This is a genomic window from Bifidobacterium thermophilum (assembly GCF_037482445.1).
Taxonomy (GTDB): Bacteria; Actinomycetota; Actinomycetes; order Actinomycetales; family Bifidobacteriaceae; genus Bifidobacterium; species Bifidobacterium thermophilum_B.
In genome coordinates, this window is sequence record NZ_JBBHLY010000007.1 from 1 (window position 1) to 57671 (window position 57671).

General features: G+C 62.8%; 46 protein-coding genes and 1 pseudogene (1 of these 47 running past the window's edge). 10 read left to right on the forward strand and 37 right to left on the reverse strand.

The genetic code is table 11. From position 1 onward, the window contains the following. Nucleotides 1-103 precede the first annotated feature (103 nt). The 19 genes from WD012_RS05300 to WD012_RS05390 all read right to left on the reverse strand — a co-directional run bounded on the left by WD012_RS05300 (nt 104) and on the right by WD012_RS05390 (nt 27814). The gene (locus tag WD012_RS05300) at nt 104-2032 is read right to left on the reverse strand and encodes a hypothetical protein (RefSeq protein WP_339562736.1); all 1929 of its coding nucleotides are present in this window, start codon (nt 2030-2032) and stop codon (nt 104-106) included. 157 nt (nt 2033-2189) lie between these two features. After that, nucleotides 2190-4298 (reverse strand): GmrSD restriction endonuclease domain-containing protein, encoded by a 2109-nt coding sequence (locus tag WD012_RS05305; RefSeq protein WP_339562737.1) that lies wholly within the window; start codon nt 4296-4298, stop codon nt 2190-2192. Between the two features lie 136 nt (nt 4299-4434). Then, on the reverse strand, nt 4435-7152 hold the full coding sequence (gene acnA / locus WD012_RS05310) for an aconitate hydratase AcnA (protein WP_339562738.1): 2718 nt from the start codon (nt 7150-7152) through the stop codon (nt 4435-4437). 87 nt (nt 7153-7239) lie between these two features. Further along, nucleotides 7240-9789, reverse strand: a complete 2550-nt coding sequence (locus tag WD012_RS05315) for an HAD-IC family P-type ATPase (protein ID WP_339562739.1) — start codon at nt 9787-9789, stop codon at nt 7240-7242. Between the two features lie 96 nt (nt 9790-9885). After that, a complete protein-coding gene (locus WD012_RS05320; RefSeq protein WP_339562740.1) occupies nt 9886-10746 on the reverse strand; it encodes a LysR family transcriptional regulator in 861 nt (286 codons plus the stop codon). Between the two features lie 160 nt (nt 10747-10906). Next, nucleotides 10907-12685, reverse strand: coding sequence for an oleate hydratase (locus WD012_RS05325; protein ID WP_339562741.1), 1779 nt, complete (start codon nt 12683-12685; stop codon nt 10907-10909). 221 nt (nt 12686-12906) lie between these two features. Then, on the reverse strand, nt 12907-13971 hold the full coding sequence (locus WD012_RS05330) for a YeiH family protein (RefSeq protein ID WP_339562742.1): 1065 nt from the start codon (nt 13969-13971) through the stop codon (nt 12907-12909). 147 nt (nt 13972-14118) lie between these two features. Next, on the reverse strand, nt 14119-14721 hold the full coding sequence (locus WD012_RS05335; protein ID WP_339562743.1) for a type 1 periplasmic-binding domain-containing protein: 603 nt from the start codon (nt 14719-14721) through the stop codon (nt 14119-14121). A gap of 134 nt (nt 14722-14855) precedes the next feature. After that, a complete protein-coding gene (locus WD012_RS05340) occupies nt 14856-15242 on the reverse strand; it encodes a VOC family protein (protein ID WP_339562744.1) in 387 nt (128 codons plus the stop codon). Between the two features lie 152 nt (nt 15243-15394). Next, entirely contained in the window at nt 15395-15922 is a 528-nt protein-coding gene (locus tag WD012_RS05345; RefSeq protein WP_339562745.1) for a GNAT family N-acetyltransferase, read from the reverse strand. 267 nt (nt 15923-16189) lie between these two features. Beyond that, nucleotides 16190-17488: a class I SAM-dependent RNA methyltransferase gene (locus WD012_RS05350; RefSeq protein WP_339562746.1), complete on the reverse strand. Its 1299-nt coding sequence runs from the start codon at nt 17486-17488 to the stop codon at nt 16190-16192. Between the two features lie 243 nt (nt 17489-17731). Then, nucleotides 17732-18484, reverse strand: coding sequence for a DUF3159 domain-containing protein (locus WD012_RS05355; RefSeq protein WP_339562747.1), 753 nt, complete (start codon nt 18482-18484; stop codon nt 17732-17734). Nucleotides 18485-18492: 8 nt separating this feature from the next. Beyond that, nucleotides 18493-19389: a DUF3710 domain-containing protein gene (locus WD012_RS05360; protein WP_339562748.1), complete on the reverse strand. Its 897-nt coding sequence runs from the start codon at nt 19387-19389 to the stop codon at nt 18493-18495. A gap of 137 nt (nt 19390-19526) precedes the next feature. Beyond that, the gene (locus WD012_RS05365) at nt 19527-20387 is read right to left on the reverse strand and encodes an exodeoxyribonuclease III (protein WP_339562749.1); all 861 of its coding nucleotides are present in this window, start codon (nt 20385-20387) and stop codon (nt 19527-19529) included. A gap of 160 nt (nt 20388-20547) precedes the next feature. Further along, on the reverse strand, nt 20548-22581 hold the full coding sequence (locus tag WD012_RS05370; RefSeq protein WP_339562750.1) for a dipeptide ABC transporter ATP-binding protein: 2034 nt from the start codon (nt 22579-22581) through the stop codon (nt 20548-20550). 13 nt (nt 22582-22594) lie between these two features. Next, nucleotides 22595-23563, reverse strand: coding sequence for an ABC transporter permease (locus tag WD012_RS05375; protein WP_033505221.1), 969 nt, complete (start codon nt 23561-23563; stop codon nt 22595-22597). A 19-nt stretch (nt 23564-23582) separates the two neighbouring features. Further along, nucleotides 23583-24509 carry an ABC transporter permease gene (locus WD012_RS05380; protein ID WP_339562751.1) on the reverse strand — a complete coding sequence of 309 codons (927 nt, stop codon included), beginning with the start codon at nt 24507-24509 and terminating at the stop codon, nt 23583-23585. A 312-nt stretch (nt 24510-24821) separates the two neighbouring features. After that, complete coding sequence (locus WD012_RS05385; RefSeq protein WP_339562752.1) at nt 24822-26459, reverse strand: peptide ABC transporter substrate-binding protein; 1638 nt, start codon at nt 26457-26459, stop codon at nt 24822-24824. A 353-nt stretch (nt 26460-26812) separates the two neighbouring features. Continuing rightward, nucleotides 26813-27814, reverse strand: coding sequence for a tyrosine recombinase XerC (locus WD012_RS05390; RefSeq protein ID WP_339562787.1), 1002 nt, complete (start codon nt 27812-27814; stop codon nt 26813-26815). A gap of 387 nt (nt 27815-28201) precedes the next feature. Between WD012_RS05390 and WD012_RS05395 the strand changes: the two genes are divergently transcribed. Further along, entirely contained in the window at nt 28202-28441 is a 240-nt protein-coding gene (locus WD012_RS05395; RefSeq protein ID WP_339562788.1) for a DUF6725 family protein, read from the forward strand. A gap of 66 nt (nt 28442-28507) precedes the next feature. Here the strand turns inward: WD012_RS05395 and WD012_RS05400 are convergent, their stop codons facing one another. The 11 genes from WD012_RS05400 to infC all read right to left on the reverse strand — a co-directional run bounded on the left by WD012_RS05400 (nt 28508) and on the right by infC (nt 38783). Beyond that, nucleotides 28508-29596, reverse strand: a complete 1089-nt coding sequence (locus tag WD012_RS05400; RefSeq protein WP_339562789.1) for a prephenate dehydrogenase — start codon at nt 29594-29596, stop codon at nt 28508-28510. Nucleotides 29597-29697: 101 nt separating this feature from the next. Next, on the reverse strand, nt 29698-30747 hold the full coding sequence (locus WD012_RS05405) for a prephenate dehydratase (protein WP_339562753.1): 1050 nt from the start codon (nt 30745-30747) through the stop codon (nt 29698-29700). Continuing rightward, on the reverse strand, nt 30744-31274 hold the full coding sequence (locus tag WD012_RS05410) for an alcohol dehydrogenase (protein WP_339562754.1): 531 nt from the start codon (nt 31272-31274) through the stop codon (nt 30744-30746). The genes WD012_RS05405 and WD012_RS05410 overlap by 4 nt, the downstream gene beginning before the upstream one ends. 197 nt (nt 31275-31471) lie before the next feature. Next, nucleotides 31472-33400 (reverse strand): translational GTPase TypA, encoded by a 1929-nt coding sequence (gene typA, locus WD012_RS05415; protein ID WP_015450206.1) that lies wholly within the window; start codon nt 33398-33400, stop codon nt 31472-31474. Nucleotides 33401-33547: 147 nt separating this feature from the next. Beyond that, the gene (scpB, locus tag WD012_RS05420; RefSeq protein ID WP_339562790.1) at nt 33548-34195 is read right to left on the reverse strand and encodes an SMC-Scp complex subunit ScpB; all 648 of its coding nucleotides are present in this window, start codon (nt 34193-34195) and stop codon (nt 33548-33550) included. Between the two features lie 50 nt (nt 34196-34245). Continuing rightward, complete coding sequence (locus WD012_RS05425) at nt 34246-34971, reverse strand: segregation and condensation protein A (protein ID WP_422614369.1); 726 nt, start codon at nt 34969-34971, stop codon at nt 34246-34248. A gap of 155 nt (nt 34972-35126) precedes the next feature. Continuing rightward, complete coding sequence (locus WD012_RS05430) at nt 35127-35966, reverse strand: ParA family protein (protein WP_339562756.1); 840 nt, start codon at nt 35964-35966, stop codon at nt 35127-35129. A gap of 83 nt (nt 35967-36049) precedes the next feature. Continuing rightward, nucleotides 36050-36979, reverse strand: coding sequence for a site-specific tyrosine recombinase XerD (gene xerD / locus WD012_RS05435; protein ID WP_422614370.1), 930 nt, complete (start codon nt 36977-36979; stop codon nt 36050-36052). 390 nt (nt 36980-37369) lie between these two features. Further along, on the reverse strand, nt 37370-37753 hold the full coding sequence (gene rplT, locus WD012_RS05440; protein ID WP_339562758.1) for a 50S ribosomal protein L20: 384 nt from the start codon (nt 37751-37753) through the stop codon (nt 37370-37372). 49 nt (nt 37754-37802) lie between these two features. After that, entirely contained in the window at nt 37803-37997 is a 195-nt protein-coding gene (gene rpmI, locus WD012_RS05445; RefSeq protein WP_015450200.1) for a 50S ribosomal protein L35, read from the reverse strand. A gap of 84 nt (nt 37998-38081) precedes the next feature. Continuing rightward, complete coding sequence (infC, locus tag WD012_RS05450; protein WP_339562759.1) at nt 38082-38783, reverse strand: translation initiation factor IF-3; 702 nt, start codon at nt 38781-38783, stop codon at nt 38082-38084. Between the two features lie 319 nt (nt 38784-39102). Between infC and WD012_RS05455 the strand changes: the two genes are divergently transcribed. From WD012_RS05455 to ybaK, 3 genes are all read left to right on the forward strand, one after another. Then, a complete protein-coding gene (locus WD012_RS05455) occupies nt 39103-39882 on the forward strand; it encodes a thiamine diphosphokinase (protein WP_339562760.1) in 780 nt (259 codons plus the stop codon). Between the two features lie 280 nt (nt 39883-40162). Next, nucleotides 40163-41218 (forward strand): type I glyceraldehyde-3-phosphate dehydrogenase, encoded by a 1056-nt coding sequence (gene gap / locus WD012_RS05460; RefSeq protein ID WP_044092200.1) that lies wholly within the window; start codon nt 40163-40165, stop codon nt 41216-41218. Between the two features lie 111 nt (nt 41219-41329). Continuing rightward, on the forward strand, nt 41330-41839 hold the full coding sequence (gene ybaK / locus WD012_RS05465) for a Cys-tRNA(Pro) deacylase (RefSeq protein WP_168983884.1): 510 nt from the start codon (nt 41330-41332) through the stop codon (nt 41837-41839). An 81-nt stretch (nt 41840-41920) separates the two neighbouring features. On the opposite strand, the gene WD012_RS05470 is transcribed toward ybaK, so the two are convergent. Further along, nucleotides 41921-42901: a 4-hydroxy-3-methylbut-2-enyl diphosphate reductase gene (locus tag WD012_RS05470; protein ID WP_339562761.1), complete on the reverse strand. Its 981-nt coding sequence runs from the start codon at nt 42899-42901 to the stop codon at nt 41921-41923. A gap of 262 nt (nt 42902-43163) precedes the next feature. Between WD012_RS05470 and WD012_RS05475 the strand changes: the two genes are divergently transcribed. Together WD012_RS05475 and WD012_RS08475 are read left to right on the forward strand one after the other, a co-directional pair. Continuing rightward, the gene (locus WD012_RS05475; protein ID WP_339562762.1) at nt 43164-44105 is read left to right on the forward strand and encodes an aldose 1-epimerase family protein; all 942 of its coding nucleotides are present in this window, start codon (nt 43164-43166) and stop codon (nt 44103-44105) included. 102 nt (nt 44106-44207) lie between these two features. Beyond that, complete coding sequence (locus WD012_RS08475; RefSeq protein WP_369803150.1) at nt 44208-44282, forward strand: 50S ribosomal protein bL37; 75 nt, start codon at nt 44208-44210, stop codon at nt 44280-44282. A 518-nt stretch (nt 44283-44800) separates the two neighbouring features. Here the strand turns inward: WD012_RS08475 and WD012_RS05480 are convergent. After that, nucleotides 44801-45100, reverse strand: a pseudogene (locus WD012_RS05480) (hypothetical protein); the annotation flags it as partial. A 37-nt stretch (nt 45101-45137) separates the two neighbouring features. Beyond that, on the reverse strand, nt 45138-45797 hold the full coding sequence (locus WD012_RS05485) for a sigma-70 family RNA polymerase sigma factor (protein WP_339562791.1): 660 nt from the start codon (nt 45795-45797) through the stop codon (nt 45138-45140). A 168-nt stretch (nt 45798-45965) separates the two neighbouring features. Between WD012_RS05485 and WD012_RS05490 the strand changes: the two genes are divergently transcribed. The 3 genes from WD012_RS05490 (at nt 45966) to WD012_RS05500 (ending at nt 49443) form a co-directional block, all read left to right on the forward strand. Continuing rightward, nucleotides 45966-46736, forward strand: a complete 771-nt coding sequence (locus WD012_RS05490; protein ID WP_339562763.1) for an exonuclease domain-containing protein — start codon at nt 45966-45968, stop codon at nt 46734-46736. A gap of 110 nt (nt 46737-46846) precedes the next feature. Next, nucleotides 46847-48394 carry a UDP-N-acetylmuramoyl-L-alanyl-D-glutamate--2,6-diaminopimelate ligase gene (locus WD012_RS05495; RefSeq protein ID WP_339562764.1) on the forward strand — a complete coding sequence of 516 codons (1548 nt, stop codon included), beginning with the start codon at nt 46847-46849 and terminating at the stop codon, nt 48392-48394. A 62-nt stretch (nt 48395-48456) separates the two neighbouring features. After that, complete coding sequence (locus tag WD012_RS05500; protein WP_339562765.1) at nt 48457-49443, forward strand: lipid II:glycine glycyltransferase FemX; 987 nt, start codon at nt 48457-48459, stop codon at nt 49441-49443. A gap of 49 nt (nt 49444-49492) precedes the next feature. Here the strand turns inward: WD012_RS05500 and WD012_RS05505 are convergent, their stop codons facing one another. Next, entirely contained in the window at nt 49493-50722 is a 1230-nt protein-coding gene (locus WD012_RS05505; protein ID WP_339562766.1) for a DegT/DnrJ/EryC1/StrS family aminotransferase, read from the reverse strand. A gap of 145 nt (nt 50723-50867) precedes the next feature. Here WD012_RS05505 and WD012_RS05510 point away from each other — a divergent pair, with 145 nt between their 5' ends. After that, on the forward strand, nt 50868-52118 hold the full coding sequence (locus WD012_RS05510; RefSeq protein WP_339562767.1) for a carboxylate--amine ligase: 1251 nt from the start codon (nt 50868-50870) through the stop codon (nt 52116-52118). Here WD012_RS05510 and WD012_RS05515 read toward each other — a convergent pair. The 3 genes from WD012_RS05515 to WD012_RS05525 all read right to left on the reverse strand — a co-directional run. After that, a complete protein-coding gene (locus tag WD012_RS05515) occupies nt 52115-55828 on the reverse strand; it encodes an AAA family ATPase (protein WP_339562768.1) in 3714 nt (1237 codons plus the stop codon). The two genes, WD012_RS05510 and WD012_RS05515, sit on opposite strands and share 4 nt — an antisense overlap. A gap of 23 nt (nt 55829-55851) precedes the next feature. Further along, nucleotides 55852-57483, reverse strand: a complete 1632-nt coding sequence (locus tag WD012_RS05520; RefSeq protein ID WP_339562769.1) for a bifunctional folylpolyglutamate synthase/dihydrofolate synthase — start codon at nt 57481-57483, stop codon at nt 55852-55854. Between the two features lie 161 nt (nt 57484-57644). After that, nucleotides 57645-57671 carry the 3' end of an NUDIX hydrolase gene (locus WD012_RS05525; protein ID WP_339562770.1) on the reverse strand. 486 nt of this gene lie beyond the right edge of the window, so 27 of the gene's 513 nt are visible here — the last part of the coding sequence; its start codon lies off the right edge, out of view — the gene reads right to left on this strand; its stop codon occupies nt 57645-57647.

Below are 57671 nucleotides of genomic sequence, written 5' to 3' on the forward strand. Positions count from 1 at the left end.
CACAGTATACGGATGGGCCTGGCCCCTGTTGTGGGGAGCCGGGCCCATCCGTATACTGTGCCTGGTGCTGCGCCTGCGAAGACGATGGTTCGAAGGCGACGGCTCACTGGGTGGATACGAAGCTGGGGAACACCTGGTCGATCACCGATGAACCGTTGGTCTTGGCGGACTGGGGGTAGTCGAAGCGCAGGGTGAGGATCCTGGATCGGGTCACGATTTCCTTGATATAGGTGATGGTGCCGTTCTGCGCATAGCTGCACACCATGATGTCACCTGACAGCAGATGGTAGGACACCGCGTGCCCGGAGGCGCATGCGGCATATTCGCTGGAAACCGTGGCCCCCGAGGCGTTGGCCTTGCCGGATACCGCGATGGTCATGCCGATGGAGTCGTCGGTGAATGTGCGGGACGCTCCGTTATCGGTCTCGTCATGCCAGACATACCCGTCGGGGATGGAGACCTGATATCCCATGGCACTGTTGGTGTAGACGCCTGCCGCGGAAGGGGTGGCTGTTGCAGACGGTGACGTGGTGGTGGGCGATGAGGATGCCGACGGGCTTGCCGGCGTGGCCGTCGTACCCGTGGCCGCGGACGTGGTCGCCTGCGCGGTGGATGCCGGCGAGGCATGGCGTCTGGCCGCGGAAATCCCTAGGCCGACGCAGACGCATAATACCGCTGCGACACCCACGGCGACAATCGGTTTCCACCGTTTCGCCGACGCCGATGATGTCCTGGGGGCAGCGGGCGTACCAGTCTCGGCGGAAGTGGCGGCATGAGCCTGTGGCATCACCTGCGTGCCGGCCTCATCGGGGATTGCGCCCTGTTGCACGGCCACGGTGGCCATATCAGTATCAGGTTCATCCGGGATATCGATTGCCGGCATGCCCGATGTCGTGGTTGCTGGAGTGTAAGCCGCCGCCGTGCGCCCGGTCATTTCCGCGGACGGGATGTTGTATGGCAGCGGGCCGGTGTCCGCGGGAACGTCGGCACGTGCGATGACTTGCGTGGGGACGTCGGCATCATTGGCCGGCCCGGCCTGTCGGCGGTCTGATGTATCGGCATCAACGTCAGCGGCCTGGGGCGCCGCTTGCGGGATGCTCCCGGTTTGGGCGGCGGCGGGAGCCTCCTGTGCGGGCTCGCTGGCGGGTTCGGCGGACTCGATCTCAGGTTCGGGATCGGCGGACTCGATCTCAGGTTCGGGTTCAGCGGGCTCGATCTGCTGCTGTGGCTCGATTGCCGGCAATTGCCCTGTCGCGGCTTCGTCTTCAGCAGCGGCTTGCTGTCCGGCTGCCGCGTCGACGGATTCCCCGGTAGTGTCCGGCACGGCGGGCTCGGCAGGCCTTTCAGGTTCCGGGGTGTTCTCGGGGTGCGTGTCTGCCGCCGGTAGGCCACCCAGTGTGTCGGCGTTCGGCTCGCCGCCGGTTACGGTGTCCGGCTTGCCGGCAGCGTCTAACGAGGAATCCAGTGACCAGATACCCTCCGGAAGCGATGGGATGCCCCACGTGTCCGAGGCCCAGTCAAGTGCAAAATCAATATCGGGGTGCCCGTCCGGCTGATCGGCTTGGTGCTCGGCCCGATCCTGCGTGGGAGTGGAAACATCCTCGCCTGTACCGCTGGAGGAAGAACGCGCGGCAGAACCCTCGGCGCGGGCGGTTTCGCCTGGAGTCGGCGCATCCTGTGGTGCAGTCGCCGGCTGTGGACCATCCGCCGCGGACGCCGGATCATGGCGCACCCCGCCTTGGGCGAGGAAGGAGCTGGTCGACGCGGCGAGCGCCGCCAGGTCGGCGGAACCGTTCACGGATTCCATTTGCGCGTTCTGGATGAATTCGCGGCGGGACATCCGGCGGGTCGGATGCCCGGCACCGGATGTGAATGCCGGCGGCATCAGCGTGGAACGCTGCGGGATCGCCTGGGTCGGAGTGTCCGAGGCACGAGGATCGGGACCTTCGAGCGTGCCGCCGCAGTTGACGCAGAAATCCCCGTCATAGAAGACTTCCGAACCGCAATGCGGGCAATATCGTACCGTGCTCATATGCTTCCTATCCCTTCACACGCCGCGGAACGTCCAAATCCCACCTTAGTGTACAGCGCAGGCGTCGTCTGGGCATGCCTGCAAGTCGGCACAGTTTCACCGCAGCCCGAAGCGTGGATGCCGGTTCGGCGGATGCGGCCTGATTCCCGGCACCCAGTCACTTGCGCGACCGGTATTGCTTCCAGATATCCGCGAGGCTCGTACCGTCACTGCGTTTCCAGACGTTCAATCCCGCACTGGCGCCGCCTACGGCACGCGCTGCGGCGGTCGGCGTGGTGTACTCCTTGCCGTCTTCCATGCGCAGCCGCCCTTGCGGGGTGACCTCGGCCACCCACAGTTCGCCCTTGCGCGGCCGCTGCCAGGTCAGCCGCTCCCCCGGCGTCAACAGGCCTGCGCGCAGGACCGCGGAGATGGTCACGCGGCGCGAGTTCCTGGCAGGCGGCTCGTTGCCGATCCGCTCTGCGGGTGTGTGGTCGGCGGCGGCCGGTATGGCCTGATCGGCGTCCCCGTCGAAAGGAAGCCGCCAATATCGGGCGATCAGCGCGATGGTATCGCGCTGACGGGCGGCCAATGTCTGCGGCGTGCAGGTGCCGATATCCTCAAGTTCCCGGGTGAGCGGGAACTGCTGTGAAATGGTGAGCGCGAGCATGCTGGCGCGCCGCTGTGCGAATGTGGTGAATCCGGACATCCGTTCGTCGCTGGACTGGCTCAGCGCCATATTGCCCAGGCGTTCCGCCCAGTATTCAAGATCGGCTTGCGTCCACGATGCTTCGAGGTCGTCCTTGCCGGTGGGTTCGGGCATGATGTGCACGGCGCTCAGGCTACGGGGCCGGGAGATGGCATACCCGCTTTTCTGTTCGTTCGCCCGGATCAGCAGCAGCCTGGGCAGTGCCGGGTCATTCGGCATTTCGCCGCGCATGCGGATGAGCGCAAGACGCGCCGCGGCCTGGTCCACGCGCAGCCCGGCGATAGCATTGGGCGCGATGCCTTTCTCGAGGTCGCGCACGGTGGTCGCCGCGCGGGTGCGGCGCTGCACGGATGCGACGCGGTTGAGGCAGTCCACGCCCCAGGCACGGTCGGTGGCGTGCAGGACCTGCATCAACCTGTCCAGATCATGCGCGTCAGGTGCCATGCCGTCATGGTCGGCGTTGGCGAAACGCGCGTGTCCTGCCGACGACCGGAACACGGCCACATCCCGATCACCGAGGTTGCGGATGGAATGGACCAGGGCCCACATGGCGATGGGCTTCCAATCGTCGTTGGGATAGTCGCGCAGCGCGACGAGCGCCGACACGACCTGCGGAGGCAGATTCGTGCCGGTGGGCTGTTCCACGATCCGCCAGGCGCACGCGTATGCCGCCAGTATGTCGTCGATGAACGGTTCGATCTTGCCGGTGCCGATTCGGGGGTTGAGGACGTCACCGACGAACTGGTCGATCAGACGCGAGCACTCCACCTTGTGCGAGACCACCAGATGAAGATCGCGGAAGAACGCCTCGCATGATGCCGGGTCGTCGCCGAGCGGGTCCATGATATCGTCCCAGCGGGCCGCGTACTGGTCCTGTTGTGTGGGCTCGATCGCGCTGACAGCCTTGGATTTGAATACGTCGGAGACGGTCAATGGCATGCCGCGCATGTTCATCACGTCGAACACCCGGTGGGCGCCTTGCAGGTCGTCGGTGGTCACGATGACGAGCGTCACCTTGTTGACCAGATAGGAGGCGAGACGGCGACGCTCCTGTGCGTCCATCCCGGCGAGATTGTCGTAAGCCGCTTGCGCGTTGTCGTGGATATTGCGCTGCGCGTTCGTCTCCATGTCCATATCGCGCAGGTCGAACAGGGATTCGAGGTTGCCTTCCTGTACGTAGGAGGTGAAGAAGTCGGCGTCCCGTTCACGTAACGTGAGTCTGGGAGCCGCCTCGATATGCCGCAGCCGGTCGCCGGGCTCAAGGATGAGGTTGGTCAGGTCGTGGACCAGCGCCGGATCGTCTTCCAGCTCGCGCAACGCCGCGATGATGATGGTCAGGGATACCAGACGCTGCTGGCCGTCGATCACCTCATAGTCACGGCCCTCATCGTGGACGAGGATCAGCGATCCCAGGAAATACGGTGTTTCCTGGGTTTGGGATGCGGAACGCACGTCGTCGAGCAGTTGCAGCACGTTTCCCGGACGCCAGGAATACGCACGCTGGAATGATGGGATCGACAGCTGGTAATCCGATGTGAACACTTTGCCCAGCGGCAGTTCGAACGCGCTGATAGCCATATGCCCTCCCTGAAATGATGTACTCCGGCGTCCCGTCTCTCCCAGCGATTGTACGCCAGTGGCAGGCGAAGCAGAAACGCGACGGGCCGCGCCCGATGCCACCAATCGGACGCGGCCCGTCATGGAACCGTACGGCTCAGGCCTGCCTGCCGGCCATGAGGTTGCGCAGCACGTATTGCAGGATGCCGCCGTTGCGGTAGTAATCCGCTTCACCGGGAGTGTCGATGCGTACGGTCGCGTCGAACTCGATCCTGGTGCCGTCGCCCTTGGTGGCGGTCACGTGGACGGTGTGTGGGATTTCACCGGTGTTGAGCTGGTCGATGCCTTCGATGTCGAAGGTTTCGGTGCCGTCCAAGCCCAGTGATTCCGCGGATTCGCCTTCAGGGAACTGCAGCGGGAGCACGCCCATGCCGATCAGGTTGGAGCGGTGGATGCGCTCGAAGCTGCGGGTGATGACCGCACGTACACCGAGCATGACCGTACCCTTGGCTGCCCAGTCGCGGGACGAACCGGTGCCGTATTCCTTGCCTGCGAGCACGACGAGCGGCACGCCCGCCTTGCGGTAGTCGAGCGAGGCGTCGAAGATCGTGGACGGCTTGCCGGTCAGGAAATCATACGTGTATCCGCCGGGGGTGACCTCTTCGCCGACGGAGGCGAGCAGCTGGTTGCGCAGGCGGATGTTGCCGAAGGTGCCGCGCACCATGACCTCATGGTTGCCGCGGCGGGAACCGTAGGAGTTGAAGTTCTTCGGTTCGACGCCATGCTCGACCAGATACTTGCCTGCCGGGCTGGACGCCTTGAACGCACCCGCCGGGGAGATGTGGTCGGTGGTCACCGAGTCGCCGAGCAACGCCAGCACGCGGGCGCCGTGGATGTCCTCCACCGGGGCGGGCGTGGCACCCATGCCGTCGAAGAAGGTCTGCCGGCGCACATACGTAGAGTCCGGGTCCCAGGCGAACAGTTCGCCCTTCGGTACGTCGAGGCCCTGCCAGCGGGAGTCCCCGTCGAAGACGCTTGCATAGTCCTTGACGAACATCTCACGCGAGACGGTCTCGTCGACCACGCGCTGCACGTCCTCGTTGCTCGGCCAGATGTCACGCAGGAACACGTCGTTGCCGTCCGCGTCTTGGCCCAGCGGCTGGGTTTCGAAGTCGAAGTCCATGGTGCCGGCGAGCGCGTAGGCGATTACAAGCGGCGGGGAGGCGAGGTAGTTCATCTTGACGTCCGGGCTGATGCGGCCTTCGAAGTTGCGGTTGCCGGACAGCACGGCGGTGACGGTCAGGTCGTTATCGTTGATGGCCTTGGAGATTTCGGGCAGCAGGGGGCCGGAGTTGCCGATGCAGGTGGCGCAACCGAAGCCGACGAGCTGGTAGCCCAGAGCATCGAGATCGTCCTGGAGGCCGGCTTTCTTGAGGTAGTCGGCCACGACTTGGGAACCTGGGGCGAGGGAGGTCTTGACCCATGGCTTGGGCTTGAGACCTTTGGCGTGGGCGTTGCGCGCGATCAGGCCGGCGGCGATCATGACCGACGGGTTCGAGGTGTTGGTGCAGCTGGTGATGGAGGCGATGGCGACGTCACCGTTCTTCACGTCGAAATCACCGCGGAAGTCGGTGCTCACCGGTACCGGCTGCTGTTCGGTCTTGTCGGTTTCGTACGCGGGCAGCGTCTCTTCGAAGGTCTGCTTCGCGGTGGCGAGGGTGATGCGGTCCTGCGGGCGCTTCGGGCCGGCGATGCTCGGCACAACAGTACCGAGGTCGAGCTCCATGTATTCCGAATACTGCGGTTCGACGTACTGCGGGTCCTTGGTGTCGCCCCACAGGCGGTTCGCCTTCGCGTAGGCCTTGACGAGTTCGACCTGTTCCTCGCTGCGGCCGGTGAGGCGCAGATAGTCGAGTGTCACGTCATCGATCGGGAAGATGCCGCAGGTGGAGCCGAATTCGGGGCTCATGTTGCCGATGGTCGCACGGTTGGCGAGCGGGACGGAGGCGACGCCCTCACCGTAGAATTCGACGAACTTGCCGACCACGCCGTGCTGGCGGAGCATGTCGGTGATGGTGAGCACCACGTCGGTCGCGGTGACGCCCTCGGGGATGGAACCGGTGAGTTTGAACCCGACCACGCGCGGCACGAGCATGGAAATCGGCTGACCGAGCATCGCGGCTTCGGCTTCGATGCCGCCGACGCCCCAGCCGAGCACGCCGAGGCCGTTGACGGTGGTGGTATGCGAATCCGTGCCTACACAGGAGTCGAGATAGGCAAGCTTGCGGCCGTCACCAAGACCGGAATCCTTGCTCATGACGACTTTGGCTAAGTATTCGATGTTTACCTGGTGGATGATGCCGGTCCCCGGCGGCACCACACGGAAGTTCCTGAACGCCTGCTGGCCCCAGCGCAGGAACTGGTAGCGTTCCCCGTTGCGCTGGTATTCGATGTCCATGTTCTGCTGCAGCGCGTCGGCGACGCCGTACTTGTCGATCTGCACGGAGTGGTCGATGATCATGTCGGCGGGCACCTGCGGGTTGATGACCTCGGGGTCGCCGCCAAGCTCCTTGACCGCGTCACGCATGGTGGCCAGATCGACGATGCAGGGTACGCCGGTGAAGTCCTGCATGACCACGCGCGACGGGGTGAACTGGATCTCATGGCTCGGTTCGGCCTGCGGATCCCAGTCGAGCAGCGCCTTGACATGCTCGTCGGTGATGTTCTTGCCGTCGATGTTGCGCACGAGGTTCTCGACGAGCACCTTGAGCGAGTACGGCAGATGCTCGATGCCGGGCAGATCCGCGATGTTGACATAGTCGAATGTGGTGTCGCCCACGGTCAGCGTGGACAGTTGACTGTCTTTGAATGACATGCTACCTCCGAGCCGGCGAATGCCAGATGGTTGAGTTCGGTATGGATGCCGATTGATGTTATTTCTGTATTGTATCGTGATGCCGTTTCAGCTCTGGCGTGTCTGCCTGTTATGTGAGACAATGCGCGCGAGCAGACGGCTTGTCAGCTGGCAGAGCACGAATATCGCAGCCGAGGCGACCAACGCGACGACCAGTGCGACCAGTGCGCTCCCCTGTGGCAGATGCAACGCGAAGAAGTCGGCGACCGGCGGGATGAACAGGCCGATGACCCCCGCGGCCGCGAACACGGCGACCAGGATGCCTCGCCACGAGGCCAGGGGCCTCGCCACAAGGGCGAGAACCAGCACTCCGAGCGTGAAGACGATCATCGCGCAGCAGGAGCGTTGCGCCGCGAGATCAGCCGGCACCGACAGGTTCCACCCGAGTACGCCCGGCATGGCGGCTTCGGCGATGAGGACCGACAACCCCACCGCGATACCGCCCGGCAGCGCGAAGCGCACGACACGCCCCAGGAAACCGGGAATATAGCGTCGCGTATTGGGGGCGAGCGCGAGAATGAACGCGGGCATGCCGATGGTCAGGGCGCCGATATACGAGATATGCCGAGGCAGGTACGGGAACGGCATCGCCAGTAGGACGACGCCGAGGGAAATAAGCGCGGAGTAGACGGTCTTGGTCAGGAACAGGCTCGCGACCCGCTCCATATTGGCCATGACCTGGCGGCCGCGTGCCACGACGTCAGGCAGATGGGAGAATTTCGAGTCGACGAGCACGAGTTCGGCGACCGCTTTCGTGGCGGGCGCGGCATTGCCCATCGCGACCCCGAGATCGGCCTCCTTGAGCGCCAGTGTATCGTTGACGCCGTCGCCGGTCATCGCGACCACATGACGTGAGGCGTGCAGAGCCTTGACGATGGCCTGTTTCTGCTCGGGCAGCACACGGCCGACCACGTCGATGCCTTCCAACGCACGGGACAGTTCGTCGATGTCCTGGGGCAGGTCGTGGGCGTCAACGGCGACCGGCTCACGCTCACCGGTCAGTTTTACCTTCGCGGCAATCGCACGCACCGTAGTCGGGTTGTCGCCGGAGATGACGCGGCAACGCACCCCCTGGTCGCGGAACCAGCGCAAGGTCGCCTCGGCGTCTTGCCTGATCCGTTCACTGCACAGCAGCAGGGCAGCCGGCCGAGCATCAGGCGGCAGAGCCGGGTTGTCCGCGAACATGGTGGGACTCTGGCCTTGCACAAGTTGCGCGCGGACGATCAGGAGTACACGATGGCCTTGCGCCGCTTCGGTTTGGACGCGCTGGAGCACCGGGGTGAACAGCGCTTCTGTTGCCGACGCATCCCGCCCCGCCTGCCGTGCGGCGTCAGCGAAGCCGCGCGCGAGGACTTCAGGCGCGCCCATAATCCAGATGCTGCCGTCGTCACGCACGATGGCGCTCCATTTGCGGGCCGACGAGAAGGGGACGCGTGCGGCGACCGTACCCGGGTGCACGCCTTGTGAGGCGAACAGCTCCATGGCCGCCCGGCCGGTGGCGTTCGGATTCTCCTCCTTGCACAGGTCATAGGTGGCTTGCATGGATTCGTCATGGCCCAGACCCGCATGCCCCCAATCGTCGGCCGCTGCGGGAACCAGCGCGTCGGCCTCGATGCCACCGTCGGTAATGGTTCCGGTCTTGTCCAGATTCAGGCAATCCACGCGGGCGAGCGTTTCCACGGATTCAAGATCCTGTACGAGCGTGTTGTGCCGTGCCAGACGCATGGCTGCGATGGCGAAGTTGAGCGAAGTGAGCAATACCAGGCCTTCGGGGATCATGCCGACGACGCCGGCCACCGCCGAGACGACCGCCTGACGCCATGCCCCGGTCGCGATCGCGTTGCCAAGCCCGCCGACCGTATGCAGCTGCGACCAGATCAGCAGGATGCACAACGGCACCACCACGAAGGACATGACCCGCAGAATCGTATTGATACCGCGGCTCAAATCGGACAGATTGCGTTTGTAGACTTTCGCCTGCGCGGTGAGCCCCGCCGCATAGCTATGCTCCCCGACCGCCTCCACTTGGGCGAGCGCCATGCCGGAGACCGCTGTGGACCCGGAATAGACGGCATCGCCTTCCTTCTTGCGTACCGTCCGGGATTCGCCGGTGAGCATGGACTCGTCAAGCTCAAGCCCCCACGTGTGCAGAATCTTGGCATCGGCCGGCACCTGCTCCCCCGCACGGACCCATACCAAGTCCCCCAGCACGATATCCGCCGGTGCGACTTCAATATCCTTGCCGTTGCGGCGCACCAACACCGGCGAGGCGACCAGGATCGACAGGCGGTCGAGCGTCACCTTCGCCCGCAATTCGGTGACGATGCCAATACCGGTGTTGATGATGATGACCAACCCGAACACCGCGTCCTTCCACGACCCGGTGAGCAGCACGACCACCATCGCGGTGAGGATGATCGCGTTGAACAGAGTGAACACGTTCGCGCGGATGATCGAGCCCACCGAACGGGACGTGCTCTCGTCCGTACGGTTGGTCTGGCCTTGTTCCACACGGGTTTGCACGGCCTCATCATCAAGGCCGCGCTCGTCCACAAGCGGCATGCCCGCGCTTGCAATCCTCCCCTGAGTCGCCGCCATACCGGCCTCCTTCGTATCCGCCGAGTCCGCATCCCACGTCTCGGCACCACCGCGTTCATCCCACGATAGCAGCGCGACACGCCGCATATCACCAGTTCAGCTTCCGGGATGGAGCCGCGTGGCGAACAGCGACGTAATCAGCCCGCAGACCTGTCGTTGCACTCCGGTCAGTCCGGAACGCGGCGTCACGCCCGAGAACCGTCTGGAGAAGTCCATGCCGAGCTCCGCGGTCGGCACACCAGCCGGCACCACGCCTTGCGAAACAAGCGACGTGCCGAAACCCGCGGCGAGACACGCGCAAATCGACGCGTTGCCGGATATCTCGATGCGATGCGCCGGCTGGATTGCACGCTGGGTGAAGAACAGGTCCGTGTAGTAGCGCACGCCGGACCCGTGTTCGCGCAGCAGCCACACCGTCTGCGGGTTATCCGGGTCATGCGCGTGCTCCCCCGCCAGCACCAGCCGGTCATCGCACAGGGCGGTACGGACGATGCCTTCCGCCGCCACCGGTTTCTCCACGATTCCCATGTGTGCCCGGTGCAGTTCCACCGCTTTGACGATGTCATCGGAATTCGCTGTCCTGACATGCATGTCGATGCGTTCGAGCACACCCGCAGAGCGCAGTCCGTCCAGGATCTTCGGCAGCAGCGCCACCGCCGCGGTGTTCGACATCATGAGCAGGAACGGGTCACGCGCCTGCCCCGCCCGGCTGACATCCTCCTGCGTCTGCCGCCATTGCGCAAGAAGTTCCACAGCGGAGCGGTAGAGCGTCTCTCCCGCACGTGTCGCGGTCACATCGGCGCGCGCATGCCGCTCGAACAGCGGCGTCCCCATCCGTTGCTCCAGCTGCGCTATCCGCGCCGACACCGTCGACTGTGAGACACGCAGCTCGTCAGCCGCAATCGAGAACTGCCCGGTCTCATACACCGCCGCAAACGTCTCAAGCAAAGGGAACACACAGGTATTATCCCACTGAGCACTACCCCATTGAATACTATCCCGTTGGATAAAGGAGCCGCATCCCGGAAAAACCGGAACACGGCTCCATATCAATCAATGACGTCAATCAATGACGCCTAATTCACACCATCGGCAGGCAAACACATCTGCCAATCGATCACAACGCCCCGCACGCCTTGAGCAGCTTCTCGACCTCGGTGCCCTGCACCTTCTTGAGCAGTTCACGCAGGGCGAGACGGTCCTTGAGCGGCAGGTCCATTTCGGTGAGTTTCTTGCCGTCGGCGAGTTTGACCGTCGCGGTCAGCAGGTCACGCACGTCGAAGACGCTGCCCCATACTTCCGGCACGCCACGGTCGACATTGCACAGCGTGTACACCGCTTCCATGCCGGTGCGGATCGAATACTCCGTGGTGAACACGGTGTCGCGCGGCGTTTCGGCGTACTGGCCGACGAAGGCGAGATTCACGGAGCCGTCGGGCACGACTTTCGGCCGGTCCCCGTCGCGGCGCGGTTCGAAGAAGCTCGTCACATACGGCATCATCGCAGCGGTCGTGTTGCATGCCTCGCTCGCCAGCTGCTTGATCCTGTCCTGCGGGATGCCGATATGGTACAGCCATTCCTCGCACAGCTCCTCGCCGGTGCATTGCGCCATCGGCTTCTTGACGAAATCGCCGTTGTCATGCCAGCAGTTGAGGCCGTACACCCAGATCAGGCAATGGTCGGACGGCTGGTCGGGGAACTGGCCTTGCCGGTTGATGGTCCACGACAACAGCCAGCTCGAATCCCTGGCGGTCACGATGCCGCCGGTCACAATCTTGCCGGACAGCGGGTCGCGGTGGCAGATCGCTTCGATTGCGTCGAGCACCTCCTTGTTGGACGTGTCAACCGTCCACGACTCCCAGCTGGTTTCCTCGATGTCCTTGAAGAACTTCTCAGGGTGCCCGAAATCCGGGGATTGGGCGGCGATCCTCTTCCACAGTTCGACCGACGGCCCTTCGCCGTTCTTGATGGACACGACCGGCGCATGCGTCTGGTCGCCGTACGCGGTGCAATCGCCCTGCGAGCCGTTGGTGACGAACACGAGGTCGTTGTCGGTCAGGTCGATGCTCTTGGCCTCGCCGCCCTGCGTGTATTCGATACGGCGGGCCGCTTTGCGGCTGCGCGTCACCTCGCACACCACATTGGTCACATTAGTGTCGTACAAAATCTTCGCCCCGGCGTCCGTGATGTACTTGACCATCGGGCGGATCATGGAGTCATACTGGTTGTAGCGGGTGAAGCGCAGTGCTGACAAATCGGGCAATCCGTCGATGTGATGGATGTAACGCTGCATATAGCGCTTCATCTCGATGGCGCTGTGCCATTTCTCGAACGCAAACATCGTTTGCCAGTACACCCAGAAGTTCGTCTTGTAGAAATCGTCGTCGAATACGTCATCGATGGTCTTGTCGGCGAGCTCCTCGTCCGTGGCCATGAACAGGTGCAGCAGTTCCTGCGTGGCCTTCGGGTTCATCCCGTACTTCTTGTCAGTGTGCGCGTCCTGACCTTGCTTTTCGGTGACGCGGCACAGGGAGAAGTTCGGGTCGTGCTTGTTGAGCTTGTAGTATTCGGAGAAGATTGTCTCACCGGGGTTTTGGATGGACGGGATGGAACGGAACAGGTCCCACATGACCTCGAAATGGTTGTCCATCTCGCGGCCGCCGCGCATGATGTAGCCGCGTGTCGCATCGTAGATGCCGTCGCAAGAGCCACCCGCCACCGGCAGGGATTCGAAGACCGTGATATGGTCACCGGGCATCTGGGCGTCGCGGATCAGGTAGCATGCCGCAGACAGGCCGGCAAGACCGGACCCAACGATATACGCGTACTTGTCGTCGATGCCTTCAGGCTTCTCCGGGGTCGCGAAGGCTTCATAGTTTCCAGCCGAGTAGTACATGATGACTCCTTTGCCGTCATTACGTCCGCCGGTCTTGTGGAGGCTTGGCGCCTTCGCAACACCGGGCCTCAACGTCGAGGCGAACACCATTATAGGATCGGTTCGAGGGAAGAACCATCGACAATCGGCTGAAACATGTCCAATTGCACACCCCCTTAGGACAGCACGTCACATAGGAATCGCGCGGGATATGCGTGTGGTGCACATCCCGCGCTTCTCAATCAGAACAGTAGCTTCGCCGCGAGGAACGCGCCGCCCGCGAGCAGGATCGAGGCGAGGAAGCTGGCAAGCACCGCCATGCGGCCACGGCTCGCAATCGCCTTGAAATCGACGTTCATGCCGAGGGCCGCCATTGCCATACCAAGCACCAGATAGGCGGCTTTGACGAGGATATCCGTGAACTGCGCGACGAACGGCAGGTAAGTACCGGCGACCGATGCGATCAGGAAGCCGAGCATGAACCACGGAATCGGCACCTTGCGCGGGCCATCACCAGGTTGGGCATGCCTGCGGGTCCACCATGCGCCGATGATCAGGGCTGCCGGGGCGAGCATCAGCACCCGGGAGAGTTTCATGATAATCGCCGCATTCATACCGGCATCACCCGCCGAACCGCCGACCGCGACCGCGTGGGCAATCTCGTGGAGCGAGGCGCCGCCCATCGTGCCGAATTGCACGTCGGTCAACCCAAGGACCGGGCGCAACGCGATTTCCGTGAGCGCGAATACCGTACCCATGATGGCGACAGTCGCCACCGCCATGACCTCGTCATCCCGTCCGCGCTGTTCCTCGTCCTTCGGCATGGTGATGGATCCGGACAGGCCCATGACCGCAGCGGCACCGCAAATACCAGTCCCGCCTGCTGTGAGAATCGCGAGATGCTCGTCGACGCCGAGTTTTCTGGCGATGACGTATGTAACGGTGATGGTGAACGTGACAATAATCGCCGCGATGACAATGGTTTTGACGCCGGTGGCGAACAGCACGTCGAGATTGAGTTTGAAGCCGAGCAGGATAATGCCCAACCGCAGCAGCTTGTTGGCGATCAGCCCCGCAGCGCCGCCGATGCCTTGCGCATGCCGGGCGCCGGAGCCGGCGAACCATGCGCGCATCGGGATTTGCAGAAGCATGCCAATGATCAGTGCGATGATGAGTGCCCCGAACAGGCTCAACGCCGGCAGGCCGGCCAGCAGGGACCCGACGACGGATGCCGCGCAGGTCACGAGCGCGACAAGCAGCATATCGGTGGTGCAGATGGCTTTGAGGAATGTCTTGATTCGTATCATGAAGCCATCTTGTCTGACGGCGATATATCAATCAAATGCGTGTCTTCAATGTCTGGTATCGGATTTTCCGATACTAATGCGCGGACCTCACACCTCGTGACACTCAGATAGCGCTCCCCGCGCCCGCTCCGTGACCCCCTGCGTGAATCAGCTGATACGCATGGTGGCGGGATGGGGATTGTCATTGATGATCAGCGATAGCGCGGCACCCAGCTTGTATGTCGATGCACCGACGTTACGATCGCTGTCTGCAGAATCAGTGCCCATGCGCAGCACCGCAGCATACAACGTGGTGTCCTGTGGCGGATTCTCAGGGTCAAGCAGGGCGACGGGCACTCCGGCGTCACGCGCGGAACCCAAGGCATCAGACCACGATTGTGCAGTGGCGTCCGTGACGTCGAGCGCGTTGATCACGATTACCGAAACCCGCTGCGAAGCCCAATCCCGGACCGCTTGCTGCGCCGCCTGCGTCGCGTCGGCGTTGTCGGTCGTGGAAGCGAAGAACGCGCGCAACCCCGCCTTGTCAAGATCGTTCATGACCGTGGCATCGGACACCGGCGGATTGCCCAACGCCCCGACCACACCGACCGTGACATCCTGCCGATCGATGCTGTCGTGTGCCACGTTCTGCGTGTCGTCATGCGACGCCCCCACGGCGACGCCTTTCGGTGTGCACCCGGCGAGCGCGACGCCCATCGCCATCGCGCATACTGCGGCCACACACGCCGCCGCGACCCTGTTCCTAGCCATACGGCCCATCCTAGCCGTTAGCCGGCAATGAGGGGCACAATTTGTTGTTCTCGTTGATTTCACGCAGCACACAGATGTCGGCCGATATCCGTCGCGCGGTCATCAGCGCATGCTCCGACGCGACTCGCCCGATGTCAGCGGCGGTCCCGGTAGCTGCACAGCTCGACCAGATTGCCATCCGGATCGCGCAGATACACACTCTCCATGTCACCCAGCGCGCCGTGACGAGCGACCGGCCCCTCCTCGATGGGGTAGCCTTTTCCTTCGATCTCGCGTTTCACGGAGTCGATATCACCATCGACCACAAGGCACAAATCGAGGCTCCCGTAGGTCGGATGAGCGGCGGCCGGCAGAAACTCCGCCTTCTTCGTGTGGATGTTGAACTTCTGGTTCCCGAAACGTACGGCATACCTCCCGTTGCTCCGATCGCACGCCATACCAAGGACATCGACATAGAAATGAAAGCAGGAATCGAGGTTCCGCGTCGTAATGACCAGATGGTCAAGATTCTTGATGTTCATGACTGTCAGCCTCCCTGCTTTATATCACATCGGCCTTACGCCAGGTGTTCATCGGCGAACCACCCACGTGTCCTGTTTTGCGGAAACATATCTAAATCCGTTCACCTTCTGTGGAAACTTATCCATCAAAAGCCAAGACATCAAACTGGAATTTATCGATCTGACCTTAATAATGCGTATATTCTAAGATCACAGAGTCCTTGATTATTAACGCCTGCGCTTCTCATGGTGCCTTCATACTTCATCCCGCACTTCTTCATAACCATTCCTGAATGGGGATTATTTACATCATGCTTCGCCTGAATACGGTTTACGCCAACCTGGTCGAACATGAAATCTATTACTGCGCGCAGTGCTTCAGAGGCAATCCCCCGATTCCACCACGACCGACCAATGCAATAACCAATTTCTGCCACCTCTATTTTTTCATCAATGGCTACAACAGAAATAGATCCAATCGGTTCATTGATATCTTTCATCACGATTGCCCACTGATAAAAGTCAGGTTTTTTATAAGACGTATCCCATTCGCCCAACACCTGCATTGCGGTCTCCGAACCTGTATAAGCAGGCCATGTAAGGAATTTCGTGACTTCTTTGTCGGATGCCCAATTCCGAAACATAGCATCTGCATCTTCTATTACAAATTTTCTTAACAATAATCTTTTCGTTTCTATCATGCAGGTTCCACAATGGTGCATGCCTTAACCTCCAAATTCCGTTTTGTCTTTCTGACATCCATCCCCTACACTCAGCGCCCGTTATCCAATCTCAAGTCTCGACCCCTGACATCCAGATGCGAGTTTCGACCCTGTCACAATTTGTTCACATTTTATTTTTCAGGCCATCCTGGATATGTTTGCGCAGAGCGTTTCCGATTCTCTCCGGCAGAAAATCCCGAATGACCGGGAAACTCCCTGAAGTCAAGGGCTTTCACCGCACGGGTCTCACTCCCGCGTGAACAACGCCACCGTCTCCACATGGTGGGTCATCGGGTAGATGTCGTAGGCGTGGATGTCGGCGAGACGATAGCCGAGTTCGCCCACCATCGTCGCGGTATCGCGGGCGAGGCTTGTCGGGTCGCATGCGATGTAGATGACCGATTTCGCGCCGCTTTCGGCGATTTGACGGCATACCGCGGCTCTCGCCCCCGCACGCGGCGGGTCCAGGACGACGACATCCGGCTGAGCCAGGTCGCTGGGAACGTGTTGCAGTGTGCGGCGGACATCGCCCACCCGGGCGTCCACGGAACTGATCCGGCAACGCCTCAAGTTGTATTGGGCGTTACGCACAGCGGTACGCCCGCCCTCAACGCTGAGCATGCGCGTACGCTCGGCGGCAAGCATGCTCAACGGCAGCGTGAACAGGCCCGAGCCTGAGTACAAGTCCCACAATACGGCCTGCTTGCGGCCGTCAAGCGCCTTGCGTACCAAATCCATCACATGGTTGGCGAGCATCACCGGGGCCATGCGGTGTACCTGCCAGAAACCGTTGGCATCCACGCGATAGTCGAAGGTTCCGCCGGCAACGCTTACAGATTCGCGCAGATGCTTGGAACCGGAGCGCAACTCGCCGTCGACCAGTACCGCGTAATTGTTGCCGACCGCCTTGAGCAACGCCTGCGAATCGGCATGCGTGGTATCGATGCCACGCGGTTCGGGCACCGACAGCCTGATTTGCGAACCGGGTTGAAAACCGCCGTCCCACACGTGTTCCGCGTCCGCGACCGCGAGCAATGCCCGCGAGGCGAGCGGCATGGTATCGATCGGAACCCGCGCATGCGAACCACGCCGGCGCATGGACGGCATGCCATTCTCATCCGCGATCATCTCAATGCGCGTACGCCAGTTCAACCCGCCAAGTTCCGCATCACCGTCAGCGCGCTCGACGGAAACCGGATCGCACTCGATATGTCCCATCCGATGCATCTGGTCGGTGATGACGGCGGACTTCCACGCGAGCTGGCCAGCCAGACTCACATGCACCAGATCCGCTCCCCCGACGCCACCGCCCTGCGCCAGCGGCCCGGCCAACGGCCACACGGGTTCGACACGGTCAGGACTGGCCTCGATCACTTCCACGACTTCGCCCGTCCAGAACCGGTCGTCACGATCATACGGCTCGTCAAGCTCGATGCGCACGAGCTCACCGGGGAGCGCGAACCTGACGAAGACCACACGACCATCAATATGGCCGACGCAGCGTCCCTGATCGGCATACCGTTCGATGCGCACTTGTGCCTGCATATTCCGTCACTTTCCTGCCTGCCAACGGCCGAATGCTCACGCGCGCCGGCCCGTCAAGCGGCCAAGGCATCGGCATGCCGGCCGCGACTCACTGGTGCAACAAGGTAGCACAACCCATTGGCCGAACAACGACAATGGCGGATGATGCGCACTGTCTGCACACCATCCGCCATGTGGAGTTCCTGCCCGGCAGGTCTTGCCCGACGATACCGTCCGTACAGCACGATGCGGGCAACGACACCATCAGCGATCAGCCGCGTCCTTCTGCCGGGAATCCCCGTCTGCGGCATCCTGTTGCGCCGCACGTTCCAGCTCGCGATGCCGGTGCATCGGCGTGGCGACGATCAAATACGACACCCAGATCGCCAACGCCCAGAACGGGATGCCCATGAGCAGACGCGCCGTGCCCAGCCATGCCACTCGGTCAGACAGGTACATCGGAACCTGGACGAGCAACCGGAGAGCAAACACGCCCACCCATAGCGCGGTGATGATCATGTAGGCACGTTTGAGCGGCTTGTCGTCCATCCACCCGCGGAACCAGTCACGGAAATGCTCGGTGGGCAGCGACCGGATGAATTCGACCACGAGCCCGAGCCCCGGCACCCGCGCAATCAGCGAGACGGCCAGCAGTACGATATACACCGCATTCGTGATGAAGCCGAACATGTAGTAGTTGCGCGCCTCATGGCTGTGCCACGCCCACACCAGGCAGATGGCGACCGACACCAGACCGCTCAGTGCGCCCATGACCGACTGCCGCTGGACCAGCCGGACCAGCACCTGCACCACGGCAAGTATCGCGGATACCATCACCGTCAGGCGCAAATCGGAGGTGACGACGAACATCACGACGAATACGAAGCCGGGCAGCATCGATTCGACGACACCACGCGGGCCGCCAATCGCCTCGATGACGGAGAAATCGCCGTCCCCAGCTTGGGTGAGCGCGGCGACACCGGTACGCGGCTTGCGATTGAGGGCGGAATCAGGCATCACGCCGCTCAACGCACTTCGGAGAACATCGGGCCACGGGACAGGGTGGTCTTCTGCTCTACCTGCTGGTCGGAGTCGAACGGGCCCTTCGGACGCTGCGGAATCTCGGCGTCCGCTTGCTCGGCCTGTTCCGCCGCGGCCTTGCGCTCCCCCGGGGTGACCGGCGGGTGCATAGGGATAAGGTCGCGTGGGGCAAGCGGCTCTTCGCCGCGTTCCACCACGATCTGCGAGAAGAAGCGGTTCAGTGCCTGCGTCTCCTCGTTATCCGGGTCGGTGGCGGCCTTACCGGAGAAGATGCCCCGCAGCATCCAGCGCGGGCCGTCCACGCCCACGATGCGGGTGGTCACCATCTTGCCTTCCTTGATCGGGACCGGCAAGATCAGCTCCATGCCGAACACGCCCGGCACTTCCTTGGCGATATCGCTCTTGGAATCCAGCAGGTCGGCACGCACGTCGTCCCACAATCCCAGCGTCTTCGGCGCGGCGAACGCCTCGACTTCAAGGCTTGACGAACCGTAGGTAATGGTCGCGCCGAGCACCGCGTTGGTGGCGCGGCTCGCCTTGATCCGCAGTTCGATGCCCTTCATGAACGGGATGTAATAGGCGCCGAGGTCAAGATACTCGTCATAATCCGGAACGTATTCGTCGTCGACATCCCACGGACCCCAGTCCTCGCCGCGGCCTTCATACTCTTCGCTTACGTCGGTGGGATAGTCGTCCCCCGTGTCCTCGGCATCCGCATCCTGCTGCGCCACGGGTGTTTCCGTGTTCGTATCCGTACCATCGCCGACGGCGATATCCTGTCCCTGCAGCGACTCCTTGCCGTCGTCATCCCCGCGCTGTCCGTCGTGTTCCTCGACGACGGCGTCGCGATGCTTCTTCTTCCCGAATCCGAACAATCCCATGGCTCCTCGTTTCTTTGGATATGGCTATCATAAGCGTAACACCGCAGATGAAAGCCGGCTGAAAGCGTGATGTCATCCGCAGGTCGCCAATGTTGGCGGCTTGCAGACAACACATGCGGCTCGTCACACGCCGCTGGTCACACGTCGTAGGTGATGCTCAGTGGCGCATGGTCGGACCAACGGGCGTCGTAGGTGGGCGCTTTGTCGATGGTGAATCCGCGTGCCGTCTGCGCAAGCTCCGGCGTGGCGAACTGGTAGTCCAGGCGCCAACCGGTGTTGTTGTCGAACGCCCTGCCGCGCTGGCTCCACCACGTATACGGGCCTTGGATATCGCCTGCGAGTTCACGCATCACATCGATGAACTCGTACTCGCCTAGCCACTTGTCAATATACGCGCGCTCCTCGGGCAGGAAGCCGGAATGGGTGACGTTCGCTTTGGCGTTCTTGATATCGAGCGGGGTGTGGGCGATATTGAAATCGCCGCACAGCACCGCCTGCCTGCCGCCGTGGGCCGCTTCGTCGCGCAGCTGGCCCATGCGGGTGAGCATGGTGTCGAGGAAACGGAACTTCTGGTGCATCTTGTTCGGATCGTCGACATCGCCGGAATGCACGTACACGCATACGACCGTGATCTCGTAGCCTTGCGGGGTACGCACATTGGCCTCGATCCAACGCCCGGAATCTACGTCTTCCTCGAGTCCCGGCAGTCCATACCGGGTAGACACGACCGGCAGCGCGGACAACAGCCCGACGCCGGCGCGCCCCTTGATGCGGCAGACCTCATCCATGGTGTGCAGATCAGCTGGGTCGGCGACTTTGCCGCGATCCGCATAGGTGTCCGCGATCTTGCTGAAAATCGGGTCGATTTCCGTCTGCGGGGCACGTACCTCCTGCATGCACCACACGTCTGGCGTATGCTCTTGCACCCAATGCATGATGCCCTTGCGGTTCGCCGCGCGCAAGCCGTTGACATTCGATGTCGTGATCACAATGCTCATGGCTCCGAGCCTAGCAGCGCTCCCCTACGGGCTGCAGGGCACGTCTTGACATACCGCAAGTCATGTCGGCAGAAGCAGAAAGAAAACCGTCTACCGACGCCGAGGAGGGCCCTGGCGTCGGTAGACGGTTATGGGATGCAACTAGATCAGCAAACTGCGATCAGTCAAGGCCGAGCTTGAGCTTGCCGCCCGGGATCGCGTCGAGCAGGTCGCGCGTGTACTGCTGCTGCGGGTGGTCGAACACCTCGTCGGTCGTGGCATGCTCGACCAGCTTGCCGTGCTGCATGACCACCACTTCATCGGCGATCTGGCGGACCACCGCAAGATCATGCGTGATGAACAGATAGCTCAGCCCGCGTTCCGCCTGCAGATCGTTGAGCAGGTGAAGCACCTGGTCCTGCACCAGCACGTCGAGCGCGGACACCGCCTCGTCGCAGATGATGACGTCCGGGTCGAGCGCCATAGCGCGTGCGATGGCGATGCGTTGGCGCTGGCCGCCGGACAGCTCGTTCGGGTACCGGGTCATCACGGACTCGGGCAGTTCGACCATGTCGAGCAGTTCGCGCACGCGCTGCGCACGGCTCTTCCTGTCGCCGATGTGGTGGATGCGCAGCGGCTCCTCGATGGACCGGTAGATCGAGTACATCGGGTCGAGCGAACCGTACGGGTTCTGGAAGACCGGCTGGACATGCCGACGGAAGTCCAGCAGCTCGGCCTTGCCGAAGTCCGCAATGTTCTTGCCTTCGTAGAAGACCTTGCCAGACGTCGGCTCAAGCAGGCGCAGCACCATGTTCGCCACCGTCGACTTGCCGGAGCCAGATTCACCCACGATGGCGAGCGTCGTACCGCGCTTGACGGAGAAGGACACGTCATCCACCGCCTTGAACATCTCTTTCTTGCGCGGAAGCTTGAATTCCTTCGTCAGATGCTCGACAGTGATGATGTGTTCGCTCTTCTCCAGCGTCTGCTCGCCCTTGACCTGGTGCTCAAGCAGTGCATCCGCATTCTGACCGCGTTCCTTCGCGGAAATGATGCGCTGCGAGGCGAGCGAGGGGGCCGCCGCGACCAACCGCTTAGTATACGGGTGCATCGGGTGCTGCAACACTTCGAGCGACGGGCCGGATTCGACAACCTGCCCCTTGTACATGACGACGATATGCTGCGCGCGTTCCGCCGCCAAGCCCAGATCATGCGTGATGAACAGCACGGCGGTGCCCAGTGAATCGGTGAGCGTCTGCAAATGGTCGAGAATGCGCTTCTGGACGGTCACGTCGAGCGCGGACGTCGGTTCGTCGGCGATCAGCAGGTCAGGACGGCATGCCAGACCGATGGCAATCAACGCGCGTTGGCGCATACCGCCCGAGAACTCGTGCGGATACTGACGTGCGCGCGTCGCAGCGTCCGGCAGACCGGCTTCGTCAAGCAGGCCGGCGATGCGGTCATTCATATTCGAACCGGTGACATGCTCCTTGGCAATCTGCCAGGCCTTGTCGTCGTTCACGCCCGCTTTGATGAGGTCGTCGGCCACACGCCAACGGGTCTCGGAACCCGGCGTCCATTCTTCCGTGAAGAACTCCATGGCGTTGTCAAGCTTCTTGCCGCTCATGCCGATCTCGGTGAGCGCCTGCTTCGCGGCGTCAAGCAACGCCGGGAGTTCAGCCGAACCGATGAAGGTCTCGTCGTCTTCGCTTTTGACGTTGACTTCATCGCCGGCGAGCGCTTTCGCAAGCTTGGACCGCTTCTCATGCGAGATGTCCATATGGTTGGCGACAAGCGCTTCCTTGACCTGGGTGCCGATGCGCCACACAGGGTTGAGATTGCTCATCGGGTCCTGCGGGACCAGGCCCATCTTGCTGCCGCGCAGCTGGTCATAGTCCTTGCCTTTGAGACCGGAGATCTCCTGGCCTTCGAGCTTGATGGAGCCGCCGACCACATGGCCGGTGCCCGGGAGCAGACCCAGAACCGCCATGGCGGACGTGGATTTGCCGGAGCCGGATTCGCCCACAATCGCCACCCACTGTCCGGGGTAGACGTTGAACGAGGCGTCGCGCACGGCGTGGACATCGTGCCCGTTGTCGTCGGTGAAATCGACCTTCAGATGCTGTACTTCCAGCAGCGGGCCCTGTTCACGCTGCATCGCCTCGAGCCGCTGTGCGGCCTCGGCCTTCGCATTGGTATTGGTGTTCTCAGTCATCACATGCTCCTTGTCAGGCCGTACGGCTCTTCGGATCGAGCGCGTCCTTGACGGCGTCGCCCATCATGATGAAGGCCAGCACCGTGATCGCCAGCGCGGCCGACGGATAGAACAGGACGGAGGGGTTGGTCCGCAGCACGGATTGTGCGCTGGAGATATCCCCGCCCCAACTGACCGTGGTGGTCGGCAGGCCGACACCGAGGAAGCTCAGCGTCGCCTCAAGCACGATGTAGGAGCCGAGGGACGTGGTGCCGATGACGATGATCGGGGCCAGCGAGTTGGGGATGATATGCCGGATCAGATTGCGCCACGGGGTAGAACCCAATGCCGTGGATGCGGTATTGAATTCGAGGTTCTTGGCCTCCATGACGGCGCCTCGGGCGATTCGGGCGGTGGATACCCAGCCGAACAGCGTGATGACGAGGACGAGTTTCCAGATGGACGTGCTGGTCTTGAACATCTGCAGCACGACGATGGCGCCGAGCAGGATCGGCAATGCGAGGAAGATATCGGTCAGGCGGCTGAGCACCGCGTCGACCCAGCCTCCGAAGAAGCCGGCAAGTGCGCCGATGAACGCGCCGATCACCACCACGAAGATCGTGGACAGCAGGCCGACGCTCAGCGAGGTGCGCGTTCCGTAGATGGTGCGGGTGTACACGTCGCAACCTTGCAGGTCGAAGCCGAAGGGGTGACCTGCTTTGGCGGGCTCGAGGGAGTTGTCGAGGTTGCAGTAGTTCGGGTTCTGCTTGGTGAGCACGCCCGGGAAGAGGGCGACGAACACGACGAAGATAATGAGGATCGCGGAGATGATGAACATCGGGTTGCGACGCAGCGTACGCCATGCGTCGGCCCACATGCTGGCCGCCGGCGCGGATTCGTCGATCGAGTCGACCGCCTGGAGCGGGGTTTCGTCAATCGGTGCGACGAATCGTTCCTGTCCGGGCAATACGCGGGCGGTGTCATTGCGTGATGGTTCTGCCATGATTATCCCTTCCTTCCTCTCACGCGTACCGGATGCGCGGGTCAAGCGCCGCGTACAGCAGGTCGACGATGAGGTTGGTGACGACGAAGATCAGGGTCAGCAGAGTGACGATGGAAACGACCATGTTGCTTTCGCCCTTGAGGATGCTCTGGTAGGTGAGGTATCCGATGCCGTGCACGTTGAAGATGGTTTCGGAGATCATCGCGCCGCTCATGAGCGCACCGAGATCCTGGCCGAGGTACGTGACCACGGGGATCAGCGAGTTGCGCAGGACGTGGCGCACGAAGACCTGGCGGCGACCCATGCCTTTGGCACGGGCGGTGCGCACATAGTCCTCGTTCATATTCGAGGAGATCTCGCCGCGGGTGAGCCTGATGATGTAGGCCATGGACACCGAGCCGAGCACGATGGCCGGCATGAGCAGGTCCACGAAGCCCGGGTCGTTGCCGGCGGTGACGGGCAGCAGCCTCCATTTGACGCCGACAAGATACTGCATGATGAAGCCGGTGACGAAGGTCGGCACGGAGATGAGCAGCAGGGAGATGACCAGGATCACGGTGTCACCCCAGCGGCCCTTGTTGAGGCCGGAGATGATACCGAAGATGATGCCGAAAACCGCTTCGAACACGAAGGCCATCAACGCGAGCCTGATGGTCACGGGGAAGGCGCGGCCGATCTCGTCGATGACCGGCTGGCCGGCGAAGGTGTTGCCGAAGTCGAGGGTCAGCGCGTTCTTGAGGAACAGCAGGTACTGGATGATGAAAGGCTTGTCAAGGTTGTATTCGGCGCGGATCTGGGCCGCGACCGCCTGGTTGACCGGCTTGTCCCCGAACATGGCTTTCACCGGGTCGCCCGGCAGCGCGAAGACAAGAGCATAAACCAGGAGGGTCGTGCCAAGGACCACGGGAATCATCTGCAGAATGCGTCGCAGAAGATATTTGCCCATAGGGTTGCTCCTTATTGCTCTTCGGCCGTTCGCACCGGGCCCTGTCCGGGCATGGCGGCGCATCGGCCACAAAATACTTACGATAGTCTACCCCACGTCTGCCCCATCGTCATCTGGGCGAGGCCTGAAACCGCGGTTGCCCTCTCCTGTCAGGCATCCGCCGTACGCCAACGGCCATTTCCGCATACCGGACGTTAACGGCACCGAAACATAGCTTTTTCGCATAATATGAGGTTTGATACGACGAGGGCGCATGACAGGGATTCCATGTCATGCGCCCTCGTGGTATATCAGCGGCCTATCGGCGTGCCGTCACTTGGACAGCTCCGAGTAGACCGGCTGGTTCTGCCAGTTCATGGTGAAGTTCTTCACGCCCTTGGCAGCCACGCCGTACGCGTTGCCGTAGTACAGCGGGATGGCCGGCAGATCGTTGAGCAGGATTTCCTGGGCCTGCTGGTAGATCTTGTTCGCGGCATCGGTGCTCGTGGCGGCATAGGCCTGGTCCATGAGCTTGTCGAAGGCGGCGTTCTTGTAGTCGCCGTCGTTGGAGCCCTGGTTGTCTGCCGCAGCGGAATCGTACAGCTGGTACAGGTAGTTCTCCGGGGACGGGTAATCAGGCTGCCAACCGGTGCGGAACGCGCCCTTGATGGAGCGGTTGGACACGTCGGTACGGAACTCCTGGAAGGTCGGGACCGGGTTGGTGGCGGCCTTGATGCCCAGGTTGTTCTTCAGCTGGTTGACCACAGCGTCCCAGATGGCCTTGGAGCCGCCGTCGGCGTTGTAGGAGAAGGTGAAGGTGCCGTCATACTTGGAGATGGCATCGGCCTTGGCCCACAGTTCCTTGGCCTTCTTCGGGTTGTACTCCAGGTTGCTCTCGCCCTTGAGCGAGTCCGAGTAGCCCGGGGTCATCGGGGAGGTGAATTCCTTGGCCGGGGTGCCGACACCGCCGAGCACCTTGTCGACGATGGTCTTGCGGTTGATGGCCATGGAGATGGCCTGGCGGCGCAGCACGCCTTCCTCGGTCGTGGTCTGGAAGTGATCGAGGTCGGACGGGATGGTGAAGGTCTGGCTCACGGAGCCGGCCTTGTTGTACGCCTCGACGCTCGGATCGGACTGGAAGGTCTTGGTCGCGGTCGACGGCACGGAATCCATGACGTCGAGGTTGCCGGACTGCACGTCCGCGTAGGCGGAGTCGGTGGAGGTGTAGATCTTGAAGGTCACGCCGTCATTGTTGACCTTGACGTTGCCCTTGTAGTCGGGGTTCTTGACCAGCACGATCTGCTTGTTGTGATCCCAGCTGGAGAACTTGTACGGGCCGTTGCCGACCGGCTTCTCGCCGAAGGCCTTCGGGTCCTTGTAGAAGGATTCCGGCAGCGGGGAGAAGCCCTCATAGCCGACCTTGACCGGGAAGGTGGCGTCAGGCTGGTTCATGGTGACGGTGAAGGTGTAGTCGTCAACGACCTTGAGGCCGGAGAGCTGCTCGTCGCCCTTCAGGCCGTCCTTCTGCAGGTCGTCATAGCCCTTGATGGTGGAGAAGAAGGACGCGCACTTCTGGGCGTTCTTCGCGTTCGCGGTGTAGCTCCACGCCTTGGTGAAGGATTCGGCGGTCACCGGGGTGCCGTCCGTGAACTTCCAGCCCTTCTTCAGGGTGATGGTGTATTCGCTGGAGTCGGAATTCGGCTTGATGGACTGGGCGACCTCGTTCTTCGCGTTGCCCTTGTTGTCGAAGCTCACCAGGCGGGCGAACAGCAGTTCGATCGGGCGGCCGCCGCCGGTTTCGTTGGTGTTGCCCGGGATGAGCGGGTTCTGCGGTTCGGAACCGAACGCGGTGATGATGACCTTGCCGCCGTTGGACGAACCGGAAGTCGAAGATGACGACGAGCCGCAGCCGCCGAGCGCCATCGCGAGCGAGCATGCCGCCGCGATCAGCGCAATAGCTTTCTTCTTCATATTGTTTTTCTCCTGTGTGTGTTATTGGTCGGGGAACAACCCCAAAAAACAACGAGGCGGGGCTTTCGCCCCAACCTCGTCGCTGAACCCATTCATTTTTACCCTTTGAACGGACAAGACGCAACGTGCACCCGCATCCTGCAACGGCGCCCGATGTCGACGGCCCGTCGCGACGAGGCTGTCTGAACCCCTATATTCGCAAGGAAAATACCAGCTTCCCCTAGCGTACCCAGCATCATCGCGGGATTCCGAAACGCCGATGTTTCCGCTATCATTATTACGATTATGTAAATTTTCTTCTCTACCAGCGCAGCAGCACGGCATCCTGCGTCAGGCATGGGACCTGCCGCCGATCATGCGCGCGGGAAAGCCTGCCGATACCGCTCCTTGAGCTGTTCCATCGACACGTGTGTGTACCGCTGGGTCGTGCGCAGCGAAGCATGCCCGAGCATCTCCTGGACTTCTCGCAGGTCCGCTCCCCCGTCCAGCATGTGCGTGGCCGCACTGTGCCGCAGGGCGTGCGGGCTGATATCCGGCACGCCGGCTTCCCGCGCCTTGTGATGTACGACCTGCCTGACGACCCGCTGGTCGATCCGGCCTCCCCGGCGTCCGAGGAACACGGCGTCACCGGATCCGCCGGTAGCCAGCGACGGACGTCCCTGCCGCAGCCACATGGCCAACGCCCGCGCCGCGGGGGCGCCGAAGGGAACCACCCGCTGCTTGTCGCCCTTGCCGGTGACGCGGACGGTCCGCCGAGGGACATCAATGTCGGCGATATCGATGCCGACGAGCTCCCCGACACGGATACCCGTCGCATACAGCAGTTCCATCATCGCCGCATCGCGCACGGCAATCGCGAGATCCGCAGACGATTGGCCCGCGGGTTCCTGCTCGTATTCCTTGCCTTGTCGTCCTTGGCGCGTCTGCCCTGCCGGCGCACTCCCCCGCTGCGTGGATGCGTCCGCATCATCCATCAGCGTTTTCGCCTGCGCCTCGGTCAACACCGCAGGCAGGACGGACGGAATCTTCGGCGTCATCAGCATGGCGGCAGGATCGCCGCCGATCAACCCCTGGTCTTGCGCCCAGCGGAAGAATCCCCGGACCGCCACGGTTCGCCGTGCCATGCTGGAACGCGCATATCCACGGATGCTTTCGCTGCTCATCCACGCCCGCAAGTCATCGACATCGATCTCGTCGAGCGCTTTCAGCCCATGGACATGCAGGGTGGCGAGGCAGTCAAGCACATCGATACGATACGCTTTGAGCGTATTGTCGCTGGCCGCGCGGTTGACGCGAAGACCGTGGAGGAACTCGTCGATGACCGCGACGATCTGGTCGCCTACGAGCTGCTCCATCTGCGACGAGGACCGCCCCATGCCGTCCGTCTCGCCACCGGACCGGCGCGAACCCGGTGTACGTTCTTCCATCTGCGCACCCCTTTCCGTCGGCTCGTTCCTGGTCGTCCATGCTATTTGCCATGGTACGCGGCGGCGGGCATGCGCAGATGCACAATCGGTCATACGGCCATAAGATGGGCACGACGACATGTCCGGGCGTCCACGGCAATTCACCGCAGGGCAAGGTCATGCGGCGAAACCCCAGCAAGTGAGGAGACCATGTTCATCGTTCCACAACCAAAGCCACAGAACAAAGCGCGGAACACCGGCGATGCACCGGCGGGACATGGGCAGTGCGACTCGTCCGCCGCCGGTGACGGGGGCACGGCACCGGCACTTCCCCGCGTGATTCCACGCGGCGCGCGTATTGTCGTCCGCACGAAGGCGGGTATCGACCCACGCACCGGCAGAATGACCTACCGTGATTACGTTGGGCATGTTGAACAGTGGGACGGAAACACCCTAGAGATGACGCGCGACGCGGCGGCAAACGGGTCACGGCCCGAAGAACAGGTCAGCATCGGAGCCGATCGCATCGTACGGCTCAAACCTGTCCCCGAACGGCCTGACATTATCAGGCGTTGAGCCGAGTATCGCCGATGATACCGGCTTTTCCGCGGCCGAACCCATCACCTCGTCATCAATTTTCGATCACTCTTGGTCCGCTTGCCGGACAGTAACCGCCGGCCTGCGCTCGACCACGGCGACGCGGTCCGAACGCCATGCCACCACGTGCTCGCCGCGACGGGCCGATTCGAGCAGCTGTCCACGCCACGATGCCGGGGCGAGCGGCATATCCGCAGTCACTGACGCCCCGTCTTGGGCGCACGCGGTCTTGTAATCGCGGAACGGCTGGCCGTACGCGAAAAACCCGCCGATCGCCGCATCATCCCCGTCGCGCAACGCGTCGGCGACTGCAACCAGACGGTGGGCCATATGCCGCAACAGTGCCTCGACATTCTCGGCGTCCTCGTCGACCATGGCCCGCGTGCGCTGCGGGTCGGTCAACGCCACACGCGTCATGTCGCGCCATGATCCGGCGGCGAGCGCGGCGGCGATATTGCGGTCGGGGTTATCGGTCAGCTCGTTGATCAACGCGGTGGCCACCACATGGGGCATGTGGGAGATCAGCGCCGCGGCACGGTCGTGCGTCCCGTCATCGATGACGATGCACCGGTTGGAACACCCCTCGGTAATCATGCGTGCCACAGTGAGGAACCGCCGGTAATCCGTGGACGCATCCACGGTGATCGCCCACAGGGCATGGTCGAACAGTCTGGGATCGGACGCCTCGAAGCCGGAACGCTCGGTGCCGGTCATCGGATGGGCGCCCACATAGCAGTCCCCCAATCCGGCGGCGACAACCTGCTGTCGCACCAAGGCCTTCACGCTGCCGACATCCGTCAGCGTGGTCGTGGTACGGTCAATCAGCGGGGCGAGCCGGGACAACATATCCGGCATGGCTTTGAGCGGATTGCACAGCACGATGAGATCGGGGCGGGCACCGGGATGCCCGGCAAGCTCCTCGAGCGTATCCACGCACGCGATGCCGTCCCGTCTGGCCTGTTCATAAGGGTGCGGGCGGTGGTTCCACGCGACGACCCGGCACCCGTTCGACGCAAGATGCCTCGCCAGTGAGCCGCCGATCAGCCCCAATCCGACAATGCCGACCGTCATGCCCGTCTTTCCTGTCATCGTGCCTGTCTCCCGTCCTTGTTCCGTATCCGCTGAGTCCGTCATGTCTTGTGTAACCGTGTTATCTGCCGTGCACGATCTTGCGTCCGCGTTGTCGGTGACACCCGATGTGCCGCAATCGATGCGTCGCGTGGCATCCTCTTCGCTCACCACAGCAGCTCCCTCGCCGCATCGGCTCCCGTATCCCACGCGTCAGGAATGGCATGCGGGTCGAAACACACTCCGCCCTGCGGGAGCATCCATTCGTTGACCGGAGGGTTCGGCCGTTCCCGACGCGGATACACCGCCAGGGTCTTCACCCAGTCACCGTGTTCGACGACCTCGGCCAACACGCTGCGGAAATGCGGTTGCCATGGTGCCGCATCCACGGCGGCGACAAAGCTGTAGGTACCGGCGTGCCCTTTGATCGGCCTGGAGATGAAGCTCGTCATATTCAGTCCGGCGTCACGCAATACATCCAGAAGATTGGCGAGCACGCCCGGCCCGGTACTCAGGGGAATGAACGCGATAATCGTCTCGAATTCGGTATGCCCGTCCGCCTTGGCATGCGCCATCAGGGCGGGGGCGTCGTCGCGGCGGGCGAGGACAAGGAATTCCGTACGCGCGCCATGGTAATCCTGCACGTCGCGCTCCAGCGTGTCCAGATGGTACAGTTCGCCGCATATCGAGGGCCCGAGCGCCACTTGGCCGTCCCGGACATCCCGGCATGCAGCCGCATTCGACGTGGCCGGCATCAGGGCGAGGTGATGCCGGGCGATGAACCGCTGGCATTGCGCCAGACCGTGCGGGTGCGCGGTCGCCTCACCCGGGGTGACGCCACGGTCGAGGCTTCCGCTGGGCACGAACGCATCGAAGGCGACATCGACGCCGACATGCGCGAACCCGACCACATCGTCGGCATCGATCATCATGTCGAGGTTGGGTACAACGTAGCCTTCCACGTTGTTCTCCCACGCGATGACGCCCCATCCGTCACCGTCACGTACGTGTGTCATGATCTCGGGGACCGTGCTTTCCGCTGTCGGGACGATGCCGGCCGACAGACCTGCCAACGCATGGCTCGCGGATACCGCCGCCTGGTGTGTGAACGAGCCTTGCGGACCGAGATAATACAGGTTCGTCCGGGATTGCGACACTGCGGATCCCCGCGCATCATGCGCGGCAGGCCGGTTCGACTGATCGGTGGCATAGCTCATTGCGTATCAGCACCTTCCCCGGATCGTCCGGCAGCCGTGTCGTCCGCCGGCTGGCCATCCGCCGGCGCCGCGGCAGGCTCGGCGTCGTCGTCTACGGTGATCTGGAACATACGCCGGGGCAGGCACAGCATGATGATCTGCACCACGATCATGCCGTACAGCCAGACCATGCCGACGTGCTCACTCCAGAACGGGACCGCCGAAGGATCGCCGAACCCCACCGGCGTCAGGGCGCCGGAACCGCGAGGCGCCACCGCGAGGCCCCACGCGACAATCGAGGAGGCGGCGACATGTACTCCCAATCCCAATGCCCCCGCGCGGGAACGTGCACACCATGCAGACAGCATGACGATAAGCAATGCCAGGACCAGACCATACGGGATATTCGCGGAAGCGCCCAACCTATGCGCGAGCGTGCCGACCATGCCGATCGCCGCCCCGGCGAGCAGCGAAATAGTCATCCGTACCGGATATGACTGGCGATGCGACCATGGCAGGTCGCGCCCCGAAGCTGGTGAAGAAGTCATACCCTCCAGTATGCCTTCCCGCCGCGAAAAACGCCCTGCTGCTTCCACACCGGCGAATCCCTCGCGCTTGTACCGACACCGCGAAACATCATCGCGAAAACGAGTGACGCCGTCTGCACCCAGACCATGCCGGGCGCAGACGGCGTCGGACCGTCAACCGTCTTCGCGCGTCACGAGCGCACAGACGGTGTCATGCCTTACTTGGCTGCCGCGTTGTTCTGGCGACGCTGCTTGGCGCGCCACTTGTACCATTCGTCACGGCTGAGGATGATCTTGCGCACGCGGATCGCCTCCGGCGTCACCTCGACGCATTCGTCCTCGTTCGCGAAATCAAGCGACTCCTCGAGGCTCATCTTGATCGGCGGGGTGAGTGTTTCGAGCACGTCGGCGGTGGAGGAACGCATATTGGTCATATGCTTGGCCAGCGTGATGTTCACGTCGAGCTCGTCAGGCTTGTTGTTGATGCCGACGACCTGGCCTTCGTAGACCGGGGACTGCGGCTCGACGAAGAACTGGCCGCGGGCCTGCAGACGCTGCATGGCGTATGGAGTGGCGACACCGGCGCGATCGGAGACCATGGAGCCGTTCTGGCGGGTCACGATCTCACCGGCCCACGGGGCGTAGCCCGCCGAGATGGAGCTGGCGATGCCGGTGCCGCGCGTGGCGGACAGCAAGGCGGTACGGAAGCCGATCAGGCCGCGGGACGGCACGGTGAATTCGAGACGCACCCAGCCGGAACCATGGTTGGTCATCGAATCCATACGGCCCTTGCGGTCGGCGAGCAGCTGGGTGACCGTGCCCATGTACTCCTCGGGCACGTCGATGGTGGTGTTCTCCATCGGCTCGTTGATCTTGCCGTCGATCATCTTGGTGACCACCTGCGGGCGGCCGACGGTCAGCTCGTAGCCTTCGCGACGCATCTCCTCGGCGAGGACGGCGAGCGCGAGTTCGCCACGGCCCTGGACCTCCCACGCGTCAGGACGGTCGGTCGGCAGCACCTTGATGGACACGTTGCCGATGAGCTCACGGTCGAGACGATCCTTGATCATACGGGCGGTGAGCTTGTGGTCTTTGCCTTCGCGGCCGGCCAGCGGGGAATCGTTGACGCCGAAGGTCATGGAGATCGCCGGGTCGTCGACATGGATGAGCGGCAGCGGACGCGGGTCATTCGGGTCGACGATGGTCTCGCCGATCATGATGTCGCTCACGCCGGCGACCGCGACGATGTCGCCGGGGCCTGCGGATTCCACCGGAATACGGTCCAGACCTTGCGTGCGCAGCAGTTCGGAGACACGGAAGTTTTCGATCGAGCCGTCCACGCGGGACAGGCCGTAGGTCTTGCCCTTCTCGAGCAGACCGTTGTATACGCGCACCAGGCCGAGACGCCCGAGGAAGTCGGAGGAGTCGATGTTCGCGACATGCGCCTGCAGCGGGGCGCCTTCCTCATACTGCGGGGCGGGGATGTTGGCGATGATCGACTCGAACAGCGGCTCGAGGTTGTCATTGTCCGGCAGGGCGCCGTCGGCCGGCTGGTCGGCGGAAGCGTAGCCGACCTTCGCGGCGCAGTAGATCACCGGCAGGTCGAGCAGCGAGTCAAGGTCAAGGTCGACCCCCTCCTCCATGACATCCTGCGCCAGGCCGAGCAGCAGATCGGTGGATTCGCTGACGACTTCGGAAATGCGGGCGTCCGGGCGGTCGGTCTTGTTGATGCACAGGATGACCGGCAGCTTCGCCTCGAGCGCCTTGCGCAGCACGAAACGGGTCTGTGGCAGCGGACCTTCGGACGCGTCGACAAGCAGCACCACGCCGTCGACCATGGAAATACCACGCTCGACCTCGCCGCCGAAATCGGCGTGGCCGGGGGTATCGATCACGTTGATGGTGATGCCGTCGGGCTCACCGTACTTCGCGGCGAGCGGACCGGTGTACTTGACCGCCGTGTTCTTGGCGAGGATGGTGATGCCCTTCTCGCGTTCCAGATCGTTGGAATCCATGACGCGGTCCGGGACTTCCTCGCGTTCGTTGAAGACATGGGACTGCTGGAGCATGGCGTTGACCAAGGTGGTCTTGCCGTGATCGACGTGCGCTACGATTGCCACATTACGGATATCACCGCGAACTGCCATCAATTACCTCTCTTAATTGCATGATTTGTCTACGTATCGATCTCGGATGCGGGAATCACCCACCTACCGCTTACACATAAACCGTCACAAGATTACCGGCGGACCACGACAGATCGGATCGCCATGCAGGAAGGGCGCGGGCGGCCGCTACAGCGCGCCGAACCGCTCCCCCGCCGCCTCGCGCATCGCCTGGCCGGCGTCGGCGGGAAGGAACGGCGCCAACGAAGGCAGGTCGTCCAACGAATCCAGCCCCATGTATTCAAGGAACAGCCCCGTCGTCTCCAGGAGTGCGGCGTGCGTCTGGGCGTCGGCGCCGTGCTCCTGCACCAGCCCGCGTATGGTGAGTGAGCGGATGACGCCATCGGAGTTGACACCTCTGATGGAAGCCACTTGGGCACGCGTCACCGGTTGCTTGTACGCGATGATGGCAAGCGCCTCCAGCGCCGCCTGTGACAGTCTGGCGGTCTGCCCGTCCGTGACCAGCGAACGGATGACCGGATCGAACTCCTCACGGCTCACGAACTGCCAGCCGCGGGCGCTCTCGCGCAGGGCGAAACCGCGGGGAGGTACACCATGCTCCGGGTCGCCGTCGTAGCCGCGCTGCAAGGACCGCAGCGCGTCATGTATCCGCCCGGGGTCGCAGTGCACCACGCGCGCCAGGTCGATCTCCTGCCGGGGCCCGTCCGCCACTATGAGCACGGCTTCCAGACAGGCCGGCAGGCCGCCGGGAAAATCCGCCGCCTGCCATGATGTCCGCTGCCCCGGCTTTGCGGCGCGCTGCGGCTGCTGCGGCATCCGGTCGTCCATGTCCCGGTTGCCGGCGGTATCGCCATGGTCCTGCCCGTTCATGCCATATCCTCCTGCGAGGCGAGTTCGACAGTATCACGCCCCGGCATCCATCGTACGTACAACGGTTCGAAAGGCCCGGACTGCCGGTATTGCACCGCCCCCTGCTTGAAGAACACCAGGACGGCGAAAAAGCGCGCTACCACTTCGAGCGTACTGTGGGCATCCTTGCACAGCACGGCGAACGCCATTCCTTCGCCGGCGGGCAGTGCACGCAACCGGTCCCGCACCAGCGCCGACTGCTCGTGCAGATCGACCAACGGCACATGCAGCTGGTGTGTCGCCACATGCTCCAACGGCGCGTTCGTCAATGCCGTGGCGGCAAGGCGCGCAAGTTCTTGCGGCGAAAGCGTCCGGACCAGTTGCGGCAGCATCGCGGTGAACGCCGGATCGGTGATGCCGGGGTGCGGATGGCATGCGTTGCCCTGCATCCGGACACGGAAATCACAGGCCGCCTGTTTGAACGCATGGTATTGTACCAGCCTGGCGAACAGGAGGTCGCGTTCACGCAGCGCTTCCATGCTGCGCTCATCGCGGGCCCCGTTGTCGTCGCTCGGCAGCAGGGCGGCGCTTTTCGCCTCGATGAGCACGGACGCCACGTCCAGGAAAGCACTCGCCTCGTCCATGTTGCGCCCGATGTCGAGCGTGCGCACGTAGGTGAGGAATTCCTCGGTGATCGCCGACAGGGAGACCTCGGTCAGGGCGAGCCGCCTGTTGGCGATCATACCGAGCAGCACGTCGAAGGGGCCGGCGTAGTTGTCAAGATTCACGCAAAAGCCGCCGCCCGGATCGCCGGGCGAGACAGCCCCGCCACCCGCGTTCCCATCCGTTTTCCCGGGTTCCGGCAGTGCCCGCCCTGTCTTGCCGTGCACTGTCGTATTCAGGCGACGACTCCTCTGGCGACCATCTCGCGGGCGACCTCACGGTACTCCTGTGCGGTCTTGTGGTTCGGCGCGTAGATGGTGATCGGCGCGGCGGCGACCGTCGCGTCAGGCAGCTTGATGGACCGTGAGATCACCGTATGGAACACCTTGTCCCCGAACGCCTCGTAGATGCGTTGGAGCACTTCCTCGGAATGCAGGGTGCGGGTGTACATGGTGACCAGGACCCCGTCGACCTCCAGATTCGGGTTGATGCGTGACTGCACCTTCTCGATGGACTGCATGAGCAACGCCACGCCGCGCAGCGCGAAGAACTCGGCGGCGACCGGGATCATGACGCCGTCCGCGGCGGTCAGCGCATTGACCGTGAGCAGGCCGAGCGACGGCTGGCAGTCGATGATGATGAGATCATACTCGTCGCGCACCTTGCGCAGCACGCCGGCGAGGATCTGCTCGCGGCCGACCTCGGTGACCAGCTGCACTTCCGCCGCCGACAGGTCGATATTCGCGGGCATGACATCGAGATTGTCGAAATCCGTATGCTGGATGATGTCATGCGGGTCGATGGAAGGGTCGAACAACGCCGTGTAGATCGTATTCTCCACGGCGTTGGCGTTGATGCCGAGCCCGACGGTTGCGGCGCCTTGCGGGTCGAAGTCGACGATCAACACACGCCGGCCGTATTGGCTGAGCGCTCCGGCGATATTGATGGAGCTGGTGGTCTTGCCGACGCCGCCCTTCTGATTACACATCGCGATAATCCGCGCCGGCCCATGCTCATGGCGTGGTTGTGGCGCAGGAAACGTCTCATACTCTCGTCCCAGTAAATCCGTAGGCATACCGTTCACTGTACCAAGCGGCGTATCCACTTGTACGGCAAGACCGTCAACAAACACGTTCGCCCGGCCAACCCAGTGCCGTGTCACCGCGCCCGCGGATGTGCGGTCAGATATGTCTCGATCAGCGTTTCCGGGGCGATATGCGTATAGATCTGCGTAGTGGTGACCGAGGCGTGGCCGAGCAGTTCCTGCACGGTGCGCACGTCCGCGCCGCCCTGGATCAGGTGGGTGGCGAAGGAGTGCCGCAGGGTGTGCGGGTGCAGCGGTCGGGCCAGATGCGCCCGTTCCCCGGCGATGCGTACGGCATCCCATGCGCTCTGCCTCGACAGGCGCCGGCCGCGACGGTTGAGGAACACCGCACGCAGTTCAGGCTGCCTGGCTTTGTCTGCAAGCACCGGGCGGCCGACTGCCGTGTACCGTTCCAGGGCCTGGCATGCGTAGCTGCCGATCGGCACCAGACGTTGTTTCGACCCTTTGCCGGTCAGTCTGACCAGCCGGTCATCGACATCGATGTCCTCGAAATCCACGCCCACCGCTTCCGAGATGCGGGCGCCCGTGGCGTAGAGGAATTCGAGCAGCGCCTTGTCGCGCAACACCACCGGGTCGTCGCTGCCGCCCATCGCCGCGGCATCCAGCAAGGTGCCGACCTCGTCGATCGTCAGCACGTCCGGCAGGTGGGACCCGCCTTTCGGGGCGCGGACTTTCACGGAAGCATCGTCAGCGACCGCACCACGAGACAAGGCGAACCGGTGGAATTCATGGATACTGGCGAGATGACGCCTACGGCTCGCCACACTCTGGCCTTGACCGGCAAGCGATTCGGCATAGGTCTGCACGTCCTGTGGCCGAATCCTGTCCAGCGAGTGGATGCCGTGATCCTCCAGCCAGGTGATATAGCGCTCAAGATCAGACCGGTAGGCTTCGACGGTCGCATCGGCAAGCCCGCGTTCCACCGCGATATGCCCCATAAACGCCGACAACTGTTCTCGCAGCGCGGACGGCGGTGTCGTCAGTAGGTCCGGTCTGTCGGCCATCCTTCAATCATCTCCTGTACGGATTGCATCTGCTGTGCTGTTGCATATCGTACAGGCACGGCAACACGACCGCGATTGCCTGTTTCATGGACGAAGCGTAGGTCCTCACCACAGACGCGATGCCCAGCCACCGCCGCGTCTGCCGCCGCTCACACACCCCTCGGCGTCGGCAAAAGGTATGGGGGTACACGTTGTTGTTGCCTTCTGCTGTCGGATGCTCGCTGCCGGACAACCATGCCGGTCAACGAGCTGAAATACGGCGATGCCCCGGCTCCTTACGGAAGTCGGGGCATCGCAGCACGTCGAGAACGGTCAGCGGCATTCAGGCTGCCACATGATGTCGCACGGCCGTTATACTCGCGGATGCACTCAGGCGGCGACCGGCGCGTTCACATCAGCCGGCAGCGCAGCCTTGGCGGCGTCGACGATGGTCTTGAAGGCTTCCGGATCGGAAACGGCGAGCTCGGCGAGGGCACGACGGTCGAGTTCGATGCCGGCGAGACGCAGACCCTGGATGAAGCGGTTGTAGGTGATGCCCTCGGCGCGGACAGCGGCGTTGATACGCTGGATCCACAGCTTGCGGAAGTCACCCTTGCGTGCCTTACGGTCACGGTAGTTGTAGGTGAAGGAGTGCAGCAGCTGCTCCTTGGCCTTGCGGTACAGGCGGGAGCGCTGGCCGCGATAGCCGGAAGCCCTCTCGAGAACGACGCGACGCTTCTTGTGGGCGTTGACTGCGCGCTTGACACGTGCCATAGTTATTTCCTCAGCTTTCTATTCGTCTATAAACTCTACGGGCTCCGGTTCAGCGACCGAGCAGACCGCGCATCTTCTTCGCCTGCGACGTGGCCAGCACCTCGTCGGCGGACAGGTGACGGCGCTTCTTGGCCGACTTGTGCTCGAGGTTGTGGCGCATACCGGTGCCGGCGTGCATGAGCTTGCCCGAGCCGGTGACGCGGACGCGCTTGGAAGCGGCGGAATTGGTTTTCATCTTCGGCATTGCTGCCCTCCTTGTGATCATCTATCACATCGTGTTGGATAGCGTGGGCGAATGGGCTCAGCCCATCCGACACATTCGTTTGGCCTACTTGGAAGGCTTGTCTTCCTTCTGTTCGACGGAGGCGACAGCCTCTTTGGCGGCCTGCGCCGCCTTGGCCTTCGACTCCTGCTTGGCTGCGAGACGCGCCGCCTGACGCGCCTGGCGCTCCGCGCGCGACTCGGCGCCACGACGGCGCTGTTCGGACTGCGTATGCACCTTCTTGCCCTTGGGCGCAAGCGTCATGATGATGTTGCGGCCCTCCTGCTTCGGCGCGGATTCCACCGTGCCGTAGTCCTGCACTTCGTCGGCGAGCCTCTCGAGGAGCTCCACGCCTCCGATCGGACGGGACTGCTCGCGACCGCGCAGCATGATGGTGACCTTGACCTTGTCGCCGCCTTCAAGGAAGCGGATGACATGGCCCTTCTTCACCTCGAAGTCGTGGGCGTCGATCTTGAGACGGAAACGGATCTCCTTGATTTCGGCGGTGCTCTGGTTGCGGCGGGCTTCACGAGCCTTGATCTTCTCGTTGTACTTGTACTTGCCGTAATCGATGAGCTTGGCCACCGGAGGCTTCGCGTTCGGTGCCACCTCGACGAGATCAAGGTTCGCTTCCTTCGCCAGGTTCAACGCGACCGTCGTCGCGATAACACCGACCTGCTCGCCGTTCGGGCCGATCAGACGCACCTGGGAGACGCGAATCTCGTCGTTAATGCGTGGTTCGTCGCTAATGATGACTCCAATCCTCATATTTCCTTCAGCGGATGTCCCCAGGATTGTTCGCGGTGAGTTCATGGAAGACCCGTATGCGACGCGGCCAATCGGCCGAATCACCCATTCGCCGCCGCTAGAACGCGCGGCAACGGTCTTGCCTTGAACCCGAAACCACGACAGGTTTCCAGGTGGGGTATCACCCGCTTTCTTGATTTCTCAAGCCGGTGCAATAGCTTAGCACATGGCCTGCCCCGATTGTGCCGCGTGTCGTTTATCCGCCCCGATGCGGCTTGCACGCCCGCCGGACCGCCCGGCACACCCTTATACTGGTGCCCATAGACCAGGAGGGACCGCTATGGAAACCGAGCGACAGCATCCGGAAAGCATCAACGCAGATACGGCGGCGACCACATGCGTCGTATTCGCGGCGGGCACGTATTTCGACGAACGCCCCTCGATCCCGCAAGGGGCGTTCGTCGTCGCGGCGGACGGCGGGCTTGACCACGCGCGCGCCCTGGGCATCCACGCCGACGCGGTCATCGGCGACTTCGACTCCATCAGTGGCCCGGTGCCCGAACAGTCCGGCACCATCCGCCTACCTGAGGAAAAAGACGATCCCGACCTGCTCTCGGCCCTGAAAGTCGGATGGGCCAAGGGTGCGCGGACTTTCCATATATATGGTGCGCTCGGCGGGCGTGTCGACCATTCCATCGCCAACATCCAGATTCTCGCACGTCTGGCGGCGCACGGGGGCATCGGCTACCTGTTCGGCGACGGCACCGTCGTCACCGCGATATCCGACGGCTCGCTCGCCTTTCCCGCCGAAGCGGCCACGCGCGGCGCCGGGCGCATGGTGTCGGTGTTCTCGCACAGCGACCGGTCGATTGACGTTACCGAGCGGGGACTCAAGTATCGGCTCGACCATGCGACCATGCTCAACGACACCGTCCAGGGCGTCAGCAACGAGTTCCTCACCGCCACGCCGGCGCAGATCAGCGTCGGGGCCGGTACGCTCGTCGTCACCTTCCCCGCCGAGGCCGGGCTGCCTCATGTCACGCGCCGACACCCCTTCAGCGGCGACCTGGGGGCATTGAGCACCGCCGTGTCCCATGCGCTTGCGACGCCACGGCAATGACCACGATCGCATGACGGCACGCGGTCATCCGTCCGACCCCGCCTTCAGCCACGGCATACGGGCGTTCCCGAACGACAAACGTTTGCACTCGGGAACGGCCCCAGCATCATCACAGGTGACGCACAACGCAATCACACGATTGTCGCACCTTCGGCATGGCCGTTCCCCTAGCGTTCGTACACCGTGAGCATTACAGTGGACAGCGTTGGTAAACAATGGCCGAGGCGCACGCCCGCTTATGCCCGCGCAAGCCAAAGCCTGATCCCTAAGGGAGATATACATGACAGTAAAGATTGGTATCAACGGCTTCGGCCGTATCGGTCGTCTTGCGTTCCGCCGCATCTTCGAGCTGCAGGCTCGTGGTGGTCAGGCCGGTGACATCGAGGTCGCAGCCATCAACGATCTGACGACCCCGTCCATGCTGGCTTACCTGCTGAAGTACGACAGCACCCACGGCACCTTCCGTCATGACGATGGCACCCCGGTCGAGGTCACCTCCACCGACCACTCCATCATCGTGGACGGCAAGGAATACACCGTGTACGCCGAGAAGGACGCCAACAACATCCCGTGGGTCAAGAACGACGGTGTCGAATACGTGCTCGAGTGCACCGGCTTCTACACCTCCGCCGAGAAGTCCCAGGCGCACATCAACGCCGGCGCCAAGAAGGTCCTGATCTCCGCCCCGGCCAAGGACGAGACCACCCCGACCGTCGTGTTCGGCGTGAACCATGAGATCCTCAAGCCCACCGACACCATCGTGTCCGCCGGTTCCTGCACCACCAACTCCATGGCCGCCATGGTCAAGCTGCTGAACGACAAGTTCGGCATCAAGGCCGGCTTCATGACCACCATCCACGCCTACACCGGCACCCAGATGCTGCTCGACGGCCCGCGCTTCCCGAAGGCCCGCAACAACCGTGCTGCCGCGATCAACACGATCCCGCATTCCACCGGCGCCGCGAAGGCCATCGGCAAGGTCGTCCCGGAGGTCAACGGCAAGCTCCAGGGCCATGCCCAGCGCATCCAGGTCCCGGACGGCTCCGTCACCGAGCTGACCACCGTTCTCGAGAAGGCCGCGACCGTTGACGAGATTAACGAAGCCTTCAAGGAAGCCTTCTCCGACACCGATTACTACGGCTACAACGCCGACGGCATCGTGTCCTCCGACATCATCGGCGACACCCACGGTGGCGTGTTCGATCCGACGCAGACCGACGTCAACACCGTTGACGGCCTGACGCTGGCCCGCACCGTCTCCTGGTACGACAACGAGTACGGCTTCACCTCCAACATGATCCGTACCCTGCTGTACTTCGCCGAGCTCAACAAGTGAGCCCAGCCTAGCGTTCCAGCGCTGAAAGCCCCTCGGAAGCGATTCCGAGGGGCTTTCTTCCATGTGCATTCCATGCGGCATCCGTCAACCGGTAGTGCAAGCATGTGGGGCATGGGCAAGAAGAAGCACAACGACAAGGGCATGGGCTCGACCCCGGCGACCCTGCAATTGGAACGCGCCGGCGTGGAGTTCAAACTGTACGAATACGATCATTCGAACGACCACATGGATGAGGGGTACGGCGTGGAAGCCGCCGAAAAACTCGGCCTCAACCCCAAGCAGGTGTTCAAGACGCTCATGGCGGACACCGGCAAGGAGCGGGTGATCGGCGTCGTCCCGGTCAGCGGCCATATGGATCTGAAGGCGCTGGCCGCGGCGGTCGGCGCGAAGAAAGCGACGATGGCCGACCCGAAAGTCGCGATGCGTGAAAGCGGCTATGTGGTCGGCGGCATCTCCCCGCTCGGCCAACGCACACGGCATAAGACCGTGCTGGACGACAGCGCCCTGCAATTCGATGAAATCCTCGTGTCCGGCGGCAAACGCGGCCTGAGCGTCGGCGTCAATCCGCACGATCTGGTCGCCGTGCTCAACGCGACGACCGCACCGATCGGCACGTGGTGACCAGCGGCGGCACATACCACCGCAGCCTAGCGCACGGCTATGCCTTGCCTATGTCTGCTCTTCCCTCGCGTTTGTGCTCCCCTAACGCTTGCGCAATGCGGCGGGAAGCACGAAATGCATGTTCTCCTTGACTGTTTCGACATACGAGACATCGGTGAATCCCAGCGGCCTCAGCGCCTCGACCACGCCGTCGACCAGCGTGTCAGGCACTGAGGCGCCTGAAGAGACGCCGACCGTGTCGACGCCGTCGAACCATGCGGGATCCATTTCCGAGGCGTCATCCACGCGATGGGCACGCCCCAGCTCCCCCAGCGCCTCCTGCGCGACCTCCATGAGCCGCACCGAATTCGACGAGTTCGCCGACCCGACGATCACCACGCATTGCGCCCGTTCGGCAACCGTTTTCACCGCGGTCTGCCGGTTCTGCGTCGCATAGCAGATATCGGAGCTTGGCGGCTCCTCGATCCAATCGAACCGCTTCTTGAGCGCCGCCACCACACCGGCGGTCTCATCCACGCTGAGCGTGGTCTGGGTGAGCAGTACCAGTTTCTGCCCCGGCTGGAAATCAAGGTCTGCAACATCGTCCTCATGCTCGATCAGATGGACATGCTCCGGCGATTCCCCTACGACGCCGACCGCCTCATCATGCCCACGATGGCCGATATAGACGATTTCGTAGCCCTCACGGACGAATCGCAGCACTTCACGGTGAACCTTGCTCACCAGCGGACAGGTCGCGTCGACGATGAACATGCCGCGTCGTTTGGCCTCTTCCTGCACCTGCGGCGACACGCCATGCGCCGAGAACACCACCGGCACGCCCGCGGCGACCGCCTCATCGGGAATTTCCGAAAGCTCCTCGACAAACACCGCTCCCTGGGAAGCGAGATCCTCGACCACATGACGATTGTGCACGATCTGCCGGCGCACATAGACCGGCGGAAGCCCGTTGTGTGCATGTGCGGTCTTCACGATGGTCTGCACGGTGGCGATCGCACGGTCCACACCGGCGCAGAATCCCCTCGGATCAGCCAGAATAATATGCTTGCCGTCGCCGCCCATACCGCTCCCATCTGTGTCTCAACGCATTTGCACGCCCCGTTCGGGGCACCATTCATCGTAAGTGCCGGCTGTCATCGACGACACGGTTTCAGTGAGCCTCACGCAGTTCGTGCACAACACGCCGCATACGACTTACCGCCTGTGGCACGACATGAATCGCAGACTCCCCTATGCGCCCATCGCGATAGCATGGAGCCAACGCATCGCGCCGATGCGAACGCAAGACCGTACCGGTGCACAGGATATCGAAGAGGAGTAGGGCATGTTCCCACCACGGACTGGACAGCAGTATCATCTCGTATTCGGCAGATATGCGGCGACCGTCACCGAGCAGGGTGCCGCATTGCGCAGCCTCACGCTCGACGGTAAGGATATCATCGTCCCGTTCGGCGAGGACGACATCCCCAACTGTTGCCGCGGCCAGTTGCTTATCCCCTTCCCCAATCGCATCGAAGACGGCGAATACGAGTTCGAAGGCACACAGTATGTGCTGCCAATCGACGAGCATGAACGCCATAACGCAATCCACGGGTACGGCTACCGCGCGTATTGGACACGGCTTGCGCGCACGGACAACAGCGTCAGCCTGCAATGGCGTGCGCCTGCATTGGAAGGCTACCCGTTCGACGTGGTCGTCACCGCAGATTACCGGCTTGACGAACACGGCCTGTCCCTGACGCTCAGCGCCTTGAACAACGGCTCGACCGATGCGCCGTGGGCTGCGGCAATGCACCCTTGGCTGGCCAACGGGCGGCACAGCACCGGAGATGCAATCGAGCAGGACAATGCCGAGTGCCGTCTGCGCGTGCAGGCAGACACGCACGTCATCGCCGATGACCGGCTGTTGCCGCGCGGCACGGAATCCGTGGACGGCACCATCTACGATTTGCGCGACAACCCGACCTTGGAAGGGCGGCCCTTCGACGACGCCTGGACCGACTTGCATCATGATGATGACGGCAATGCATCCGCCGTGTTCACCCGCCCGGACGGCATGACCATCACCGTCAGCGGCGGCCCGACCATCACGTCGTTCCAAGTGTGCACGGGAACCGGCTTCCCCGAGGCCATCCGGCCGCAAGGCGTCGCCGTGGAGCCGCAGACCGCGTATGCGAACGCATTCCGCAGCGGAAAAGACCTCATCGTCATCAAGCCGGGAGACACGAGCGTCACCAACATCCGCATCTCGGCCGAGCAACGCTGAACCTCGGCTGGACGACGCCGACGTGGAACCGTCGATTTGTAAACGTCCCGCCGATGTGCGATAATCCCGTAGGCTTACCAATCTTTAGCAAAGGAGTCCATTATGGGTATGCGTGGACGCAAGCGCAAGGCACGTCGCAAAAAAGCCGCCAATCACGGCAAAAGGCCAAATGCCTGAGTTGCGCTGACGGATGTCGCGACACGCCGATTGCACGGTAGCGGCATCCGCGACATCGCATCGCAGCACCAGCTGCATGAACCCTGTGGGTGATGACGTGAATCATCACCCACAGGGTTTTTCTTTGCCGGACGACGTTGCACATACGGGATTACCGGGTTATCGGCCAACATGCGTTCAACATCCCCAAGCACCCGACAATGTGTAGAGTAAATGACCTTCTGCCGACGCTCAGCACACCGTCAGCGTCGGCAGAAACAGGACCACAACCCGATGCCGACGCCAACACGGCTCCCAGTGTTGGCAGAAGAAACGAACCGACAAGGCGAACAGTCGGCGACGGCTGTTCAGTGCGCGTCAGGATATGTGGGGAATGTCCAGCCTTCCGGGACGGACAGGTCGGTGATTGTCACGATCTCAGTGCCTGGTACGTGTACCCGGCGAACCACCATCGTGCCACTTGCCGCACGTGGGACATCCACGTCGCGCGCATTGCTGTCGATTCCGCCGCGGCCACGCTCTTCCTCACGACAGCAGGCATCGAGCGTGCGATGCAGACGCTCGAACAGGCATTCAGGAGCCGCCTGCGGGCGTAGGTAGGCGCGCATCATCGCGATGAGCGCACGCTCCTGGGCGTCGCAACAGGACTCCGGATTGAAGCAGTCATGATCATCATGCGAAACCGCGCGGGCATCGTCCGGCGAGACATCCTGCCCGTTGGCGGATTCCACGCGCGTGATATGCACGTCGGTGCGGGTCACGCCTTCACGGGTATGCCGGGTGATGGAGATATGGCTATGATGCTCGTACTGGTCCATGCCGACTCCTTCCACGCGACACCGGCGACTGCTTCTCTCACACATGTCGTTTCTCATTATGGCCCGACACCGCAGCTTCGGTATGCCGATGACGCGGTGAATTCGCAACAGGCGAAGAGGACATGTCCTTCCTGGCGCCGCGTGCATCCCCACCGCCTGCGCGAGTGGCTCGATCGCCGTACCCTCGTTCCTTCGCGTAGGCGGCGAGCTCCTGCTTGAGCTGGGTGCGCGCGCGGTTGAGCCGGCTCATGACCGTGCCGATCTTGACGCCCTGCTCGTCCGCCACCTGCTGGTAGGACTTGCCGTCGATCGCGGCGTCGATGAACACCTGCCGGCGTTCGGGGCTCAGCTTGTCGAGCGCCGCCATGATCTCCTCGGGGGCATACGCGTTGAGATACTGCTGTTCCGCGGATTCCAGGCCTTGGGACGTGTGTTCGGACGCCGAATAGATGTCCCAGTCGTCGTATTCCCCGGTGGAATCGTTCGCGCGCTGCGGGCGCCGCTTCGCCTTGGCATACTGGTTGAAATACGAGTTGCGCTCGATCGTGGTCATCCACGCTTCGAAATTGCTGCCCGGTTTGAAGCTGTCGAACGCCTTGAACCCCCGTTCGAAGGTGTCCTGGACCAGATCCTGCGCATCGTCGGGATTATTGGTCAGTTTCATTGCCTGCCGGTACAGCGTGTTCACCGCGGGCATGGCGAGCTTTTCGAAGCGCTTGCGCTTCTCTTCCGTTGATTCGTTCAGCTCGTTGCTCACCCCACTATTCTATGACGCGCCGCACACGGTGTTTCGCAATTGCGGCGACGGCGAGCCGCAGAACATTCCCGACGGTGATTGTCTGTTTCACAGCGCACAATACTCCCTATGACCATGACTTATGATGCACTGATTGCGGCGTTGGCGGAAGCGCCACAGCAAAGCGATGACACGCAGCTCGGCTCGTCGTGGCTGCTCGGTTTCGACACCGAGACCACCGGGGTCTATGCGGGGCGTGACGCGATCGTGTCCGCGACCCTGGTGCTGCGCGACCCGCAGCAGGGCCATGCGGGCGACGCGGAAGCCGAGTGGGTGATCAACCCGCATAGGAAGATGAACCCGAAAGCGAGCGCGGTCAACGGGTTCACCGACGCATATCTCGCGGAGCATGGCATGGAGCCGACCGATGCGATCGACCAGATTGCGCGGGCAATCGCGGCGGCGCAGGACAAGAACATCCCGCTGCTGGCCTATAACGCCCCTTTTGATGTCCATATGCTCGAAGGCGACCTGGATCGTTGGAAACTGCCCCAAGTCGGCGAACGGACGGATCAGGCGTCGGCGTCATCCGGCCTGCTGGTCGTCGACCCGCTGGTCATCGACCGGGCGGTGTCCAAGCGCCGCGGCAAGCGCACGCTGACGCTGACCACGGAATATTACGGCGTCGTCCCCACCGGCGATTTCCACAACGCCACCGCCGATACGGTCGCCGCGGTGGACCTCATCAAACCGATGAGTACGCTGTATCCGCAAGTGGGGCATCTGACCATGGGCGAGCTCATGGATTGGCAACGCCAGGCGCATGACACGTGGCAGACATCATTCAACCAGTGGCTGGAAAGCCGCGGGCGCGCACCGCTGCACGACCAGTGGCTGTGATCGCCGCAGACAAGCATCGCGGAACACCCGGCACGCGCCTGCACGGAACCGACACAGCGTACCGTCTACAATGAGGGCGGCAGACGGGGAACGACAAGAAAGGCTCGCTCATGGCTTTGACTCTGGCTTCGGCCGCACAACTGCTGCAACAGCATCATCTGCTGCACGAGATCATCCGCGGCGACCGCTGGACCTTGGATGCCAACGAATTCGAGGGTTCTGACACCCCGTTCTCCGCGGTCACCTATGACACGCGCAAGGTGGATGACGGCACGCTGCTGTTCTGCAAGGGCGCGTTCCGTCCGGAGTATCTTGACGGCATCGATGCGCGCGGGCTGGCGGCATACGTGTCCGAGACCGAGTTCCACGACCGCACCGCGGCTCCGGGTCTGATCGTCTCGGATGTGCGAAAGGCGATGAGCCTGCTGTCCGCGGAATTTTACGGCCGTCCGCAGGAGCAGCTGACCGTGGTCGGCATCACCGGCACCAAGGGCAAGACCACGACCGCGTATTTCACCCAAGCCGTGTTGAACGCCATCAGCGGCGGCAAGGCGGCACTGTTCTCGTCGGTCGACAACTGCGTGGACGGCCACACGTACGTGGAATCCGATCTGACCACGCCGGAATCGCTGGACGCCTTCCGCATGATGGGCGAGGCCGTGGGGCACGGCATGCGCTATCTGGTCATGGAGGTCTCCTCGCAGGCGTACAAGGTCGACCGCGTCTACGGGCTGACCTTCGATGTGGGCGTGTTCCTGAACATCTCCCCCGACCATATCAGCCCCATCGAGCACCCGAGTTTCGAGGATTACCTGTGGTGCAAGCGGCAGATTGTTGACAACTGCCGTACCCTCGTGCTCGGCGCGGACGCGGACCATGCCGACCTGATCAGGCAGCATGCGGAACGCGAGAAGCGGAAGGTGGTCACGTTCGCGCTCCACGACGAGGACAAGCACACCACGCCCGCTGATGTCGTGGCAAGCCCGGCGGACCCTGCCCACATGCAATACCGAATCGAGGCGGACGGCACCGATCTGGGCCTGTTCTCGCTGGCGATCGACGGCGATTTCAACTATGCGAACGCCGCCGCCGCGCTGGCGATCGTCCACACGCTGGGGCTTGACACATCGTCTGCCGCCCTGCATGCCATGGAGCAGGTGACCATCGCCGGCAGGATGGAACGCTTCGAAGACCCGTCGACGCATACCGTCGCCATCGTCGACTATGCGCATAACGGGGTTTCCGTGACGGCGCTCCTCGATTATGTCGAGGAACGGTTCGGCAAACGTCATCCGTATATCACCCTGATCACCGGTTCCGCGGGCGACAAGGCGTACGACCGCCGCGAGGAGATCGTCGAAGCGGCCCAGCACCGCATCAACCGGTTCATCTTCACCGAGGAGGACACCAACACGGAGTCCACGGAGGATATCTGCAAGCAGATGGCGGGGTACGTCACCGACCCGCAGGTCTTGTCCGGCATCATCCTCGACCGCGCACAGGCCATTGAAAACGCCGCAGCAGCCGCCAAAAGCCATGCGGAGCGTCTCGACGTCATCCTCGCCATCGGCAAGGGCAATGAACGCTGGATCAAACGACTGAACCGGCATACCCCGTATGAAGGCGATGACGCGGTGCTCGCCCGCGTGCTGGGATGATCGAAGCCCCGCCGAACAGCAGCATGCCGTATACTACGGCGATGACACGAACCGAGGAGAATATGTTCACCATTGAAGCGATAGACCATCCCGCCATGGAACGCGCCGCGCAGGAGCTCGGCGTGACCTTGCCGATCGAGCAGACCCAGGTCTGGGCCGAATACCAGAAGGATATCGACGGCCGCACCCCGTGGGGATGCCTTGCCGTCCGCAAGGACGGCACGCTGGTCGCCGTGCTGAGCCTGATTGATATGCTCACCCATGGCTACCACTACCTGCGTTCCATGCACGGCCCTGTCTGGGCGGCCAAACCGTCCGAGGATGACGAGCGCGCCGCGGTCAAGGCGATCGCCGCCTACGTGCACGCCCATGACCACAAGGTCGTGTTCCTGCGCATCGATCTGTGGTATACGCCGGGCACCTACCCGGTGCTGTCCACGGTGCCATACGACCAGACCGTCGTCATCGACCTGGCGGGCGGTGACGAGGAGATTCTCAAGCGTATGAAGCGCCGTGGGCGCCGCGACGTGCGCAAGGCGTTGCGCGAATGCCCGGCCGAATGCGCGGACGAGACCAAACAGGCGTTGGAATCCTTCGAGGAATATTACGACATCATGGTCGAGACCGGCGAGCGTGACGGGTTCAAACCCGCGCCCATCACGGATTACTCGGATATGCTCACCGCGCTCGGCGCGGACCACTGCCGCGTGTTCGCCGCCCGTATCGACGGCAAGGTGGTGGCGTGGTCGATCGTTACGGTCAACGATGGCCGTGCCGTGCGCTATTACGCGGCAATGCGCTCCGACGTCATGCGCCTGCATGTCACCGACAAGCTGCTGTACAGCGAATGCTGCATCCTGGGCTCGCAAGGTATCGCCGCATACGATCTTATGGGCATCGGCAGCGACTTCTCCCCCACGCTCAAGGGGCTCAACGAGTTCAAGACCAAGTTCACCGAAGAGATCACGCCGGTGGCGCCGGGACGTGATGTGCCGCTGCGTAAGGCGTTCTACGGGGCGTTGCGTCTGGCCAAGCGGATTCGGGGCTGATGCACCGTCCCGCGGGGTGAGCACCCGGGCTGGCGCCCACCCCGCGGATTCACTGTTGTGCGTCGAGGGTCGCGATAATCGCGTCGCACACCCGCTGCGCCGTGTCAATGCCGAGTTCAGTGGGCAGGCACAGGCAGCGACGGACCACGGCATCATGGACCTTCAGCGTGGAACGGTCCAGGTCAAGCAGACCGTATGCCTTCTCGTCGGTGACGCCGGGGAAGAGTTCCGGCCGATACCAACGCTCGGCGTAGCCGCCTGCGGCACGCACCGCGGCAATCAGGCGCTCGGATTCGGCGGTGTCACGGGCGAGCAACGGGAATCTCAGCAGCGGCTGGGCCGGCGAGGTGATGGCGGCACGCGGGATACGGATGCCGTCAAGCCCTGACAGACGCTGCCGGTATAGGTCGATGATCGCCAACCGTGCCGACTCATTGGAGTCCAGTCCCTCAATGGCATGGGCCGCGCGCTCGTTCATCCACGCCGCAGGCGCATACGCGGGGTACGCGAGGGAACCGGAACGCTCACTGTCCGCGATCGGCGGCTCATACCAGCCATGCCGGGTGCATGATGCGCGCAGCGCGTTCCCGAATGATCCCAGTCTGGAAAAGACCCGGTTCTGGTTGATGTACATGCGGGCCACGCGGTCAAGGTTGCCCGGCAGTGCCGGCAATGACGACAACGATTCACGCAGCGCATGGTCGAGGTCGCCGTTCCGCCCGGCGAGTGCGGGGTTGACCCACACCGCCCCGCCGAACCGGGTGGGGAGCATCTTCTCCACGCCGAAGGAGTGCAGCGAGATGTCGGCGAGCGGCGAGCCGTCGTCATCGCATGCCATGCGGGTCACGCAGTGGGCGCTGTCCTCGATCAGCAGGGCGCCGGCCTGCCGGGCCTGGTGGGCGGTTTGCCGGTCGGTTTGCGGCGTGATCATGCCGAACGTGTGCTGCAGCATGACGGCGGCGGTACGGCCATCCTCCAAGTGACGTTCCAACGACTGCACATCGATCGACAGCGTATCGGCGTCGATATCCGCGTAGCCGGCGCGCATACCGGCGTCGATGATCGGCACGACCGCCGTGCAGCAGGTGAACAGCTGCGTGACAACGGTATCCTTGCCGCTGTCCGCCGCCCTGCCTGCGAGCAGGCGCATGACTTCGGCCAACCCGTACCGTGCCTTGAACACGGGGAACCAATCGGCCGCCTCGGTATGCGAGCGTCGCGCGAGTGTCTCACGAAGCGTACGCGTATCCGCCCGGTACCGTTCGCTGCCAGTGCCCATCCCATCCTCGATTCATCTTGCGTGGCCGAACAATAATACCCTCACAGTATCGCGTGGGCTGGCCGTACCGATATGCCGGGCAGCCGTCCGATATCGTGCAACGCGTATAATATGCGTGTCGCGCACGTCAATAGAGAGGATATCCATGCCGTCTTTCCAGCCCGTCATCATCGGCGGAGATCTGGGCGCCTATGCCATCGCCCGTGAATTCAACGACGCGTATGGGGTCAAGCCCATCATGGTCACCGCGTATAATCCGAACGCGATCCGCGATTCGGCGATTCTGACCCGGCGGTATTGCGCGAACGCCTCGGACGAGGAGGCGCTCGTCGCCGATCTGCTTGACCTGGGCGTGCAATGGCACACGCGGCATCCGGACATACCGCTTGTGCTGATGGCGAATACCGATTGGCGTATCCGCGTGATGGCCAGGCACCGCGAACAGCTTGAAGCGTATTATCTGCTGCCGATCCCGCCGCTTGAGGTGATCGAACAGGTGATGGACAAGCAGGGATTCGAACGGCTCGCCACCGCCCAAGGCATGCCGGTCCCCCGCTCGTTCTATGAGGATTTCACGCATGCTGGCGACCCGGATTGGACCCCGCAGCCGATACCGGACGACTTGCCGTTCCCGGTCGTGGCGAAGCCCGCGGACAGCTCGCAGTATGAGAACCTGCTGTTCGAAGGCCGCAAGAAGGTGTACCGCATCGACAGCCGCGAGGAGCTCGACGCCCTGTGGCATACACTCGCCCAGGCCGGGTTCCGCGGCACATTCGTCGCCCAGGAACTGGTCCGCGGCGATGACACCGGTATGTATTCGGTGACCGCATACGTGGATTCCCACGGGAACGTGACCATGCGCTGTTCAGCCCACGTGCTGCTCGAGGAGCATCACCCGGCGACGCTGGGCAACCCGTGCGCGATGATCACCGAACCGGTCCCTCAGATTCTCGACCATGCCCAGCGGTTCCTAGAATCCATGCCATATCGCGGTTTCGCCAATTTCGACGTGAAACGCGATTCGGAAAGCGGCAGGTTCTACTTCCTTGAGATCAACCCGCGCATCGGCCGCAACAATTTCTATGTGAATGCTGCGGGCATCAATCCTATGGAGGTCATGGTCCGGGACATCATCGACGGCGAACATCTCCCCGAACGCACCGCCGACGGGGAGACCCTGTATTCCATCATCCCCGACCGGCTGCTGCGCCGGTATATCACCGACCCCGGGCTCATGGCGCAGGTACGCCGTCTGCAGCGTGCGGGACGCATCAATCCGCAGCGCAATCCCAAGGATGCCAGTATCAAACGCCGGCTGTATGTGTTGGAATCCGAACTCAACGAATACCGTAAGTTCAACCGGTACTATCCCAAGCCCACATCGACCGGATTCTAACGGGCATCCGTTGACGGGGTGGCGCGTTCGAGCTTCTGGCTGATGGTCGCGCTCACTCCGTCGGCACGCATGGTGATGCCGTAGAGCGCGTCAGCGATGGCCATCGTACGCTGCTGGTGCGTGATGATGATGAGCTGGGCATGCTCGCGCAAGTCGTCCAGCGCGTCCAGCAGCCTCGTCAGGTTCACGTCGTCGAGCGCGGCTTCCACCTCGTCCATCACGTAGAAGGGGCTGGGGCGGGCCGTGAATATCGCGAACAGCAGGGCCAGCGCGGTCAGCGAACGTTCGCCGCCCGACAACAGGCTCAGCTGCTTGACGCGCTTGCCGGCGGGGCTTGCCTCGACAATCACCCCAGTGTTCAGCATGTCATCCGGGTCTTCGAGCCTGAGCCGGCCGGTACCACCCGGGAACAGGGTGGCGAACACATGCTGGAATGCGGCGGCCGTGTCTTCGAACGCGCTGGAGAACACACTGACCATGGTCTGGTCCAAGTCCTGCACGAGTTTGAGCAGGTCCTGACGGCTTTTGGCGACATCGTCACGCTGGTCGTGCAGATACTGGTTGCGCGCGTTAAGCGCCTCATATTCCTCGGCGGCGAGCGGGTTGACCTTGCCCAAGGCCTTGAGGTCGCGCTGGGCGCGTTCCAGACGTTTGACCTGCTCCTGCCGCACGTACGGGACGGTCGCCGGGGCTGCCTGATCCTCGTTCTGCGCTTCCGACTGGTGTTCCCCCGGAGCAGCGGCATGCTCCGGCGACAACACCGGCACCGGGTGATCAGGGGAATACTGCTCGACCAGCTCGTCCATATCCATACCGAGCGTGTCCGCGACCTTCTGGGTGAGCTGTCCCCAAGCGGCAGCCTGCCGTTCACGCTCCACATCAAGCTCATGTTCGTCGCGCTGCAGACGCTGCACCTGGGGTTCCAACCGGTCGCGCTCCGCCCGCAATGCTTTCAGTTCCTCATCATGGGTGGACAGTTCCGCTTGCAATCGATCGCGGCGCTGCGCTGCCCGGACGACGCTCGTATGGGCGAGCCGTGCACAAGCGGCGGCATCATTCGAGACCTGGTCCGCCGCACCCGCCCGCCGACGACGGGTGTCGTTCTGTTCTTGGATTCGCACTTGTCGTTGTCTCGCCTGTTCGGCGTTGTCGCGCAACAGCCCGATTTGCCGTTGCAAGGACTGGGCTTGCCGGTCGGCTTCCTTCCATGCGAGTTTCGCGGACACCTCCTGTTCGCGCGTCTGCCCGAGTTGCTGCTCAAGCTGATGTTCGCGGGCGGCGAGGTCGTCAAGGTCGGCGTTCGTATCCTGCGATTCCTGCGCGGTCGTCAACGCCTTGCGCACATCCTCAAGCTTGTCCTGATGGTCGTTCCGCCCTTGTGACGCGTTGTGCAACGTCTCCTCGACGCGTGCGAGCTGCCGTGCGGCGGTCTCTGCCCGTTCCTGCGCCGCCTTCAGCGTTCGTTGCGCCTGTTGCGCCTTGACTCGCGCCTCGGTACGCAACTGCGCCTGACGGTCGACGTCGAGCCGGGCCTGGTCGCGTTTCTCAGTCAGCTCAGCCACCGACGCGTCGATGTCGGCAAGCCGGGAGCGCAATCCCTGCATATCCGCAAGCGCCTTATCCCGCTTTGCGGCCAGCGACAGATCGCTTTGTGACAGGGATGATCCGCCTTGCGCCCCCACAGCGGTAAGCACCTCCCCTTGACGGGTGACCGCTCGCGTCCACGGGCCACGATTGACTGCCTCGAGGGCATCGTCCCGGGTCTCTTTGGCGATGGTGTCGGCGAGTAGCACATGCACCGCGGCTGTGACGCAGCGGGCGGCTTCGGGGTCTTGAGCATGCGGGTTCGCGTCGACCAACGCGGCGGCGGATTCGTGCGGTATCGGTTGGCTTGCGGCGGTATCAGCGGTGGCGGCGGCACCGGCGGTGGCAGCGGTGACACCAGCATCATCAGTGTCGGCAGTACCAACGTTATCATCAGTGCCGGCGGCAGCGTCCCTCGCTTGTCCACCGAGCGGATGCAGCAGCACCGCCTTGCCGAGCGCATGGTCCTGTGCACGTTCCAGTGCGGCGAGCATCTGTTCCCGTCCGGGGACGACAATCGCGCTCGCATAGTCGCCTAGAGCATGCGCAACGGCTTCCTCCCACCCGTCTTCGATGCGGATGAAATCCGCGAGCCGCCCCATGACGGCGATATCCCGGTCGGTTTCAAGCTCACCAGCAGCATTGCGGCTGTCCAAAGTGTCGGCGAGGGCATCTGCCTTGGCTTGCAGGGAGATGATTTTCCCGTTGAGCTCCCGCTGCCGGTCGAGGGCCTCGTCGAGGGCCTCCTGACTGTGCTGGAGTGCCGCTTTGGCGGTGTCGAGGGCCGCTCCCCCGTCATCGTCGGCGTCCTGGCGTTCCTGTTCCAGTTCGATGACGCGCGTGCGCGCCTGTTCCGATTGCGTCCGCATGTCGGACAATTGTGCGGACAGATCGGTGATTCTGGTGTCTGCCGCATGGACCGCTGATTCCTCGCGTGCGACCAGTTCTCTCAGGTTGGCGATATGCGCGTCACGCTGCTGCGCGGTCTTGCGCAATTCGGTCAGTGTCTGGCGGATTGAGGCGAGCCGCCGTTCATGGTCGGCGCGTGCCTCGGTCGCTTGGTCGTAGGCGAGCCGTGCGTCATCGACCATACCCCGCTGCTTGGCGGCCTGCTGCTCGAGTTCGTCGGCGCGTTCGGTGAGCATGTCAGGATTTTCGCCGGTATCGACCACGATCTGTGAGCGGATGGAGGCGGCACGTTCGGCGGCCACAGAAGCAAGAGAGCCGAATCGTTCCTCAAGACGCGACAGGTCGTGCCACACTTGATTCGCCTGGGCGAGCTGCGGGTTGGACCCCGAGGTGATGGCCTCCACCTGTTCGATGCGCACTTTGGCTTTCGCCAGGTCCTGTTGCAACGCGGCGAGCCGACGGCGGGTATCGGCGAGATCGCGACGCAGATTGTCGCGCTTGTCTTGCAGCTGGCATGCGTCATCGGCGAACAGTCGGGCCTGCGCGTCCCTGATGGTCATCTGGATGGTGTCGGCGCGCCGGGACACCCGCGCCTGACGGCCCAGGGGACCAAGCTGGCGATGGATTTCGCGCAACAGATCGTCAAGCCGGGCGAGGTTGTCTTCGGTGTTCGCCAGCTTGCGCAACGCCCGTTCCTTGCGTTTGCGGTGCTTGAGAATGCCGGCGGCCTCTTCGATGAACGCGCGGTGTCCGCTCGGGTCAGCGCGCAGGATCGCGTCAAGCCGACCTTGCCCGACGATGACATGCATCTGCTGGCCGAGCCCCGAATCCGACAGGAGCTCCTGGATGTCAAGCAGACGGCATGCAGACCCGTTGATCGCGTATTCCGAACCGCCGTTGCGGTACAGCGTACGGCTGATGGTCACTTCCGTGTAGTCGATATCGAGCGCGTGATCGGTGTTGTCGATGGTCAGGGAGACTTGTGCGCGGCCTGCGGGCGGACGCGTTGACGTTCCGGCGAAAATCACGTCCTCCATGGAAGTGCCGCGCAGGTTCTTGGCTCCCTGCTCGCCCATCACCCAGGTCAACGCATCCACGATGTTGGATTTGCCTGACCCGTTCGGGCCGACGACGGCCGTGACGCCCGGTTCGAAGCGCAGGGTCGTCGGGTTCGCGAAGGATTTGAACCCGCGGAGGGTGAGTTCCTTGAGATACATGGGCGTGGCGGGGTTCTGCGCGGTCAGGCGTTACTGGTTCCGGATGTGTTGCCGGCGGGCTTGTCCGTATTGCCTAACGTGCGTGCGTCGATGGTGAACTTCAGCCCTTCCTCGCCGGCGTTGAGGATCTCGTTGATCACATCGTCGGTTTCCGGCTTGCCGTCAGTGTCGGCTGCGTCGGCAGTGTCGGCGGTCTTGCCGGCATCATTCGCATCCTCGGGCGAAACGACGGGCGGATTGACACGCTCGGCCTTCGGCTTGGCCAGATCAGCGGCCATATGTTCGGTCAGCAATGTCCTCGCGTCACCCGCGGTGACGAAGCTGCCGCAAATCAGCACGCCATGCCCGTACCCGACACCCAGGTCGTCTTCGGCATCGACCTTGTCGACAGCGGCCTGGATGGCGTCCGGAAGATCCTTGATGACGGTCACACGGTCCGGGCCGAATACGCGCACCGCGATCTTCTCGAGGTCTTCGACTGGCATGACGCGGTCACGCCACGAGTTCTCGGTGACGATGATCTCGCTCAGAATCGGCTCGAGTACGCCAAGATATTCCTCGACCTGCTTGTCACCCATCATGGCGACCACGCCAACCAGCTGCTGGAAGCTGTAATTCTCCTCGATCGCGGCGCGCAAGGATTGGGCGGCGTTCACGTTGTGCCCGCCATCGACGATGATCGTCGGGGATGTGCGGACTTGTTCGATGCGGCCGGGCACCTTCACACTGCCGAGCGCCTCATCGACCAGATCCTGGTCAAGCTGGCCGTTGACCGGAATCACGGTTTCCGCGGCGGCAAGCGCCGCTAGTGCGTTATGCGCCTGATGTTCGCCGAATTTCGCGATCGGCACGTCGCGGTATTCACCTTCCGGCGTGCGCAACGTCGCCATCTGGCCGCCGACTGCGGGGACGCGGGAGACGACTTCCATCTCCTCTCCGTCACGAACCAGCGTAGCGTTGTTGCGTTTCGCTGCGGCTTCAAGAATCGGCATGACCTGTTCGGCGTGCGGCTGGCGGCCGATGATCGCCGTGCAGCCAGGCTTGATGATGCCTGACTTCTCGGTGGCGATTTTCTCGACCGTATCGCCCAGCCACTGCATGTGGTCCATGTCCACCGGGCCGATGATCGCGGCATCCGCATCCATGACGTTCGTCGCGTCCCAGGCGCCACCCATGCCGACTTCAAAAATCGCGACATCGACCGGGGCATCGGCGAACTTCCAAATCGCCATCGAAGTGAGCACTTCGAAGAAGCTCATCGGCGGCTTGTTCTCCTGCTCCATCTTGCGGTCCACCAGCGCAACCAGATCCTTGATCTGGTCCCACGAGTCAATGAAATCATCATCGGACAGCTGCTGGCCGTCAATGGCGATCCGCTCATTGATCTTCTCCAGATGTGGAGACGTGTACAGGCCGGTACGCATACCATACGAACGGCAGATCGCCTCCGCCATACGCGCGGTGGACCCCTTGCCGTTCGTGCCGGTGATATGGATGACACGGAAGCTGTCCTGCGGGTTGCCGAGCAGGTCGACCATCATGTTCATACGGTCGAGGTCGAGATTCGTCCTGTTATGCTCAGGCGGGCGCTTCATGATCTCGCGCTCAACGTCACGGATGTTCTCGCCGCTGCGATTTGGATGTTCAAACGACATGCCCGCTGGTCTCTTTCCTATGCCTATTGCTGTGCTGTGGGGACATGCGGCCGGCGCTGGCAGACCGCATTCGCGTGCCCGGATTACCGACTGGAGGCCAATCCGGGCACTTTGTTCCTATTCTATGCGAATTGTATGCGAATTCCATGGGGAATCCGCAATCAGCGCCCACCGCGAAAAACCGCGGC

Bases quoted from the DNA above. Each gene is read 5' to 3' on its own strand.
- WD012_RS05300 (WP_339562736.1), bottom strand. From the start codon at position 2,032: ATGAGCACGGTACGATATTGCCCGCATTGCGGTTCGGAAGTCTTCTAT.
- WD012_RS05305 (WP_339562737.1), bottom strand. From the start codon at position 4,298: ATGGCTATCAGCGCGTTCGAACTGCCGCTGGGCAAAGTGTTCACATCG.
- acnA (WP_339562738.1), bottom strand. From the start codon at position 7,152: ATGTCATTCAAAGACAGTCAACTGTCCACGCTGACCGTGGGCGACACC.
- WD012_RS05315 (WP_339562739.1), bottom strand. From the start codon at position 9,789: ATGGCGGCGACTCAGGGGAGGATTGCAAGCGCGGGCATGCCGCTTGTG.
- WD012_RS05325 (WP_339562741.1), bottom strand. From the start codon at position 12,685: ATGTACTACTCGGCTGGAAACTATGAAGCCTTCGCGACCCCGGAGAAG.
- WD012_RS05330 (WP_339562742.1), bottom strand. From the start codon at position 13,971: ATGATACGAATCAAGACATTCCTCAAAGCCATCTGCACCACCGATATG.
- WD012_RS05335 (WP_339562743.1), bottom strand. From the start codon at position 14,721: ATGGCTAGGAACAGGGTCGCGGCGGCGTGTGTGGCCGCAGTATGCGCG.
- WD012_RS05340 (WP_339562744.1), bottom strand. From the start codon at position 15,242: ATGAACATCAAGAATCTTGACCATCTGGTCATTACGACGCGGAACCTC.
- WD012_RS05345 (WP_339562745.1), bottom strand. From the start codon at position 15,922: ATGATAGAAACGAAAAGATTATTGTTAAGAAAATTTGTAATAGAAGAT.
- WD012_RS05350 (WP_339562746.1), bottom strand. From the start codon at position 17,488: ATGCAGGCACAAGTGCGCATCGAACGGTATGCCGATCAGGGACGCTGC.
- WD012_RS05355 (WP_339562747.1), bottom strand. From the start codon at position 18,484: ATGCCTGATTCCGCCCTCAATCGCAAGCCGCGTACCGGTGTCGCCGCG.
- WD012_RS05360 (WP_339562748.1), bottom strand. From the start codon at position 19,389: ATGGGATTGTTCGGATTCGGGAAGAAGAAGCATCGCGACGCCGTCGTC.
- WD012_RS05365 (WP_339562749.1), bottom strand. From the start codon at position 20,387: ATGAGCATTGTGATCACGACATCGAATGTCAACGGCTTGCGCGCGGCG.
- WD012_RS05370 (WP_339562750.1), bottom strand. From the start codon at position 22,581: ATGACTGAGAACACCAATACCAATGCGAAGGCCGAGGCCGCACAGCGG.
- WD012_RS05375 (WP_033505221.1), bottom strand. From the start codon at position 23,563: ATGGCAGAACCATCACGCAATGACACCGCCCGCGTATTGCCCGGACAG.
- WD012_RS05380 (WP_339562751.1), bottom strand. From the start codon at position 24,509: ATGGGCAAATATCTTCTGCGACGCATTCTGCAGATGATTCCCGTGGTC.
- WD012_RS05385 (WP_339562752.1), bottom strand. From the start codon at position 26,459: ATGAAGAAGAAAGCTATTGCGCTGATCGCGGCGGCATGCTCGCTCGCG.
- WD012_RS05390 (WP_339562787.1), bottom strand. From the start codon at position 27,814: ATGGAGCAGCTCGTAGGCGACCAGATCGTCGCGGTCATCGACGAGTTC.
- WD012_RS05400 (WP_339562789.1), bottom strand. From the start codon at position 29,596: ATGACGGACTCAGCGGATACGGAACAAGGACGGGAGACAGGCACGATG.
- WD012_RS05405 (WP_339562753.1), bottom strand. From the start codon at position 30,747: ATGAGCTATGCCACCGATCAGTCGAACCGGCCTGCCGCGCATGATGCG.
- WD012_RS05410 (WP_339562754.1), bottom strand. From the start codon at position 31,274: ATGACTTCTTCACCAGCTTCGGGGCGCGACCTGCCATGGTCGCATCGC.
- typA (WP_015450206.1), bottom strand. From the start codon at position 33,400: ATGGCAGTTCGCGGTGATATCCGTAATGTGGCAATCGTAGCGCACGTC.
- scpB (WP_339562790.1), bottom strand. From the start codon at position 34,195: ATGCCGCAGCAGCCGCAGCGCGCCGCAAAGCCGGGGCAGCGGACATCA.
- WD012_RS05425 (WP_422614369.1), bottom strand. From the start codon at position 34,971: ATGATCGCCAACAGGCGGCTCGCCCTGACCGAGGTCTCCCTGTCGGCG.
- WD012_RS05430 (WP_339562756.1), bottom strand. From the start codon at position 35,966: ATGCCTACGGATTTACTGGGACGAGAGTATGAGACGTTTCCTGCGCCA.
- rplT (WP_339562758.1), bottom strand. From the start codon at position 37,753: ATGGCACGTGTCAAGCGCGCAGTCAACGCCCACAAGAAGCGTCGCGTC.
- rpmI (WP_015450200.1), bottom strand. From the start codon at position 37,997: ATGCCGAAGATGAAAACCAATTCCGCCGCTTCCAAGCGCGTCCGCGTC.
- infC (WP_339562759.1), bottom strand. From the start codon at position 38,783: ATGAGGATTGGAGTCATCATTAGCGACGAACCACGCATTAACGACGAG.
- WD012_RS05455 (WP_339562760.1), top strand. From the start codon at position 39,103: ATGGAAACCGAGCGACAGCATCCGGAAAGCATCAACGCAGATACGGCG.
- gap (WP_044092200.1), top strand. From the start codon at position 40,163: ATGACAGTAAAGATTGGTATCAACGGCTTCGGCCGTATCGGTCGTCTT.
- ybaK (WP_168983884.1), top strand. From the start codon at position 41,330: ATGGGCAAGAAGAAGCACAACGACAAGGGCATGGGCTCGACCCCGGCG.
- WD012_RS05470 (WP_339562761.1), bottom strand. From the start codon at position 42,901: ATGGGCGGCGACGGCAAGCATATTATTCTGGCTGATCCGAGGGGATTC.
- WD012_RS05475 (WP_339562762.1), top strand. From the start codon at position 43,164: ATGTTCCCACCACGGACTGGACAGCAGTATCATCTCGTATTCGGCAGA.
- WD012_RS05485 (WP_339562791.1), bottom strand. From the start codon at position 45,797: ATGCCCGCGGTGAACACGCTGTACCGGCAGGCAATGAAACTGACCAAT.
- WD012_RS05490 (WP_339562763.1), top strand. From the start codon at position 45,966: ATGACCATGACTTATGATGCACTGATTGCGGCGTTGGCGGAAGCGCCA.
- WD012_RS05495 (WP_339562764.1), top strand. From the start codon at position 46,847: ATGGCTTTGACTCTGGCTTCGGCCGCACAACTGCTGCAACAGCATCAT.
- WD012_RS05500 (WP_339562765.1), top strand. From the start codon at position 48,457: ATGTTCACCATTGAAGCGATAGACCATCCCGCCATGGAACGCGCCGCG.
- WD012_RS05505 (WP_339562766.1), bottom strand. From the start codon at position 50,722: ATGGGCACTGGCAGCGAACGGTACCGGGCGGATACGCGTACGCTTCGT.
- WD012_RS05510 (WP_339562767.1), top strand. From the start codon at position 50,868: ATGCCGTCTTTCCAGCCCGTCATCATCGGCGGAGATCTGGGCGCCTAT.
- WD012_RS05515 (WP_339562768.1), bottom strand. From the start codon at position 55,828: ATGTATCTCAAGGAACTCACCCTCCGCGGGTTCAAATCCTTCGCGAAC.
- WD012_RS05520 (WP_339562769.1), bottom strand. From the start codon at position 57,483: ATGTCGTTTGAACATCCAAATCGCAGCGGCGAGAACATCCGTGACGTT.